37 protein-coding genes (1 of these 37 only partly in view) are annotated in these 45,174 nt (G+C 61.2%); 23 read left to right on the forward strand and 14 right to left on the reverse strand.

The features are described 5' to 3' along the window. A protein-coding gene (locus tag ACVWYF_RS08065; RefSeq protein WP_457066426.1) for a glycoside hydrolase family 16 protein crosses the window boundary here: on the reverse strand, positions 1–108 show its start. It extends 1,272 nt beyond the left edge of the window; only the first 108 of its 1,380 coding nucleotides appear in the window; its start codon is at positions 106–108; the stop codon falls past the left edge of the window. A 288-nt stretch (positions 109–396) separates the two neighbouring features. Between ACVWYF_RS08065 and ACVWYF_RS08070 the strand changes: the two genes are divergently transcribed. The 4 genes from ACVWYF_RS08070 to ACVWYF_RS08085 are packed head-to-tail and all read left to right on the forward strand — an operon-like array spanning position 397 to position 6,257. Further along, on the forward strand, positions 397–1,389 hold the full coding sequence (locus ACVWYF_RS08070; RefSeq protein ID WP_457066428.1) for a glycosyltransferase family 2 protein: 993 nt from the start codon (positions 397–399) through the stop codon (positions 1,387–1,389). Further along, positions 1,386–3,749 (forward strand): hypothetical protein, encoded by a 2,364-nt coding sequence (locus ACVWYF_RS08075; protein ID WP_457066430.1) that lies wholly within the window; start codon positions 1,386–1,388, stop codon positions 3,747–3,749. The genes ACVWYF_RS08070 and ACVWYF_RS08075 overlap by 4 nt, the downstream gene beginning before the upstream one ends. Before the next feature lie 57 nt (positions 3,750–3,806). Further along, positions 3,807–4,778 (forward strand): glycosyltransferase family 2 protein, encoded by a 972-nt coding sequence (locus tag ACVWYF_RS08080; RefSeq protein WP_457066432.1) that lies wholly within the window; start codon positions 3,807–3,809, stop codon positions 4,776–4,778. Positions 4,779–4,814: 36 nt separating this feature from the next. After that, on the forward strand, positions 4,815–6,257 hold the full coding sequence (locus ACVWYF_RS08085; protein WP_457066434.1) for an aldehyde dehydrogenase: 1,443 nt from the start codon (positions 4,815–4,817) through the stop codon (positions 6,255–6,257). Here the strand turns inward: ACVWYF_RS08085 and ACVWYF_RS08090 are convergent. Then, a complete protein-coding gene (locus ACVWYF_RS08090; RefSeq protein ID WP_457066436.1) occupies positions 6,254–6,841 on the reverse strand; it encodes a Uma2 family endonuclease in 588 nt (195 codons plus the stop codon). The two genes, ACVWYF_RS08085 and ACVWYF_RS08090, sit on opposite strands and share 4 nt — an antisense overlap. Before the next feature lie 92 nt (positions 6,842–6,933). On the opposite strand from ACVWYF_RS08090, the gene ACVWYF_RS08095 reads away from it, so the two are divergent. The 6 genes from ACVWYF_RS08095 to rfbA all read left to right on the forward strand — a co-directional run bounded on the left by ACVWYF_RS08095 (position 6,934) and on the right by rfbA (position 13,117). After that, positions 6,934–7,566: an acyltransferase gene (locus ACVWYF_RS08095; RefSeq protein ID WP_457066438.1), complete on the forward strand. Its 633-nt coding sequence runs from the start codon at positions 6,934–6,936 to the stop codon at positions 7,564–7,566. A 29-nt stretch (positions 7,567–7,595) separates the two neighbouring features. Beyond that, positions 7,596–8,891 carry a nucleotide sugar dehydrogenase gene (locus tag ACVWYF_RS08100; RefSeq protein WP_457066439.1) on the forward strand — a complete coding sequence of 432 codons (1,296 nt, stop codon included), beginning with the start codon at positions 7,596–7,598 and terminating at the stop codon, positions 8,889–8,891. 17 nt (positions 8,892–8,908) lie between these two features. Further along, complete coding sequence (gene galE / locus ACVWYF_RS08105; protein WP_457066441.1) at positions 8,909–9,934, forward strand: UDP-glucose 4-epimerase GalE; 1,026 nt, start codon at positions 8,909–8,911, stop codon at positions 9,932–9,934. A gap of 52 nt (positions 9,935–9,986) precedes the next feature. Then, a complete protein-coding gene (gene rfbB / locus ACVWYF_RS08110; protein ID WP_457066443.1) occupies positions 9,987–11,042 on the forward strand; it encodes a dTDP-glucose 4,6-dehydratase in 1,056 nt (351 codons plus the stop codon). 102 nt (positions 11,043–11,144) lie between these two features. Further along, positions 11,145–12,152 carry an SDR family oxidoreductase gene (locus ACVWYF_RS08115; protein WP_457066445.1) on the forward strand — a complete coding sequence of 336 codons (1,008 nt, stop codon included), beginning with the start codon at positions 11,145–11,147 and terminating at the stop codon, positions 12,150–12,152. 86 nt (positions 12,153–12,238) lie between these two features. Beyond that, positions 12,239–13,117, forward strand: coding sequence for a glucose-1-phosphate thymidylyltransferase RfbA (gene rfbA, locus ACVWYF_RS08120; RefSeq protein ID WP_457066447.1), 879 nt, complete (start codon positions 12,239–12,241; stop codon positions 13,115–13,117). An 84-nt stretch (positions 13,118–13,201) separates the two neighbouring features. On the opposite strand, the gene ACVWYF_RS08125 is transcribed toward rfbA, so the two are convergent. Both ACVWYF_RS08125 and ACVWYF_RS08130 read right to left on the reverse strand, forming a co-directional pair. Continuing rightward, entirely contained in the window at positions 13,202–14,860 is a 1,659-nt protein-coding gene (locus ACVWYF_RS08125) for an FAD-dependent oxidoreductase (RefSeq protein WP_457066449.1), read from the reverse strand. A 14-nt stretch (positions 14,861–14,874) separates the two neighbouring features. Then, positions 14,875–16,275, reverse strand: a complete 1,401-nt coding sequence (locus ACVWYF_RS08130) for a sensor histidine kinase (RefSeq protein WP_457066451.1) — start codon at positions 16,273–16,275, stop codon at positions 14,875–14,877. A 109-nt stretch (positions 16,276–16,384) separates the two neighbouring features. Here ACVWYF_RS08130 and ACVWYF_RS08135 point away from each other — a divergent pair, with 109 nt between their 5' ends. From ACVWYF_RS08135 to ACVWYF_RS08155, 5 genes are all read left to right on the forward strand, one after another. Beyond that, positions 16,385–18,976 carry a T9SS type A sorting domain-containing protein gene (locus ACVWYF_RS08135; RefSeq protein WP_457066453.1) on the forward strand — a complete coding sequence of 864 codons (2,592 nt, stop codon included), beginning with the start codon at positions 16,385–16,387 and terminating at the stop codon, positions 18,974–18,976. Between the two features lie 25 nt (positions 18,977–19,001). Next, the gene (locus ACVWYF_RS08140) at positions 19,002–19,703 is read left to right on the forward strand and encodes a hypothetical protein (protein WP_457066455.1); all 702 of its coding nucleotides are present in this window, start codon (positions 19,002–19,004) and stop codon (positions 19,701–19,703) included. Between the two features lie 84 nt (positions 19,704–19,787). Next, complete coding sequence (gene radA, locus ACVWYF_RS08145; RefSeq protein WP_457066457.1) at positions 19,788–21,185, forward strand: DNA repair protein RadA; 1,398 nt, start codon at positions 19,788–19,790, stop codon at positions 21,183–21,185. Positions 21,186–21,424: 239 nt separating this feature from the next. Next, positions 21,425–23,038: a TlpA family protein disulfide reductase gene (locus ACVWYF_RS08150; protein ID WP_457066459.1), complete on the forward strand. Its 1,614-nt coding sequence runs from the start codon at positions 21,425–21,427 to the stop codon at positions 23,036–23,038. Positions 23,039–23,162: 124 nt separating this feature from the next. Next, positions 23,163–24,182, forward strand: coding sequence for an SPASM domain-containing protein (locus ACVWYF_RS08155; protein WP_457066461.1), 1,020 nt, complete (start codon positions 23,163–23,165; stop codon positions 24,180–24,182). A 78-nt stretch (positions 24,183–24,260) separates the two neighbouring features. Here the strand turns inward: ACVWYF_RS08155 and ACVWYF_RS08160 are convergent, their stop codons facing one another. The 6 genes from ACVWYF_RS08160 to ACVWYF_RS08185 form a co-directional block, all read right to left on the reverse strand. Then, positions 24,261–24,602 (reverse strand): hypothetical protein, encoded by a 342-nt coding sequence (locus ACVWYF_RS08160; RefSeq protein WP_457066463.1) that lies wholly within the window; start codon positions 24,600–24,602, stop codon positions 24,261–24,263. 148 nt (positions 24,603–24,750) lie between these two features. Then, a complete protein-coding gene (locus ACVWYF_RS08165) occupies positions 24,751–24,963 on the reverse strand; it encodes a hypothetical protein (RefSeq protein WP_342301240.1) in 213 nt (70 codons plus the stop codon). A gap of 36 nt (positions 24,964–24,999) precedes the next feature. Beyond that, entirely contained in the window at positions 25,000–25,803 is an 804-nt protein-coding gene (locus ACVWYF_RS08170; protein ID WP_457066465.1) for an inositol monophosphatase family protein, read from the reverse strand. 111 nt (positions 25,804–25,914) lie between these two features. Continuing rightward, positions 25,915–27,627, reverse strand: a complete 1,713-nt coding sequence (gene lnt / locus ACVWYF_RS08175) for an apolipoprotein N-acyltransferase (RefSeq protein WP_457066467.1) — start codon at positions 27,625–27,627, stop codon at positions 25,915–25,917. Beyond that, on the reverse strand, positions 27,605–28,375 hold the full coding sequence (gene rsmI, locus ACVWYF_RS08180) for a 16S rRNA (cytidine(1402)-2'-O)-methyltransferase (protein ID WP_457066469.1): 771 nt from the start codon (positions 28,373–28,375) through the stop codon (positions 27,605–27,607). Before rsmI ends, lnt begins: the two co-directional genes overlap by 23 nt. Before the next feature lie 200 nt (positions 28,376–28,575). Then, positions 28,576–28,824, reverse strand: a complete 249-nt coding sequence (locus ACVWYF_RS08185; protein WP_457066471.1) for a 4a-hydroxytetrahydrobiopterin dehydratase — start codon at positions 28,822–28,824, stop codon at positions 28,576–28,578. A 123-nt stretch (positions 28,825–28,947) separates the two neighbouring features. Here ACVWYF_RS08185 and ACVWYF_RS08190 point away from each other — a divergent pair, with 123 nt between their 5' ends. The 5 genes from ACVWYF_RS08190 to ACVWYF_RS08210 all read left to right on the forward strand — a co-directional run bounded on the left by ACVWYF_RS08190 (position 28,948) and on the right by ACVWYF_RS08210 (position 34,975). Next, on the forward strand, positions 28,948–29,451 hold the full coding sequence (locus ACVWYF_RS08190; RefSeq protein ID WP_457066473.1) for a hypothetical protein: 504 nt from the start codon (positions 28,948–28,950) through the stop codon (positions 29,449–29,451). A 104-nt stretch (positions 29,452–29,555) separates the two neighbouring features. Next, positions 29,556–30,254 carry a metallophosphoesterase family protein gene (locus tag ACVWYF_RS08195; RefSeq protein WP_457066475.1) on the forward strand — a complete coding sequence of 233 codons (699 nt, stop codon included), beginning with the start codon at positions 29,556–29,558 and terminating at the stop codon, positions 30,252–30,254. Between the two features lie 552 nt (positions 30,255–30,806). Continuing rightward, on the forward strand, positions 30,807–33,350 hold the full coding sequence (locus tag ACVWYF_RS08200; protein WP_457066477.1) for a hypothetical protein: 2,544 nt from the start codon (positions 30,807–30,809) through the stop codon (positions 33,348–33,350). Between the two features lie 333 nt (positions 33,351–33,683). After that, positions 33,684–34,220, forward strand: coding sequence for a DUF6252 family protein (locus ACVWYF_RS08205; protein ID WP_457066479.1), 537 nt, complete (start codon positions 33,684–33,686; stop codon positions 34,218–34,220). Between the two features lie 47 nt (positions 34,221–34,267). Further along, complete coding sequence (locus ACVWYF_RS08210; RefSeq protein ID WP_457066481.1) at positions 34,268–34,975, forward strand: hypothetical protein; 708 nt, start codon at positions 34,268–34,270, stop codon at positions 34,973–34,975. Positions 34,976–35,322: 347 nt separating this feature from the next. Here ACVWYF_RS08210 and ACVWYF_RS08215 read toward each other — a convergent pair whose 3' ends face one another. Next, complete coding sequence (locus ACVWYF_RS08215) at positions 35,323–36,123, reverse strand: hypothetical protein (protein ID WP_457066483.1); 801 nt, start codon at positions 36,121–36,123, stop codon at positions 35,323–35,325. Between the two features lie 166 nt (positions 36,124–36,289). Then, positions 36,290–36,811: an RNA polymerase sigma factor gene (locus ACVWYF_RS08220; protein ID WP_457066485.1), complete on the reverse strand. Its 522-nt coding sequence runs from the start codon at positions 36,809–36,811 to the stop codon at positions 36,290–36,292. Positions 36,812–37,105: 294 nt separating this feature from the next. On the opposite strand from ACVWYF_RS08220, the gene ACVWYF_RS08225 reads away from it, so the two are divergent. The 3 genes from ACVWYF_RS08225 (at position 37,106) to ACVWYF_RS08235 (ending at position 41,659) form a co-directional block, all read left to right on the forward strand. Next, the gene (locus ACVWYF_RS08225; protein ID WP_457066487.1) at positions 37,106–38,398 is read left to right on the forward strand and encodes a serine hydroxymethyltransferase; all 1,293 of its coding nucleotides are present in this window, start codon (positions 37,106–37,108) and stop codon (positions 38,396–38,398) included. Between the two features lie 173 nt (positions 38,399–38,571). Further along, positions 38,572–39,450, forward strand: a complete 879-nt coding sequence (gene tatC, locus ACVWYF_RS08230) for a twin-arginine translocase subunit TatC (RefSeq protein WP_457066489.1) — start codon at positions 38,572–38,574, stop codon at positions 39,448–39,450. 262 nt (positions 39,451–39,712) lie between these two features. Further along, positions 39,713–41,659, forward strand: coding sequence for an ATP-binding protein (locus ACVWYF_RS08235; RefSeq protein ID WP_457066491.1), 1,947 nt, complete (start codon positions 39,713–39,715; stop codon positions 41,657–41,659). A gap of 149 nt (positions 41,660–41,808) precedes the next feature. Here ACVWYF_RS08235 and ACVWYF_RS08240 read toward each other — a convergent pair whose 3' ends face one another. Beyond that, positions 41,809–43,860 carry a M13 family metallopeptidase gene (locus ACVWYF_RS08240; protein WP_457066493.1) on the reverse strand — a complete coding sequence of 684 codons (2,052 nt, stop codon included), beginning with the start codon at positions 43,858–43,860 and terminating at the stop codon, positions 41,809–41,811. A 949-nt stretch (positions 43,861–44,809) separates the two neighbouring features. After that, positions 44,810–45,174: hypothetical protein (locus tag ACVWYF_RS08245; protein WP_457066495.1), on the reverse strand; the 365-nt coding region annotated here is incomplete at its 5' end.

Genomic DNA, 45,174 nt, shown 5'->3' on the forward strand with positions numbered 1-45,174 from the left:
GTACAGTTGCCAGTCGGCATGGCGCAGGGTGTCCGGTTGGGCCTGGGCTTGGGCCGCGCCCCCGGCCAACAGGCAAAGGGCAATACCAAGCCCGCAATATCTCATCATCGTCACGGGAATCTTGCCCAAGCTATTTTGGTCGGGCTTGTGACTCAAATGTACGCCTCAGCCCTGCTTCATTCACGGTGCGGGCAGCTACCTTTACCATTCGGAATACCGTCCCGGCTTTGCCCCGGTACTCCTACTTGGTTTCCTTTCCTCTCATCGCTCCGGTTTTTTAGGCTGTTTGACGCGGCCGCTGGCTGGTAGTGCTTCTTGCCGGGTAGCGGGCCGCCGGCGCGTTGCGCATTGGCCGGCCACGGGTTCTGCCCATTGTATTTATTGCCTCGGTTATCTATGAAAATTTCGGTTGTCATCCCCGCTTACAATGAGGAAGAAAACCTGCCCGAAATAGCCCGGCAGGTGAAGCTGAACCTGACCGGCCGCTACGAGCGCGAAGTAATTTTTGTGAATGACGGCAGCAGCGACGGCACCGCCCGGGTGCTGCACGAGCTGTGCGCCGCCGACCCCGAGCTGCACTATGTCTCGCTGTCGCGCAATTTTGGCCACCAAAGTGCCCTGCGCGCCGGCCTGGCCTATGCCACCGGCGACTGCGTTATTTCCCTTGATGCCGACCTGCAACATCCGCCCGCCCTACTGCCCGAGCTGCTGGCGCAATGGGTGGCGGGCTACGACATTGTGTACACGCGCCGCCGCGACGATGCCCGTGAGCCCTGGCTGAAGCGCCGCACGTCGCGTGCTTTCTACGAGACGATGAACACGCTGTCGAGCGTGAACTTTGAGCCCGGCACCGCCGACTACCGCCTGCTCGACCGCCGGGTGGTGGACGTTATTCAGGCCAGCCCCGACATCGACTTATTCCTCCGGGGCTTTATTCACTGGGTGGGCTTCCGGCAGAAGCGCATCGACTACACGCCCGAGCCGCGCTTCCGGGGCAAAACCAAGTACACCGTGCGCAAGATGCTGAAGCTGGCGCTCAGCGGCATTACTTCCTTTAGCGTGCGGCCGCTGCACCTGGCCACGCTGGCCGGGGCCATTGTTTCAGGGCTGGCTTTTCTGTATGCCTTCTACGCGCTTTATATTCTCATATTCACCAACCGGGCCGTGTCTGGGTGGGCCTCGGTGCTGCTGAGCGTACTCTTTATTGGTGGCATTCAGCTGCTAGTGCTGGGCATTATGGGCGAGTACATCGGCAAGCTTTTCGAGCAGGCCAAGGGCCGCCCGCCCTACCTGGTGCAGGCCACTGATGATGCCCTGGGCACCCCCGACCGCCACCCCGCCCGCAGCTGGACCCCCGACGTTCCGACGGAACCAACTTCCGAGAAATGATAAATCGACTACGCCACTTCTGGCTCCGTTACCCCGAGCAAATCACGATTGCGGGCCTGCTGCTCACGCACCTGCTGGTGATGTGTCTGCTCTTTGGCAACGTGCTACGGCACCCGGCCACCTACGTTCTGGCCCCCGGCGGCGACGGCCTCAAAAGCTACTACGCCCTGCTCTACTACGTGCTTTACGACCACGGAATGCAGTTTACCGGTATGCATTACCCATACGGTGAGCTATTTATCTACACCGATGGCTTCCCGCTGCTGGCTTGGCTCCTGAAAGCCTGGAAAGGCGTATTCGGCATCAGCAGCGGCGGCATTGTGGCCGCCATGAACCTGGCCGTGCTGCTGTCGTCGCTGCCGGCCTCGGCGCTGGTCTACGCGCTGTTGCGGCGCAGTTCGGTGGGGCGGGTGTTCGCGGCGGCGGCGGCGTTGGTCATCGTGTTTTTGTCGCCCCAGTTTTTGCGCACCACCGGGCACCTCACGCTGGCGCTGCCTTTCGTGGTGCCGCTGCTGTGGTACCTGCAGGTGCGGCTGAGCGCCGCCGGGGCGCGGCGGGTCATGTGGCTGGCGGTATACGTGCTGGTAGTGATACTGCTGGGCTTTGTGCATCCTTACTACTTGCTGCATGCCTTCCTGCTGCCGGTGGTCACGGCCGGGGTGCTGGCCCTGCAGCAACTGGGCCGCCAGCGTGACTGGTGGCGCCTGCCCGCCTGGCTGCTAGTGGCCGGTACCACGCCGCTGGTGGTGTTCCGGGTCATCATTTCGCTGCTGGATACCATGCACGACCGGCCGGTGAATCCCTACGGCCTGCTGGCGTTTCATACCAACTTTGCCAGCGTCTTCGGCCCCACCGTCGAGCCGTTCGCCACCGCTTTCCAGTTCATTTTCAAGAGCGAGCCCACCATTGCCGAAGGCTGGGACTACGTGGGCCTGCCGGTGATAGTGGCCCTGCTGTTCTGGATTTTCCGGGCCGTGGGCTACCTGCTGCGGTGGCGGCCGGGTCTGGTGCTGCGGCCGGTGCTGCCCGCGCCGCTACGGGCTACGACGTGGGCGGTGGTGCCCATTCTGCTGTTTGCCATGGCGTGGCCGTTTGTGTTTGAGCCCTTTTCCGGCCTGCCCGATTTGCTGCCGGCCATCAAGCAGTTCCGGGCGCTGGGGCGCTTTGCGTGGCTGTTTTATTTCGTGATTGGGGTGTGGGCCGCCGTTCAGTATTGGCAGCTATACCGGTTGCTGCGGCAGCGGCGGCTGGCGCGTTTCGGCACCCTGCTGCTGGTGGTGGCCATCGGCATCTGGGGCATGGAAGCCAAGTACCAGCTGAACTGGGTGGCTCCCATGTTTTCCAACAATGAAATAGCCGACGATTTCCTCTGCACCAATGAGGGCTACGTGGAAGCCCTGGGCCAGGTGGGCCGCTACCCCGACAGTTTCCAGGCCATTGTGCCGCTCCCGTATTATTCGCTGGGCTCCGAAAAATTTGGGCTGGAGCCCACGCAAACCAGCAGCTACGAGAGCTTCCGGGCCTCGCTGAACCTGCACCTGCCGCTGGCCGCCACCATGATGTCGCGCACCAGCGTCGAGCAAACCCTGCAGCTGCTGGAGCTCTTCTCCTCCGACCTTACCCCCAAGCGCTGGACCCGCCAACTGCCCGACCAGCGCCCCCTGCTGGTGGTGGCCTCCGCCGTCGATTCGCTACGGCCCGCCGAAACTGCCCTGCTCCGGCGCGGCGGCAAGCTGCTGGGGCGCTACAAGCAGGTGAAGCTCTACGAGCTGCCCATCAGCGCTTTTGCCACCGACCGCCCCGAGCGCGAGCAAAAATGGTTTGCCGAGCATCAACCCACGCTGCTGCACGAAGGCGCGCTGTGGCGCACCCAGCCCGGGGCCGCCGTGGTATGGCAGTCCTTTGAGCAGGAGCACGCCCCGGGCGAGGTGGGCTTTACGCAGTCCGGGGCCGCGCACCTGCGCCGGGGCACGCTGCCGTTGTTCGAGGGGCCGCTGCCCAACGCCCTACCCACCGACACCGCCACTTACGAGTTGAGCGTATGGGCGTATGCCAAAAACAATGACTGGCTGCCCTCCATTAGCTACTGGCAATTTGCCCCCGATGGCCAGCAGGTGGCCTACGTGAGCGAAACCCTGAACCGAAGCACCGAAATAAGCGGCAGTTGGGTGCGCTACAGCACCATCGTTCACTTGCTGAACCCGGCCAACCGCGTCAAGGTGGAAATGGCGGGCAGCGACATTATTGTCGATGATTTGCTGATTCGGCCCCGTACCACCAACGTGTACTGGCTGGACAGTGCCGGGCACCCCGTGCTGAACGGCTTCCCGCTGGCAGCGAGCCCGCCCGAAACACACTAAATTTGATTTGATAAGGCCGGGCTGGCTGGTCCCATCATTACCTCGCATCTATTCCCCTTGGAGCTCTCCGTCATCATCCCCATCTACAACGAGGAAAGTACCCTGGGGGAGCTGTACCCGCGCGTGCGCAACGTGCTGGAAGGCATGGGCCTGACGGGCGGCTACGAAATGATTTTCGTCAACGATGGCTCCCGTGACCGGTCGCTGGCTCTGCTCCTGGACCTGGCCGCCCGCGACTCCCGGGTGCGCTACATCGACCTGAGTCGCAATTTCGGCCACCAGATTGCCGTCACGGCCGGCCTCGACAACGCCAATGGTGCGGCCGTCGTCATCATCGATGCCGACTTGCAGGACCCGCCCGAACTCATTCCCGAGCTCTACCGCAAGCTGCGCACTGGCTACGAAGTGGTATACGCCAAGCGCCGCTCCCGGCAGGGCGAGAGCGTGGCCAAAAAGTTTACCGCCCGCCTGTTCTACCGCATTCTGGCCAGCATCACCAATGTGTCTATCCCGGTCGATACCGGCGACTTCCGCATCATTTCCCACAAAGTGGTGAAAGGGCTGCGGCAGATGCCCGAGCAGAACAAGTTTCTGCGCGGCCAGATTTCCTGGATTGGCTACCGTCAGACTTTCGTGGAGTACGACCGCGCCGAGCGCGCCGGGGGCGAAACCGGCTACACCTACCGCAAGATGATTCGGCTGGCGCTAGATGGCATCACCGCCTTCTCCGACGTGCCCCTGAAAGCGGCCACGCTCATGGGCTTCACCGTGTCGGGCATTGCCTTTCTGGTGATGCTCTACACGCTTTACTCGCGGTTTATCAGCCACGACTACGAGCCGGGCTGGGCTTCGCTGATGGTGAGCATCCTGTTTCTGGGCGGGGTGCAGCTCATTGCCATCGGCATCATCGGTGAGTACATGGCTCGCATGTCGGCCAACGTGCGGCAGCGCCCCCTCTATTTTATCGCCGATACCAACCTGCCCACCGTGGACGTGCCGGATTTAGCGGAGGCAGCGCCCCGCAGCTGAGCAAATTCGGGGGCGAGCGGGTCGTAAGTTCGCCCCATGCTTCGCATTCAGAATTACCTCAACGGCCAGCTGGTGCCACCGCAGGCCGGCCACTACCTCGACAATGTAGACCCCGCCACCGGCCAGGTCTACGGCCAGATTCCCGACTCCGGCCCCGAAGACGTGGCCACCGCCGTGGCCGCCGCCGAAGCCGCCCTGCCCGCCTGGCGCAAGTTGCCGGCCGAAGACCGGGGGCGCCTGCTGGTAAAAATTGCCGACCTCATCGACGCCAACCTCGACCGCCTGGCCCGTGCCGAAAGCCAGGACAACGGCAAGCCCCTGAGCCTGGCCCGCGTGATGGACATTCCTCGGGCGGCCTCCAATTTCCACTTCTTCGGCACTGCCGCCGGCCATTTCGCCACCGAGGCCCACGTGCAGGAAGGCGTGGCCGTGAATTACACCGTGCGCCACCCCGTGGGCGTGGTGGGCTGCATCTCGCCCTGGAACCTGCCGCTCTACCTCTTCACCTGGAAAATTGCGCCAGCCCTCGCTGTGGGCTGCTGCGTGGTGGCCAAGCCGTCGGAAATAACCCCGGCTACGGCGTTTTTGCTCAGTGAATTGTGCATTGAAGCCGGCCTGCCGGCGGGCGTCCTCAACATCATCCACGGCAATGGGCCGAACTGCGGACAAGCCATCGTGGAGCATCCGGGCATTAAGGCCATCAGCTTCACGGGCGGCACGGCCACCGGGCGGCACCTGGCTGCCACCGCCGCACCCATGTTCAAAAAGCTCAGCCTGGAGCTGGGCGGCAAAAACCCGAATATCATCTTCACCGATTGCGACCTGGCCGCCGCCGTGGCCACCAGCATCCGCAGCAGCTTCTCCAACCAGGGCCAGATTTGCCTGTGCGGCTCGCGCATTTTCATCGAGCGCCCCATTTACGAGGCCTTCAAAACTGAGTTTCTGAAGCAGCTTCAGGACCAGAAAATTGGCGACCCGCTCGAAGCCGACACCAGACAGGGTGCGCTGGTAAGCGAAGCCCACCTAAATAAAGTGCTGGCTTACATCAAGCTGGCGCACGCAGAAGGCGGCGTACTCCTCGCTGGCGGCCACCGCACCACCGTGCCCGGCCGTTGCGAAAACGGCTATTTCCTCGAACCCACGGTCTTCGAAAACCTGCCTTTCGACTGCCGTACCAACCAGGAAGAAATTTTCGGCCCGGTGGTCACCCTCACGCCCTTCGACACCGACGAGGAAGCCCTGATGATGGCCAACAGCACCGATTATGGCCTCTCCGCCACCCTCTGGACCCGCGACCTGCAACGTGCCCACCGCGTGGCGCACCAGCTGCACAGCGGCATCGTCTGGATAAATACCTGGCTGCACCGCGACCTGCGTACGCCCTTCGGCGGCATGAAAAACTCCGGCGTCGGCCGCGAGGGCGGGCTGGAGGCACTCCGGTTTTTCACCGAGGCGCAAAACGTGTGCGTGAAGCTTTAAAAAGTTACTCCCGCATACACTTCCGCTACTGACACCTCGCAGGCTATGCTGCTCAAATCCAGCGCAGTGCTCAGGTCGCGGGTTTCAGTGAGCACCCAGCGGCCCAGGTCATCCAGGGTGTGTAGCTCGGCGTGGATGGCCTGCGCGTCCAGCGTCAGGTACTGGCGCAGGCTGGGCACCTGGCGGTAGAGCATGAATTTCTCGCTGCGGTCGTACTGGCTGGTAGTGGGCGAAAGCACCTCCACCAGCAGCGTGGGGTTCAGCAGTGTATCGGGCTTTTTTGCTTCGTTGAATTCCGGCTTGCCGCACACCACCGTCAGGTCCGGATACACGAAGGCGCTGCCGCTCATGATTTGCAGGCGCTGGTCGCTGCCCACCACCGAGCAGCCTTTGCCGCGTAGTTGGCTGCCAATTTCTATGGTCAGGTTTGCGCAAATCAGGTTGTGGGCGTAGCCCGCCCCGGCCATGGCGCGGATTTCGCCCTGAAAATATTCGTGCTTGAATTCCGCCTCACGCTCCAGGCGCAGGTATTCTTCGGGCGAAACGTAGCTGGTGGGTTCGGTTTGGAAGGCAGGCTGGGCCATAATGCAAGCACAATAAGGGAATTACCCAAAAGTACGAAGTCAACCCCGCCCTTGTCCTTACCTTTGCGGGCTAAACCGCCCGACTGCCCCGAATGCCCCACACCACCCCCGATTATTACGCCCATCCCACTGCCATCCTCGACGAGGGGTGCCAGATAGGCCGGGGTAGCCGCATCTGGCACTTCTGCCACGTTTGCGCCGGGGCCGACATCGGCGAAGAATGTAACCTGGGCCAGAACGTGTTCGTGGCCGATGGCGTGACCCTGGGCCGCAACGTAAAAGTGCAGAACAACGTGAGCCTCTACGGCGGCGTGGTCTGCGAAGACGATGTATTCCTCGGCCCTTCGGTGGTATTCACCAACGTGAAAAACCCGCGCAGCGCCGTGCCCCGCAAAGGCCCCGGCCAGTACCAGACCACTCACCTGGAGCAGGGCGTCACGATTGGGGCCAACGCCACCATTGTGTGTGGCACGCGGCTGGGCCGCTACGCCTTCGTGGGCGCGGGCAGCGTGGTCACGCACGACGTTCCGGCCTATGCCCTCGTATACGGCACGCCCGCCCGCCCGCAGGGCTGGATGAGCGCCAACGGCCACCGCCTGACCTTCGACCAAAACGGCCGTGCTACCTGCCCCGAAAGCAGCGAACAATACGAGTTGAGCGCCGACCAGCAGTCGGTGCGCCCCGTGGCCCCGGGCGTGGCCAAGCGGCCCCGGGCAAACTCATAATTCATAATTCATCACTCATAATTCCAGCAGTGTACGACCAACTATTGCGCAAAGAGGCCACCCTGGCCGTCATCGGCCTCGGTTACGTGGGCCTGCCCATTGCCCTCGAATTTGCCAAGCAACTCAAGGTGATTGGCTTCGACATCAACGCCGGCCGCGTGGCCCAGATGAAAGCTGGTATCGACCCCAGCGGCGAGCTTGAAAAGGAGGACTTTGATGGCTGCGACATCACCTTCACCGATTCGCTGGAAGTGCTGCGCCAGGCGCAATTCTACATCGTGGCCGTGCCCACGCCCATCGACGAGCACGCCCAGCCCGACCTCAAGCCCTTGCTCGGCGCGTCCGGCTCGGTGGGCAAGGTGCTGAAAAAGGGGGACTACGTGGTGTTTGAAAGCACCGTATATCCCGGCTGCACCGAGGAAGACTGCATTCCGGTGATGGAAAAGCTCTCGGGCCTGAAGTTTCCGGTCGATTTTAAAGTGGGCTACTCGCCCGAACGCATCAACCCCGGCGACAAGGAGCACACCCTCACGAGCATCGTGAAGGTAGTGGCCGGCTGCGACGAGGAGAGCCTCGACGTGATTGCCAAAGTGTACGAACTGGTGGTGAAGGCCGGTGTGCATCGCGCCAGCAGCATCCGCGTAGCCGAGGCCGCCAAAATCATCGAAAACACCCAGCGCGACGTCAACATCGCCCTGATGAACGAGCTGTCGATGATTTTCGACCGCATGAACATCAACACCTACGAAGTGCTGGAAGCCGCTGGCACCAAGTGGAACTTCCTGCGGTTTTCGCCCGGTCTGGTGGGCGGTCATTGCATCGGCGTCGACCCGTACTACCTGACCTACAAGGCGAAAGAGCTGGGCTACGACGCCAAAGTTATTCTGTCGGGCCGCACCACCAACGATAACATGGGAGCCTACATCGCCCGCAAAACGGTGCAGATGATGATTAAGAAAGGCAAGGACGTGGCCAAAAGCCGCGTGCTGGTGATGGGTGCCACCTTCAAGGAGAACGTGGAGGACATCCGCAACTCGAAAGTGGCCGACGTAATTCAGGAGCTGAAAAACTTCTCGGTGAACGTGGATATCGTGGACCCGCACGCCGATTCCGATGAGTTGCATCACGAATACGGCTTCCGCCTGACCCATAACGATGATGTGCGCACCGACTACGACGCCGTAATTGTGGCCGTGAGCCACACGCCCTACGCCTCGAAGGACGAAGCCTACTTCCAGTCCATCACTTCTGACAATGCCGTGCTGGTCGACATCAAAGGCCTATACCGCGGCAAGATGAAGGACCTGCAATACTGGAGCCTGTAGAACTGACAACACAGAATATGAGCAAGATTCTCGTTACCGGCGGTGCCGGCTACATTGGCTCCCACGCGGTGGTGGCGCTCCAGCAGGCGGGCTATCAGCCGGTTATCGTGGATAATTTCAGTAACTCGGAAGAGTCGGCCCTGGCCGGCATCGAGTCGATTCTGGGCGCGAAGGTGCCGACTTACCGCATCGACTGCGCCGACGCGGCGGCCTTGCGCGGCGTGTTCGAATCGGAGAAAGACATTCAGGGCGTGATTCACTTTGCGGCTTACAAAGCGGTGGGTGAATCGGTGGCCAAGCCGCTGGCGTACTTCCAGAACAACGTGGGCTCGCTGCTGACGCTGCTGGGCGTGATGGCCGACTTTAAGGTGCAGAATCTGGTGTTTTCGTCGTCATGCACCGTGTACGGCATTCCCGATGCGCTGCCCGTGACGGAAAACACGCCCACCAAGCCCGCTTCGTCGCCCTACGGCCGCACCAAGCAGATGTGCGAAGACGTAGTGCGCGACATATCGGCCGCGCCCACCAACGAGCTGCATACCATTCTGTTGCGCTATTTTAATCCCATCGGAGCCCACGAATCGGCTAAGATTGGCGAGCTGCCGCTGGGCGTGCCCAACAACCTGGTCCCCTTCATCACCCAGACGGCGGCCGGCATCCGCGAGCAGCTTACCATCAACGGCGGCGACTACGATACCGTGGACGGCACCAACGTGCGCGACTATATCCACGTCGTGGATTTGGCCAAGGCCCACGTCGTGGCCGTGCAACGCCTGCTGGACCGCAAGGGCAGCGAAACGGTGGAAACCTTTAACGTGGGCACCGGCCACGGCAACTCGGTGCTGGAAGTAGTGCAGACTTTTGAGCAGGTAAGCGGCCAGAAGCTGAACTACCGCATCGGCCCGCGCCGGGCCGGTGATGTGCCCGCCATCTACGCCGATGCCACCAAAGCTGCGGAAGGGCTGGGCTTCAAAACCGAAACTTCCCTGGCTGATTCGCTGGCCAGCGCCTGGAAATGGCAGCAGACATTGGTTAAGAAATAACTATATAGAACGTCAGGCGGCGCGTAGTGAAGCCTGACAAACAATTAACATCATGAAAATCCTCATCACCGGCGGCGCCGGCTTCATCGGCTCCCACGTTGTTCGGCTCTTCGTAACGAAATATCCCGAGCACCAGATTCTCAACCTCGATGCGCTGACCTACGCCGGCAATCTGGAGAACCTGCGCGACATTGAAAACGCGTCGAACTACAAGTTCATCAAGGGCGATATTTCCGACCAGAACTTTATCGACCAGCTGTTTGCCAACGAAGAGCCCGATGCCGTGATTCACCTCGCGGCCGAGTCGCACGTCGACCGCAGCATCACCGACCCGATGGCTTTCGTGAAAACCAACGTCATCGGCACCGTGAATCTGCTGAACGCGGCCCGCAACCTGTGGCAGCCCGGCGGCTACGACGGCCACGTATTCTACCATGTGAGCACCGACGAAGTGTACGGCTCGCTGGACTTCGGCCCCGAGATGTTCACCGAAAGCACAGCCTACGACCCCCGCTCGCCCTACTCGGCCTCGAAAGCCAGTTCCGACCACTTTGTGCGCGCCTGGCACCATACCTACGGCATGCCCATCAAGCTGAGTAACTGCTCGAACAACTACGGCCCCAACCACTTCCCCGAGAAGCTGATTCCGCTGGCCATCCACCGCCTGCGCACCGGCCAGCCGGTGCCCGTGTACGGCAAAGGCGAGAACGTGCGCGACTGGCTCTTCGTGAAGGACCACGCCACGGCCATCGACGCGGTGTTCCACAAAGGCAAAAACGGCGATACCTACAACATTGGCGGCGTAAATGAGTGGCAGAACCTGAAGCTCATCGAGCTGCTCTGCGATGTGGTGGACGAGAAAACCGGTCAGGCGCAGGGTATCTCGCGCAAGCTCATTAAGTTCGTGACCGACCGCGCCGGCCACGACATGCGCTATGCCATCGACTCCAGCAAAATCATGAACGAGTTGGGCTGGAAGCCGTCCGTGACCTTCGAGCAGGGCCTGGCTCAGACCGTGGATTGGTATCTCGCCAACGAAGAGTGGCTCAACAGCGTAACGAGCGGCGCGTACCAGGACTACAACCAGAAGCAGTACGCGGGACGGTAGCGCGCCAGTTAAGAGTTAAAGGTTAGGAGTTGATGCTTAGGCAACTTATGCTACCAGGACTACAACTCTTAACTCCTGATTTTTAACTCTTAACTAAACGAAGTGTACGAAAACCCCTTCCACGAGCAGCCGCTCGATAAGCTGACCTTTCTCGTTACCGGCGGCGCGGGCTTCATCGGCTCCAACATCGTGGAGTACCTGCTGAAGTACGGCGTGAAAAAAGTGCGGACGCTGGACAATTATTCCAACGGTTTCCGCAAGAACCTGGCGCTGTTTTCGGGCGATTCCCGCTTGGAAATCATCGAGGGCGACATCCGCGACGCTGCCACCTGCGCCGCCGCCTGCGAGGGCGTGGACGTAGTGCTGCACGAGGCCGCCCTCGGCTCGGTACCGCGTTCTATAAAGGACCCGGTGCTGACGAATGATGTGAACGTGGGTGGCTTTGTGCAGATGCTGACCGCTGCTAAGGACGCTGGCGTGAAGCGCTTCGTGTACGCGGCTTCGAGTTCGACATACGGCGACCACCCCGGCCTGCCCAAGGTGGAGGACCGCATCGGCAAGCCGCTCTCGCCCTACGCGGTGACCAAATATGCCAACGAGCTGTACGCCGACGTGTTTGCGAAGACCTACGGCATGGAAATCGTGGGCCTGCGCTACTTCAACATCTTCGGCCCGCGCCAAGACCCGGGTGGAGCCTACGCGGCGGTGATTCCGCTCTTTATCGACGCAATTCTGCAAAACACGCCGCCCACGCTCAACGGCGACGGTGGCCAGACCCGCGACTTCACCTTCGTGGAAAACTGCGTGGAAGCCAATATCCGCGCTGCGCTGGTGCAGAATCCGGAGGCTTTGGGCCAAGTGTACAATATCGCCGTGGGCGACCGCACGTCGCTGGTGCAGATGTACGACATCCTGCGCGAGGAAGCCGGGTCGGATTTGGCTCCCAAGTTCGGGCCGGACCGCGCTGGGGACATCCGCGATTCGCTGGCCGATATCTCGAAGGCCAACCGCCTGTTGGGTTACCAGCCGCAGGTGCGTATCCGCGAGGGTTTGCAGCAAACGCTGGCGTGGTTCAAGGCCAACCAAGCGTTTATTGCAGAGCGTAATTAAGTTGTGGCCTGGACTCTGCGAGTCCGGGCGTTAGTCCAGATTCTCCAACTCCCGGACTCGCAGAGTTCAGGCTACAATTCTCACCTATGAAAGGAATTATCCTCGCCGGCGGCTCCGGCACCCGCCTGCACCCGCTCACGCTGGCCGTCTCGAAGCAGCTCATGCCCGTGTACGACAAGCCGATGATTTATTATCCGCTGACGATTCTGCTCTCGGCGGGCATTCGGGAAGTGCTGATTATCACCACGCCTCACGACCAGGAGCAGTTCAAAAAGCTGCTGGGCGACGGCAAAAACCTGGGCTGCGATTTCCAGTACGTGGTGCAGGAAGTGCCCAACGGCCTGGCCCAGGCCTTCGTGCTGGGAGCCGATTTCATTGGCAAAGACAAGGTGGCGCTGGTGCTCGGCGACAACATTTTCTACGGTGCCGGCCTGGAGGAACTGCTGAAATCGAACAACGACCCCCAGGGCGGCGTGGTGTTCGCCTACCATGTTCACGACCCCGAACGCTACGGCGTGGTAGAATTTGACGCCGATAAAAAAGCCCTCAGCATTGAGGAGAAGCCGGCCAAGCCCAAGAGCAATTACGCCGTCCCGGGCCTGTATTTCTACGACAACGACGTAGTAGAAATCGCCAAGAACCTCGAAATGAGCCCGCGCGGCGAATACGAAATCACCGACGTGAACCGCGAGTATCTCAAGCGTGGCACCCTGAAAGTGGGTATCCTCGGCCGGGGCACGGCCTGGCTCGATACCGGCACGTTCGAAAGCCTGATGCAGGCCGGCGAATTCGTGAAAGTAATTGAGCAGCGCCAGGGTTTGAAAGTGGGCTCGATTGAAGAAGCGGCTTACCGTCAGGGATTTATTAATGCCGACCAGCTCCGCGCCATTGCCGCTCCGCTGCGCAAAAGCGGCTACGGCGATTACCTGATGAACCTGCCTGACCAGTTAATGCTGGAAGCTTAACACGTTGCGCTTAATGAAGAATGAGGAGTGCAGAATTATCCCAGTGGTAATTCTGCACTCCTCATTCTTCATTAAGGGTAGCGCTTACTCGTCCAAGTACTGGTGTACGAACTTGATGGCCATGCTGCCCTCGCCCACGGCGGAGGCCACGCGGGCCATGGCCCCGGCTCGGCTGTCGCCGGCCGCGAAGATGCCGGGTACGCAGGTTTCGAGCAGGTAAGGCTCCCGGTCTTTCTTCCAGACTTCGGCGTAGCGCGGGTCGGTCACGAGGTCGCGGCCGGTGAGGAGGAAGCCTTTGCCGTCGCACAGCACCTGGTCGCACACCCATTCGGTGCTGGGTTTGGCTCCGATGAACACGAACAGGGCGCGGGCCGGCCGTTTTTCGACCGTGCCGTTCACGTCCACCATCACGGCTTCGAGGTGGTCCTGCCCGCACACTTCCTTGATTTGGGAGTGCGGCAGCAATTCAATGTTGGGCGTGGTGCGAATCTGCTCAATGAGATAGGCCGACATACTGGCGGCGAGGTCAGCCCCGCGAATGACGATGAACACCCGGCGGGCGTAGGTGGCCAGGTACATGGCCGCCTGTCCGGCCGAGTTGCCGCCGCCCACAATGTACACATCCTGCTCGTCGCAGCTGCGTGCCTCGGTGCGCGCCGCGCCATAGTACACACCCGCGCCGCTCAGGCGCTCCATGCCCGGCACATCGAGGGTGCGGTAGCTCACGCCGGTGGTGAGGACCACGGCCTTGGTGCTGATTTCGCGGCCGTCGCTCAGGGTCAGGACTTTGTAGCCATCCTGAATGCAGAGTTCGGCCACTTCCTGCGGAGCCAGGAACTCGGCCCCGAGGCGCACGGCCTGCGTCCAGGCCCGGAAGGCCAGCTCGGCTCCACTCAGGCCGGTGGGAAAGCCCAGGTAGTTTTCGATGCGCGAGCTGGTGCCGGCCTGCCCACCCGGCGTCTGCCGCTCGATGATGAGAGTTTTAAGTCCTTCGCTGGCTCCGTACACGGCGGCGGCCAGGCCTGATGGTCCGGCCCCCACCACCACCACGTCATATAGGTCCTGCAAAGGCTGGTTGGCGATGTTCAGGTGCTCGGCCAGGGCGGCTTTGGTGGGGTTGGCCACGGCCTGGCCATCGGCGCAGATAACCAGCGGCAGGTCGGTGGAGGTGAAGCCCCGAGACTTTACCAGCTCCTTGGCTTCGGGGCTGGTTTCGTAGTCGAGCCACTGGTAGCCCACCATGTAGCCGCTGAGGAAATCCTTGAGCTCGTGCGAGAGCGGCGACCATTGAAACCCAATGAGTCGGATGCCGCCAAACTTGGGCTTGTGCGTAACCTGCCAGGCCGTGAGCAAGTCGTGCAGAATCGGGTAAAGTAGGTTTTCGGGCGGGTCCCAGGGCTTCATCAGGTAATGGTCGAGCCGGGCCGAGTTGATGGCCCGCACGGCGGCCTCGGTATCGGCGTAGGCCGTGAGCAGCACGCGCTTGGCATCCGGAAAAAACTCGCGCGAGGCCGTGAGCAGCTCCACGCCTTCCAGCTCGGGCATGCGCTGGTCGGCCACGATGAGGGCCAGCGGCTCCTCCTTTTCGTACAGTTCCTTAATGGTAGTGAGCGCCTCGGGGCCGGAGTTCACGCGCAGAATGCGGTACTCGGCGCTGAACTCCTGGCGCAGGTCGCGGGCAATGGCGGCCAGCACCTGCGGGTCGTCGTCGACGGCGAGGATAATGGGTTTTTTATCGGACATGATGAAGAGGCTGATTAGTTGGCGACCGGCAGCCAGGCGCAGAATTCGGTGTGGCCCGGCTCAGATTGGACTTCCAGCCGCCCGTCGTGCTGCCGGATAATCTGCTGGGCAATATCGAGGCCCAGCCCCGAGCCGTCGCCGGCCTGCTTGGTGGTATAGAAGGGCTCGAAGATGTGCGGCAGCACGTCGGCCGGAATGCCGGTGCCGTTGTCAATCAAAAATACGCGCACGAAGCCACCTTCCCGCTGGGTGCGCAGGGTAATTTCGCCGCCCTGCGCGGGCAGCGCATCAATGGCGTTATCCAGCAGGTTGGTCCACACCTGATTCAGGCTGCTCACTCGCCCGCGAATGGGTGGCAGGCCGGCCGCGAAATCCCGCACAACCCGCACGTTCTTCTGCCGCAGCTGGAAGCCCAGCATATTGAGCGTGCTTTCCAGGCCAACCGTCACATCGAGCGGCTCGAAGCCGCCGGCGCGGTCCATGTGCGAGTAGGTTTTCACATCGGCCACCAGCTTGCTGATGCGGCTGCCGGCTTCCTGCACGTCGCGCACCAGCTGCATGGTGGTGAGCTGCCCTTCGAGCCAGGCAAAAGCCGCCGGGCGGGCGGCGGGCGGCAGCAACTCGGCCACGGTGGCCAGGGCGGCGGGCGTCACGCCGGCTTCGAGCAGGGCCGGGGCCAGGTGGTAGCCGTTGGGCACGTTGTGAGTGGCGAGCCAGTCGCCCAACTCGTCTTCGGCATCGGCACGGGCCAGGGCGCTTTGGGGGGGCTGGGCCTCTGCGCTGGGTACGGCTAAGCCGGTGAGGGCCCGCATGGCTTCGGATGATGGGCAGTGGCCTACCAACTCCACAAACAACGCGGGCTTGGCCCCCACGCGGTTGGACAGCGCCTGGGCGGCGCGGGCAATGGCGGCGGCGGGGTTGTTCAGCTCGTGGGCCAGGCCGGCCGAGAGCTTGCCCAGGGCGCGCAGCTTGTCGTCGCGCTCCTGGCCGCGCACCTGGTCGCGGCTGCGGTCGTTCATAATGGCCACGAGGCGCTGCACCAGCTCGGGGCTGGCCTGCTCCAGGGCCGGAAACTGGTCGCGGTGCAGCAGGTACAGCACGGTTTCGCCGGTGGCGGTGCCCTGGTTTTTTACCTCGCGCAGCCGGGAATAAGGCAGTACGCCCGATACTTGCCTGGTCTCGACCCGAAATATCGGCGTGGGCGTCCCGTCCTGCCCGGCGTAGAACTGAATGCCGCCGCGCACCACCGCCATCATAAAATCGGCCGCCGCGCCAACATCGATGATAATCTCATTGGGCGCGTAGGTCCTGGCTTCGCCGTGGGCCAGCAGCCAGGCCAGCGTGTCGGCGGGCAGGCCGGCGAAGGCGGTGATGGGGGAGAGGTCGGCGGGGGTAAGGGTAATAGGAATAGCCATGTTTGAATAACGCAAAGCGGGAGGCGGTTGTTGGGAGGCAAATTCGGTGGGAAAGCAGGCATCCAGGCGTTTTACCCGTTCTTTGAGCCTCACCTTCCTCTCAAAACGTATGCGCTCTACTTTTACTTTTCGCTTGCTGCTGGTCGGCCTGTTTTTCTGGTTAAACGGTCCGGCCGTCTTGCGCGCCCAAATGCTGGACGCCACCTTTCAGCCCACCGTGCTGAAGACGCCGATTGCCTCGCTGCTCCAGTCGGGGGTGAATGCGCTGGCTGTGCAGCCCGACGGGAAAATACTGACGGCGGGCGGCTTCGATTTCGTGAACGGTGCAATGGTGGGCAAGCTCCAACGCCTGAACGCTGACGGCACGACCGATGCCACGTTCAACGTGGGTGGCACCGGGGCCAACGGTTTCCTTTCAAGCATTGTGCTTCAGCCCGACGGCAAAATTTTAGTGGGCGGCGGCTTCACCACGTTCAACGGCCAAGCCTTGGCGATGGTGGTGCGGCTCAACGCCAACGGGTCGCTGGACCCCGGATTTATCTTCGCCACGGCCAACTCCACCCGCCAAATCAGCAGCATCGCATTGCAGCCAGATGGCAAAATACTGGTGGGCAGCGGAAATTCCCAACCAAGCGCCACGAACCCGCAAATTGGCGGACTGGTGCGCCTGCTGCCCAACGGTGCCTTGGATGCTTCGTTCAACATCGGAACCGGCATAACCCAAGGCGGTCTGGTATCGGCCATTCTGGTGCAGGCGGATGGCAACATTGTGGTGGGCGGCTCTTTTGTGGATTTCAATGGCCAAAACCTGCCTTTGCTGGTTCGCCTGACCCCCAGCGGGGCCTTCGACCCGACCTTTATTTACAATACACCCAACACCGCTTACTATGTTGGAGGTACTATATCGGCCTTGTTACAACAGCCGGATGGTAAACTGCTGGCAGCCGGAAATTTTGGGTTGTCTGTTGCCGCACCCTCCGTGCGTATCACGCGCTTTCTGTCGGATGGAACCATCGATAATACGTTTCAGACCGGCACTGGCCCCAATAGCTCCGTGCGGAGCATGGCTCGGGACCCCAGCGGCAACATCATCATCGGCGGCGCTTTCACCCAGGTAAACGGCATAAACCGCAACCGCCTGGCCCGCCTGACTTCTACAGGTGCGCTCGATGTGAACTATGGCGACCCCGCCGGGGCCAGTTCCACCGTCAATGCCGTGGCGCTCACGCCGGGCGGTCAAGCCGTGGTCGGCGGCGCTTTTGCACAATACAATACCGTGGCGAACACCGCCGGCCTCGTACGGCTGAACGCCACTACGGGGCTGCTGGATAACGCGTTCGCACCGGCCATTGAAGCACGGGGCACTTTCAACCAAGCGGTGCCTCTGGCCAGTGGGCAGTTGCTGGTAAACGGAAATTTCACCCAATTAAATGGATTCGCCGTGCCGGGTACAAACGCGTCGGTGCGCCGCCTCAACGCTAATGGCACCCTCGACCCGAGCTTTGCTTCGCAGGCTACCGCTACTGGCCTAATCCAGGCCGTGCAGCCTAATGGCAGTTTCTATCTGTTGGCCACCCAACTAAGCACTCCTACGGCACCTTCCTTTCTCCAGCGGTTGCTGGGGACGGGGGCAGTCGACAATGGGTTCACGGCAGCCCTCTTCGGACCCACCACCGGCAGCGTACTCAACTGGGCCCAGCCACAAGGTGCCATCGCTCAGTCCAGTGGCCGGCTGCTGGTCTTTGGGCGTTTCACCAGCTACGGCAGCCTTACCGGCCTGAGCGGGTTGGTGCGCCTGAACGCCGACGGGACACCCGACAATAGCTTCACGCCGGCCGCCGGCACGGCCACGCGCCGGGTGCTGCAAGTGCTGACACAGCCCAGCGGTAAACTGCTGGTGGTGAGCGATGACACCAACAGCCCCGGCACCACGCTGGTACGTCTCAACGCCGACGGCACTGCCGACAATACCTTCACGGTGGGTACGGCCGCTGGTACTGGGGCTATCTATAGTGTGCTGGTTCAGCCCGATGGACGGCTGCTGGTAAGCGGAGGCTTCACCAGCTTCAACGGCCAGGCAACGCCCTACGGCCTGACGCGCCTGACCGTGGACGGCGCGGCCGACCCGACCTTTTCGGGCTTAACCAGCAATTATTCCGTGTTCGCAGTGCAGCCCGACGGTCGTTTGGTGGCTTCTCGCAACTTTGCTAACCCCTTGCGGGCTGCCAGCGAGTTGGTGCGCCTCAACCCCGATGGCAGCCTTGATACCGGCTTCGCGCCAGTGGCCATTCCCCAAAGTATTTTTAACGGCGATGACGTGGTAATTGGCGTGGCCTTCCAGCCCATTGATGGCAAAATGCTGCTCTACGGCTCGTTCCGTTACATAGCTGGGCAAGTCCGAATTGGCCTGGCCCGCCTCACCAACATTGGGCTGGCCACCAAGGCAGCCACTTTGCTGTTGCCGCTGATGCTATACCCCAACCCCGCCCACGCGACTGTCACCATCGAAATGCCCGCTAGCGCCGCCACTCGCTCTGCCACATTGCTCGACCTGAGCGGCCGCACCGTGCGCCGCTGGACCGTGTCCGCCCGGCAGGCCGAAAACCAAATTAATCTGCAAGGTGTAGCTGCCGGCGTGTATCTGTTGCAAGTGCGCGCCGAGGATGCCCTGTATCAGGAGAAACTGGTAGTCGCGCCATAAAGCCATTTGAAAATACATACTACCGATGACAGAATTTCTGCAACAACTCTCGCGTCTCCTCGTGGCCGCCCTGCTAATCAGTACGCTGGCTCCCGCTGCCTACGCCCAGCAGCCGGCGCGCAAAGCCACCCGGGTCGATTCGCTCCGCGCGGCCCGCAACGCGCCCATTACGTTCTCGCCCGTCGTCTTCACTATGGTCAGTGGCAAGCAGGTGCGCGGCTACGTGACCAGCTACGACCTGTTCATGCACGACAAAGTGGAGTGCTATGAGCAGCCGCCCAACCAGCTGCCCCCGCCGCACGCCAAGGAAATGGCCGTCGAGCGCATCCAGACCATGACCGTGGAGGGCCACACCCTCGACGCCCTCACCAAAAACGGCAAGCCCCTGGGCATGCTGGCCGAAAACATGACATCAGCCGGCAGCACCAAAACGTACGGCTACTTCATCACCAAGGCCAACATGTACATTCCGATTCCTTCGCCAACTTTCACCGCGTTTATTCCAGTGGGCTCGCACGATAAATACTTCTGGTTCGTGCAGCCGGACGGCGGCACTATTCAGGAGGTGCCACACGGCGGCAAAGCCTTCGCCACCCTCATGGCCACCGCTTTTGCCGACTACCCGGAGCTGGCCGCCCGCGTTCGGCAGCAGGCCTCTGGCGCCGAATTCAAGGACATGCCTAAGCTGGTGCAGGAGTACAACGCGCACTTTGCCGTGGGCAAATAGCCCCGCCCAAACCCATTTGCGAAGCAACTTTTCCGGCCCCAAAAGCCTTGTTGCTACACCCCATCAGTCCAGAAATCTACCCCTATGGCCAAAGCCAGAACCGTCTATTTTTGCCAGTCCTGCGGCGCGCAATCCTCGAAATGGATAGGCCGCTGCCCCGTGTGCGGCGAGTGGAACACCTACGTCGAAGAGGTAATTCAGAAGGAAACCGTGGCCACCACCACCGGCCAGTGGAAACCCGCCAGCACTGTGCCCGGCGGCAATACCAAGAAGGCCGCCAAATCGGTACCGCTCAACGATATCCAGGCCGAAGACGAGCCCCGCATCCTCACCCCCGACGGCGAACTGAATCGCGTGCTGGGCGGCGGCATCGTGCCGGGCTCCATCATCCTCATCGGCGGCGAGCCGGGCATCGGCAAGAGCACGCTCATGCTTCAGATTGCCCTCAGCCTGCGCAAAATGAAGGTGCTGTATGTGAGCGGCGAGGAAAGCGAAGCCCAGATAAAAATGCGCGCCGAGCGCATGGCCGACGGCCAGCACCCCGGCTGCTACATCCTCACGGAAACCAACACCCAGAATATCTTCCGGCAGATTGACCAGGTGCAGCCCAACATTCTCGTCATCGACTCCATCCAGACCATGCACTCCACGCTGGTGGAAAGCGGCGCGGGCAGCGTAAGCCAGGTGCGCGAATGCACCGCTGAGTTCCTGAAATTCGCAAAGGAAACCAGCACGCCGGTCATGCTCATCGGCCACATCACGAAGGACGGCAGCATTGCCGGCCCCAAAATTCTAGAGCACATGGTGGACACCGTGCTTCAGTTCGAGGGCGACCGGCACATGAGCTACCGCATCCTGCGCACCACCAAAAACCGCTTTGGCAGCACTTCGGAATTAGGGATTTATGAGATGCAGGGCGATGGCCTGCGGCAGGTGAGCAACCCCTCCGAAATCCTGCTCTCGCAGCGCGGCGAAAGCCTGAGCGGCATGGCCATCGGGGCCACGCTGGAAGGCAACCGCCCGTTGCTGGTCGAAGTACAGGCCCTGGTATCGCCCACGTCCTATGGCACGCCGCAGCGCAGCAGCACCGGCTTCGATGCCAAGCGCCTGCAAATGCTGCTGGCCGTGCTCGAAAAGCGCGCCGGCTTGCGCCTGGGCCAGCACGATGTATTTCTTAACATTGCCGGCGGCCTGCGCCTCGACGACCCCGCGTTGGACATGGCCGTATGCGCCGCCGTAGTTTCCTCGCTCAACGACCTGCCCATTCCTGGCAACGTGTGCCTGGCGGCCGAAGTAGGCCTGAGCGGTGAAATCCGGGCCGTGAGCCGCCTCGACCAGCGACTGGCCGAAGCCGAAAAACTGGGTTTTCAGCAGATGTACGTGTCCCAGTTCAATGGCAAAGGATTGGACTTAGCCCGGTTTGGCCTGAAAGTGCATGCCGTGAGCCGGCTCGACGAAGTATTGCAGGGCTTGTTCGGGTAGGAAAAAGCAGCTTGATTATCAGCGAGTGGCCACAAATGTTTGCGGCCACTCGCCGCCCACCCACCGGGCCAGCCGCAAAAGGCCGAAATTTAGATTTGGATTTTATAAACGAAAAAGCCTTATCTTCGGATTGCTGATAGGCTTTTACCGCGAATGGCCTGGTAAACACCGTCAGTTCTATCCATTGTCTGGTTAGCTGCTGGAACCGTTTCAACGGCCCGGCGCTGGTTTTTATTGTCATGATATTATCTTTTGTCACTTGCGCGCGCCGGCTGGTCGGAGCGGCTCTGGTTCTGGCCCCACTGCTGGGCCATACCCAAGGCCGGACTACGGTAGTAGGTGCCGCTGCTAAAACGGCTTCGGTTGCTGCCACCACCTCGGCGGGTACTGCCACCCTCACCGGCCGGGTGAGTGGTCCTACCACCGATTCCGTGGCTATTTCGTTGCGTGAAAATCCGCTTGACCCCAAGGAAAGGCTGTTCCGGGTGCCCCTCAACGACAAGGGCGATTTCAAGGTGGTGGTGCCCGTGAGCGGGGCCACCAAGGCCGATTTTGTGTATGGTGATGATGTGGCTCCGCTGTTCTTAGACCCCGGCACCGACATGGACGTGCGTTTCAAGGGCAGCGACATGTCGGGCACGCTCCGCTTCAAGCCCAACGATGTGCCCTCCGGCTTTGCCACCAAGCTGCGCAACCGCGCGAACCTGACCGAGGAGCAACGCCACCGCCAGCAAGCGGCCAACGCCAACAACTATCTGGTAGAAGCTGATGCCCAGTTTGTGGAAAACGATGGTTTTCAGGTATTGCCCGATAACATTCAGCTCTACGAAGCCCCGTTCCTGTCCTTCCTGGAGTACCGCCGCAAGCACGAGTATGAGTTCTTGGAAGACCACGCGGCCAAGCAGTCCTTCACCCAGGAGTTCTACAACTACGCCCACGCCGAAGTGGTGTACGCCTACGCCAACGACAAGCTGACCTTTCAGGACCTGCGCGAGCAGGTGGTGAACACCGAGGGCCGCCTGAAAATGGCCCCCGACTATTACAACTTCCTGCGCGAGCCCGGCCTGCTGAACGAGCCCAACGCCGTGCAGAGCGAGTTGTACCACGAGTTTCTGCTCAACTACGTGCATTTCACCGTGGCGCAGGACCACCACCAGCGTTCCGACCCCGACTTTTATCCGGCCTGCTACGCGCTGGCCAGCAAGAAGCTCACCGGCCCGTCGCGGGCCGTCATTCTAGGCCGGGTGTTGCAGGAGTCGTTCCGGTTTGGGCATGTCAAGCAGTCGGCCGCCATGCTGGCCGATTTCCGCAACTACGACCCCAAAAACCAGTACTATCCCACGCTGCAAACCGATTTCAACCTGCACAAGGATTTTGCCATCGGGGCCCCGGCTCCCGATTTTAAGCTGCCCACCGCCACCGGCGACACCGTGCATCTGCACGATTTTGCCGGCAAGCTGGTGTACCTCAACTTCTGGAAAAGCACCAACGGCCTGTGTTTGCGCGACTTGGCCTACGCGCAGGAGCTGATGCGCAAGTTTGAGGGCAAGAACATTACCTTCATCAACATTGCCCTCGATGAGAACGAGCAGGCCTGGCGCTCGCTCGTGACCGTGAAAAAACTGCCCGGCGTGCAGGCGCGTATTCCCGGTGGAGGGCTGCGCTCGGTGGTGGCCAAGGAGTATGCTTTGCAGGAAGTACCCACCTACATGCTAGTGGGCGAGGATGGTACCTTCCTCAACACCAAGCCCAAGCGCCTGAGTAGCCGCGCCGCCGTGGACGAAATCAACCAATCCTTCGGCAAGGCCAGCACCTACACCAGCGCCATCGATTTCCCGGCCACCAAGAAATAAGCGTCCGGCCGAACGCAACCGAAGTAGCGCGAACTTTGTAGTTCGCGTCTCCGCGCCCCTGAAACTTCTCCCGGCGCGGAGACGCGAACTACAAAGTTCGCGCTACTGCTTTTAGCCCCTTCTTATGTCCGTGCTCACTGATAGCCTCAATGTTTTGTCGAAAGCCACTCCGCTGCGGGTCTGGAACGCGACGCAAATCATTGGCTCCTACATTCTGAGCAAGATTACGGGCAAGGCTCGCCTGCGCGGCCTGCCCATGGCGCTCAGCTTCGAGCCCACCACCAGCTGCAACCTGCGCTGCCCGGAGTGCCCCAGCGGCCTGCGCTCGTTCACGCGGCCCACGGGCATGCTGCAAGGCGACTTGTTCAAGCGCACGATTGACGAAGTGGCCAGCCGGCTGTGGTACCTGATTTTCTATTTCCAGGGTGAGCCGTACCTGCACCCGCAGTTTCTGGAACTGGTGAAATACGCGGCCGATAAAGGCATTTACACCGCCACCAGCACCAACGCGCACTACCTCAACGACCAGAACGCCCGCAAAACCGTGGAAAGCGGCCTTGACCGCCTCATCATCTCCCTCGATGGCACCACGCAGGACGTGTACCAGCAGTACCGCGTGGGCGGCAAACTGGAAAAGGTGCTCGAAGGCACCCGTAATGTGGTGAAATGGCGCAAAGAGCTGAAATCGAGTACGCCGCGCATTATCTTCCAGTTTCTGGTGGTGCGGCCCAACGAACACCAGATTGACGACGCCAAGCAGCTGGCCGAGGCGTTGGGCGTGGATGACGTGTGGTTCAAAACCGCGCAGATTTACGACCACGCGCAGGGCTCGCCGCTCATTCCCACCATCGACTACTACTCGCGCTACCAGAACAACGGCGACAACACCTGGAGCCTGAAAAACAAGCTGGTCGACCATTGCTGGAAAATGTGGCACTCCTGCGTCATCACCTGGGACGGCCTGGTAGTGCCCTGCTGCTTCGACAAGGACGCCGAGTACCGCCAAGGCGACCTCAAAACCGAAACCTTCCGCCAGCTCTGGCGCGGTCCCAAGTACCAGCAGTTTCGCGGCAGCCTTCTCAAAGGCCGCGACCAGATTGAGATGTGCCGCAACTGCTCAGAAGGCACTAAGGTGTGGGGGTGAAAAAGTTAAGAGTTAAAGGTTAGGAGTTAAGAGTTGTCAGAACGGCAATTCTTAACTCCTAACCTTTAACTCTTAACGCTATTTGTCCTTTTTCGTCAGGTTCTTGCCGAGGTCTTCGACTTGCTTCAGGAAGTCGTCGGTATCGGAGTCGGCGTAGGTGCCGTAGGCATTTGCAATCGTGCCTTTTATGCCGTCGTGGGCCTCAATGGCGTAGAGGACGGACATATCGTCGGGGTTGCTTTCGCCCTCGAAGCGGTAGAAATCCACGATGGTTACTTCGTCGGCGGCGTAGCTTTTGTTCGAGTCGTTGCCGATGGTTTGCAGGCGGCCATCCACGACGTTGAAATCCTGGGTGAAGCCGTCCTTGGTCAGTTTGTTCTCAACGTTGACAAGTGACCGTTCTTCTTCTTTGTCCTGCATGGCGGTGGGGTGTTTGGGTAAGGTTGATGCGGCGCGGGCCAGCTTAAACGCCAGCCGCCCCCGCCCCGGCTATACGCAGCCGGGGCGGGGGCGGGTTATCTCAAAGCCATAGAAAAAATGCGGAAGCGCGATGCCTGAGCGGGCCGCGCTATTTGGCCGCCGCGCGCGCCTCAATGGTGCGCTGCAAACTTTCCACATCAAGCTGCCCACAGGCCCCACCGCAACCCTTGGCGCATCCGGCCGCTGTCTTGCTAAAAAACGCCCGGTAGAAGATGCGGCCCACGTAAAACGCCGCCGCGATGAACAGCGCGCCAATCAGCAGGTACTGGATTTCGACAGAGGTAATGGCAAGCAGGAGCATAGCGGGTAAACTGTGGATGAAAAAGAATAGTTTGCGCTACTGCCAGAACTCGCCGATGGCGGCCTGCATCTCGCGGTGAATAAGCTGATTGCTGGCCACAATTTCGCGGCCAAACAGCGGGTCGCCATCCGTGAGAAATTGGGTGACGTGGCCGCCCGCCTCGCGCACCAGCAGGATGCCGGCGGCCACATCGTAGGAGTTCAGGTTGAATTCAAAAAAGCCCTCGCAGCGCCCGGCGGCCACGTAGGCCAGGTCGGCGGCGGCCGAGCCCAGGCGGCGCACGCCGTGGCTGCGGGTGAAAAACGCTCCGAGGATTTTTAGGAAATCATCCATCTTGCCGAAGTCCTTATAGGGAAAGCCGGTGGCGATGAGTGAGTTGTTGAGCTCGGCTACATCGGTGACGCGGATGGGCTGGTCGTTGCAGAATGCGCCGCCGCCGCGCACGGCCCGGAAGCTTTCGTCGCGGCCCACCTCGTGTACTACGCCCACCACCAGCTCCCGGTGCTGCACCAGCGCCACGCTGATGCAGTACACCGGCAGCCCATGCACAAAATTGGTGGTGCCATCGAGCGGGTCTATTATCCACACAAACTCCCCAGTGTGCGCGTCGGGGCCGGCGGTGCCTTCTTCGGTGATGAAGCCGGCCTCGGGCAGCAGCTGGCGCAGGCCGGCCACGAGGCGGCGCTCGGTTTCCTGGTCCACGTAGCTCACGAGGTCATGCACGCCCTTGTGCTCAATCTTAGCACGGTCGAATGTGGTGGCTTCCTCGCGGATGAACTGCGCGGTGGTGCGGCACAGGGCTGCGAGGTCGTGGGAGAGCTGGGTGAAGTCGAGGGACATAAGGGCAGTTGAACGTTGTAGAGACGCATATTTGCATCTTGTCGTTGAGCAGGAAAAAGCAGTTTTTACGGTAGCATAAGCCGTTCAAAGACGAGACGCAAAGATGCGTCACTACCTCAAAGCAGCGCTTTTACGCGTCCAGCCTATCACAATAGCTCCCAGCAGCAACAGCACCGCCAGCGCCTGCGCGCCGCGCCCAATCAACTCCCCAAAGCGCACGTAGAACGTCACCTCGTCATTGAGGTGTACGGTGGCGCGGCTGGCGGTAGGAATCCAGGCGGTTTCGCGCTGCGTGATTTCGCCCTTCTGGTTGATGAAGCCGGTGAAGCCGGTGTTGGCGGCGCGGGCCAGGTCGCGGCGGGTTTCGATGCAGCGTAGCTGGCCGTAGCTAAGCAGCTGGCGGTAGCCGGGCGAGTCGTGCCACCAGGCATCGTTGGTGACGAGGCCCAGCAGTGTGGCCCCGTTGTGGGCATATTCGCCGATAAAGTCGCCGTAGATGGATTCGTAGCAGATGACCGGGGCCACGCGCAGGGCCGGCGCGTTGGTCGGGGCCGGGTACACGGTGCGCTCGGGCTGGCTGCCCACGCTGCCCACGGTGCCGCCCAGGTCGATGTGGGCGATGAGCGAGGCCAGCACCGGCGGAATCTTCTCCACGCCGGGCACGAGGCGCGACTTGTGGTAGAATACCACCGGCGCGGTGGCATCGGCGAAGTAAGCTCCCGTGTTAAAGAAGTCGTAGTAGCCGAGGTCGTCGCGGTAGCGGGCGGTTTCGCTGGCTGCCTCCTTGCTAGGATAGGAGCTGAGGGTGGTGATGCCCGTGAGCAGCGCCACGCCGGGGTGCCGCCCCAGCCATTCGCGCACGCGGCGAATCTTGGGGTTGCTTTCGATGGTGTTTTCCCAATAGGGCTCTTCCAGCGCCGTTTCGGGCCAGAGCACGAGGCGCGTTTCGGGCGTGAGGTGCTGCTCAGTCAGGGCCAGCAGGCGCGTGAGCTGCTCGTCGTAGGGAATGAATTTGGGGCCTCCCTCGAACTTCTCCACATAAGGGTCGAAGTTGGGCTGCACCACCACCACTTCGGCCGTGGGGCCTTTTTCCTTATAAGCCGCACTCATCAGGTAAGAAAGTGCCAGCGGCAGTAGGATAAAGAAAAGCGGCGTGCTAAACGAAGGCTGCCATTCAAAAGCCGACTTTCGCTCGGTCTCAGCAGGCGCTGTTGCATCAACTCCAGCAGTAATGGACCGGAAAGCCAACCCCGGCAAATGCTTCAGCAGCGCCTGAAAAAACAGCAAGTTCACCACCCACACCCACACCGAGCCGCCCAGGAAACCCGTGTACTCGTACCACTGCACCCACTGCGGCGCAGCCGCGAAGCCGTTGCCCAGCGTGAGCCAGGGCCAGGTGATGTCCCAGTGCAGGTGCAGCTGCTCGAACGCAATCCAATAGATGGGCAGCGACAGGTAGCCCCAGCGGTTACCCAGCCGCTTCTTGGTCTGGCGGAAGGCCATGAGCGGCAGGCACATGAGCAGCGCATTGAGCACCACGGCGGCAATGCCGGCGGCCAGGTCGGCGTAGCTTACCCACCAGGTAGTGAGCGCGTTCCAGAGCACCAGCAGGAGGTAAGTACTAGCAAACACGCGGCCTTTGCGGGCACCCGTCAGCGTGAGCTGCCGCTCCAGCAGCAGGTACGGCACCCAGGCGATGAACAGCAGCGGCACCAGCCAGGCCGTGGGCCACGGAGCCCAGCCGCCGCTCAAGAGCAGCGCGCCCAGCCCGGCCAGCACCAGCGGCTGTTGGAGTAGCGGCCTAGTCCTCGTAGTCGGTGTCATCGTCGTCGTTGTCGGCATCGCGGCGGTATCGGTCTTCGCGGCCGGGGCGGGGCTCGCGGGGGGGCGGGGCAAGGTTTCCTTCGACGACAACGACAATTTCTCCTTTAATAGTGGGTCGGGCCGCGAAGTCAGCCTCCAGGCTGGCCAGCGTACCGGTCACGGTTTCTTCAAATAATTTAGTCAATTCGCGGCTGACCGAAGCCGGCCGCGTCGGCCCCAGCACCTCGGCCAGCTGGCCCAGGGTCTTCACAATGCGGTGCGGCGACTCGTAAAAAATCATGGTCCGCGTCTCCGACACCAGCTGTTGCAGGCGCGTCTGCCGGCCCTTCTTCACCGGCAAAAAACCTTCAAACGTGAACCGCTCGGCCCCAAAACCTGATTTCAGCAGCGCCGGCACGAAGGCGGTAGCGCCCGGCAGGCACTCCACGCCCAGGCCCCGCGCCAGGCACTCGCGCACCAACAGAAACCCGGGGTCGGAGATGCCCGGCGTGCCGGCATCCGAAATCAGGGCCATTATTTCACCCTTCTCCAGCCGTTCTAGCAGGCGCGGCACCTGCTGGTGTTCGTTGTGCAGGTGGTAGGAGAGGAGGGGTTTTTTGATGCCCAGGTGCTGCATGAGGCGGCCGCTGGTGCGGGTGTCCTCGCAGAGCACGGTGCCCACTTCCCCCAGAATGCGGATGGCCCGCAGGGTAATATCTTCCAGATTGCCAATGGGCGTGGGCACGAGGTACAGAACCGTGTTGGGCATAGGGGCAAAGGTAGAGTAGGTTGAACATCAAACTCCCCTCCTTACCAAAGAGGGGACGTTGCGACGAAGTCGCAACTGGGGTGGTGCCACCGGAGGGTGGCGTTGGGATGGAAAGCGCGATAAGCTGTTTAACGCCATAACCACCCCCGTTTTCGCTACGCGAAAACATCCCCTCCTTGGTGAGGAGGGGAGTTGGACGTTCAACTTACCTCATACCGCGCCGCCACGGCATCAATGGCCGCCGCCAGCCGGTGGTCGCGGGTGGTCACGGTGTTGCCCACATCGTGGGTGCGAAGGCGAAATTCCACCGCGTTGTACTCGTTGCTGAACCACGGGTGGTGGTCGAGGCGCTCGGCCTCGGCGGCTACTTCAGTGAGGAAAGCAAAAGCCGTCTTAAAATCGCTGAACCGGAAGCTGCGGCGGAGACTATTGTCGATGTTGTTCCACATGATTTTTGCTATATTTAAGAATTGAGGGAAGTTGAGTTGAGCCGGGCGGTAGACAACCCAAACGCTTAAACCAAAGTACACCTTTCCCTATTCGCATCATCAATTCAACGCTTCTCAATTCCCATGGCCATCGACCCCAACAACCGACCCATCCGCGTCATCAACGACGACACGACCAACGAAGAAATGGAGGCCGGCCATCATATTCCCAACGCCGACCCGCCCAAGAATGAGGCGGCCCGTGGCGGTTTCGGCAACCGCGACGGCAAAGAAGGCTTCGGCTCCGACACCTCCGGTGGCGAAACGGCCGTGGGCGTGAACGAAACCGCCGACGACATGGCCCCACCCCGCGACAACATGCGCTCGGCAGACGAAGGCCGCCCCGACCGCCCCAACCAGGACCTGCCACCCCTCGACGACTACACCGACACCATCGTGCCCAGCGGCCGCCCCGTCGATGAGCTCGACGTACACGACCACCGCCCGGGCGTGGACGAGATGCTGAACCCCAACTCCCGCGTGGGCATGGGCCAGATGGAGCCCAAGCCCCTCAAGCCCATCGCCGGCACCGATACCAACGCCGAACTTAACGACCCCAACGCTTCGGATTCGGCCATCGACCAATAAGACATTTGGCGGCTACACCAGAACGTCATCCTGAGCGATGCTTCGGCTTCACTCAGGATGACGTTCTGCTTTTCCCTGCTACCCATGCCAATTCCCTCTTTCTTGTGAGCCGCTACGCTACCACCGACCTGCACGGCTGCCTGCACACCTTTCGCCACTTGGTCGAAGAAAAGCTCAACCTCAGCCGGAAGGATGAGCTGTACCTGCTGGGCGACTACGTGAACAAAGGCCCCGACAGCCGCGGTGTGCTCGACTACCTGATGCAACTGCAAGCCGCCGGCTATCAGGTGCATTGCCTGCGCGGCAACCACGACCAGGCGCTACTTGACGCCGCCCGCCACCGCTGGCGCTGGGACTGGCTGGGGCCGCGCGGCCGCCTGCCCACGCTGCGCAGCTTCGGCGTGTCGCGCCTCTCCGACATCCCCGCACCCTACCTCAACTGGCTGGCCACCTTACCTTATGAAATAGAGCTGCCCGATTTCATGCTCGTACACGCCGGCTACAACTTCGCCCTGCCGCCCGCTGAAATGCGCCAGGACTACCCCACCATGCTCAACACCAAAAGCTACGTGTATGACCCCGGGCGGCTGGGCGGCCGCCGCCTGCTGCACGGCCACGTACCCACGCCTACGGCCCAGGTACGCGCCAAAGCCGCCGTCCATCCCGGCGCGCTGGGCCTCGATACCGGCTGCGTGTATCGCCACAACCCCGAGCTGGCCCACCTCGCGGCCCTCAACCTCGACACTTGGAAACTGACCCTGGTACCCAACCGCGAGCCTGCCTACACCATTGGTAAGCGGTAACTAAGCCCGAAGCCCGAATACTGTTGTCCTGAGCCGCCTCTGCCCATAATGGCAGGGGCGGTTTTGTATTATGACTATATGAAGGAAGGTTGTTTATAGATATTAGCAGCTGACTATTATATTTTTGGTCTCGCTGCTATTTAAATAATCATAAATGAATCGTTGTTAAAAAAGGAACCTTATACGATTTTACTCTACTGATTGGATTTACTAAAAATGGTGAAATAATTAAGATAATGAAAATATAATGGCATCAATAATGGATATTCATAGGATAATGAATAGAAAATTATTATGAATTTGCATTATGTCTTTGGGTGATTGAATGGGTTGTTGCGGAGAGTAGCTGAATGCACTAGGTTTGATAAATTCAATTTAACGATAATTCGCCATGCTGCCGGTACATACTGTTTGATGTGGGAAGTGCAACGCAGGTAATATGGTTATCCAGGGCCAGCCTGGCCGCGCCAATTATGCGAAGCCTTATCTGAACAGAATAACCGAATGCCGGGCGGCTAATCAAATGGCTTTTCTCTTTTTCTCTTCCCCTGTATGAAACACTTCGTCTCTTCTGTTCCCCAGGTACATTCGTTTGGGGCGTTGCCGGCCCAGCCGTGGTGGGTGCGCCGCCGCTGGCAGATAGTGGGTATGCTGCTGAGCCTGTTGCTGATGCTGGGCGTGCGGGCGCAGGCCAACGTCATTATCACGGTGGGCACCGGCGGCGCATATCCCACCATTAGCTCGGCGCTGGCGGCCGTGCCCTCGCCCCTCCCGCAGTCCTACGAGCTGCGCCTGCTGGACGCCGCCTACACCGAAGACGTGCTGCTGACCAAAACCGGTACCGCCGAAAACCCGCTCACCATTGGGCCGGCGGCCGGCGTTAGCACGGTGCTTACGGGTACGCTCACCTTTGGGGCCGGCAGTGCCTTCATCAGCCTGAATGGCAACAATGGCACCATCTCCCGGGCCCTCACGCTGCGCCAGCCCAGCCTCACCGCGCCGGCCGTGGTGTTCGGAAATGACGCTTCCAACAACGAGGTGCGCGAGGCCATCGTGCTGGGCTCCAATACGCTGCTGACCAGTGGCGTGGTGGTGGTGGGCGGTGGCATGACCAGCGGCAACGACAACAACACCATCATCCAGAGCTTCGTGGGCAACGCCGACCCGGCCCAGTTGCCAGCCAACCTGCTGTACGCGGCCAGCGCCGGCGGTGGCACCAACGACAATTTCAGCCTGCTGAATAGCCAGCTTTTTAACTTCAGCCGCACAGGCGTATTCGTAGGGGCCGGCAACGGCGACCAGTGGACCATCAGCGGCAACAGCTTCTATTATAATGCCACGGCCATCCCCATGACCGCCCAAACGGCCATCGACTTCCATCCCGGCTCCGGGGCCAACGGGGCGCTGGTGAGCAGCAACTTCATCGGCGGCCGGGCGGCCGGGGCCACCGGCGGCATCTGGGAAAACGCGGGTACTCAGAACTTCAAGGGCATTGTGATGAGCTGCGGCAACAGCACCACGCTCACCAACCAGGTGACCGGCAACACCGTGCGCCAGGTGAGCCTGACCGGCGTGAGCAGCGCCGCCCTCACGGCCATGGGCGTGGCAGCCGGCCGCGCCGAGCTCAGCAGCAACATCGTCACGAACGTGACCAACACCGGCACCAGCGGCGTGAACAGCCTCGTGAGCCAGGCCACTACCATCCTGAACTCGTTCTCGGTGAGCAACGGCCAGCTCATGGTGGTGGAAAGCGGCCTGACCGTGGTGCTGGGCGACCTCACCAACGCGGGCGTGCTCAACCACACGGGCGGCGACATCCTCATCAACGGCAATTTCACCAGCACCGGCACCTTCGCCCAAACGCTGGGCGACCTGGAGGTGAAGGGCAACATGCTGAACACCGGTCAGTTCACCTGCTCCACGGGCAAGGTGAAGCTGACCGGGGCCGGCAACCAGACCGTGAGCGGCGGCTTCTATTTCAACCTGGAAGTGAACGGCGGCGGCGTAAAAACCTTCACCGACGACGCCGAGGTGTACAACGGCGTGCAAATGCTGAGCGGCATCCTCGCCACCGGCCCCTACCGCCTCAAGATTGACCCGCTGGCCAACCTCTCCGAAACCGACGCCAGCTACGTGCTGGGCCGCGTGGAAGTGCGCCGCCTGCCCGCCGAGGGCGTGCTCGAAGACTTCGGCGGCGTGGGCCTGACCATGCTGCCAGCCGTGGGCTCCACGCTGCCGGGCCTCACGCAGGTTACGCGCATCACGGGCACCGCGCCGGTGGGCGTGGCCGGCCACCAGGGGATTCTGCGCTACTTCGACATCAGCGCGCCCACCATCACGGGCCTCGACCTGGGCCTGACCATGAGCTACTTCGCCCACGAGCTGAACGGCATCACGCCCGCCAACCTGCGCTTCTATAAGTCGGTGGACAACGGCGTGACCTGGCAGAACAAGGGCCTCACCAGCGCCGGCAGCGGCTTTGCCACGCTCAGCAGCGTGAGCGGCTTCTCGCGCTGGACGCTGGGCGATATCACTGCGCCGCTGCCGGTGGGCCTCACCGCCTTCCGGGCCGAGCGTCAGGGCGCGAATGCCGTCCTCACCTGGGCCACCGCTACCGAGCAGAACAACCAGGGCTTCGGCCTCGAAGTCTCGCTTGATGGCCACAGCTTCAAGCAAATCGGCTTCGTGGCCACTGAGGGCAGCGGCAATAGCAGCGCCCCCCGCGCCTACCGCTTCGTGGATGCCGCCGAGGGCAAGGCCGGCCCCCGCTACTACCGCCTGCGCCAGGACGACCGCGACGGCACCGCCCACTACTACGACCCCCAGCTGCTGCGCTTCGACGCGGCCCCGGCTACGCTGGCCGCCTACCCCACGCAGTTCGGCCCCGAGCTGACCGTGGCCCTCCGCCACTCCACCGCCACCACCGCCACCCTGCGCCTGCTCGATGCCCTGGGCCGCGCCGTGTGGCAGCAGGAGCAGGCCCTCACGCCCGGCGCGGCCCCCGTGCGGGTGCAGCCCACCTGCGCGGCCGGCCCCTACGTGCTCACGGCCACCGTGGGCGGGCAGGTGCTGCGCCAGCGCGTGGTGAAGGACTGAGGCGAGGGCCGCGCCCCGCGCGTTTCCGCCTGTTTCCCGAAGCCCCGGTTGCGTCAGCGGCCGGGGCTTCTTGTTGGGGCAGACTGGGGATTATTAAGGCATAATCCGGCGGCTTATCCAATGCGCTAAAGTCCTTTTTTCAGCGGCCACAATGGGCTGCCAGTGCGCTGCAAGGCCCTTAAAGCAGCTGAAAGCTCGGGTGACAAGTTAGTTTAAAGGTCTGATGAGTAGAAATATTTAATTGCTTTCCGCCAAAAAGCCCCTTACGTTTGATGGGCACTGGCGCTCCACCGTCAGGCACTGCGGCATCTCGGATTCTACCCATTCCCAGCCATGAAAAAACAAGCCGCCATTTTGCTGCTGGCCGCCCTGCTGGGCCTGAGCCAATGCAAGAAGAAAGACATTGACCCGATAGACCAACTCCCGCCCGCCACCCAGACCGGGGCCAATACCATCGGCTGCCTCATCAATGGGCAGGCTTGGACTCCGCAGGGCTATGATGGTTCGGCCAACTACAGCGTTGTGTATGACCCCACTTATCGGCAGGGTACGCTTAATATAGCCGCTTACAGATACGCAAACAGCCAAGCTAAACAAGACGCAATTGGTGTGTTTTCGGACAGCCTGCTATCAGGTACAGGCCGCTATAAATTGAGAACCTTAGGGCACCACGGGGCTGGATACGTGAACGGGGCTGCCAACTGCACCTATTATTCAACTGATGCTACCACGTACTGCCGTGGAGAACTCATTATTACACGCCTTGACAAACAGGTAGGCATCATTTCGGGCACTTTTAATTTCACCCTGGCCAAACCAGGCTGTGACACGGTGCGCGTCACGCAGGGCCGCTTCGATAAGAAACTCTAACTCCACCATTTCATTCCCACCCAACCCCCATTCCAACCGGTTACCCCATGAAAGACTACCAGAACGACAAGTACGAGAACTTCTTCCTGAACCTGAAAGCCTCCCGCGAGGGCCTGGTCAAGTTCGCCGATTTTACGGCCACGGCCGTGGCCGCGCCGGGCGTGGATGCCCTCATTGCCGGGCAGGGGGCCGGTCTGGCCACCGCCCTCGCCGCCCTGCGCGCCGAGCTAGTAGCCCGCCGGGGCCAGGGCGGCAGCAGCCAAAGCGGCACCAGCGCCGAAGAAACCGCCTTCGAAGCCTTCAAAACCTTCCTCCAAACCACCGATGCCAAGGTGCTCAAGCCCTACCTCTTCGACCACGCCGACGAGCACGACACCTACTACCCCGACAACCTGACCGGCCTCACCCAAGCCCCGCTCAAGGCCCGCCTCACCCGCCTCACGGCCTACACCGAGGCCCTGGAAGCCGCCGCCGATGCCACCGTGAAAGCCCAGGCCCCCGCCGCCCGCGCCCTGCTCAAAAAATACGACAAGGCCCGCGCCGCCAAAACCACCGCCCGCACCAGCTTGCAGGACACCATCGGCAAGCTCGGCCCCGCCGCCCTGGCCGTGGCCGAAGCCCTCTGGGACGTGGACACCGCCGCCCGCTACACCCACCGCCGCGCCCCCATGCAGGCCCGCAGCTACTTCGACTACGCCAGCCTGCCCAATCGGGTGAACCCCAAAAAGACTGCCGCTACGCCCAAAACAGCCTAAGCAGCGCCCGCCACCGGTGGCGGGTGCTCACCGAGGGGGTAAATGGCATCCGCCATCGGTGGCGGGTAATCCCCAAGGAGGTAAATGGCATCCGCCACCGGTGGCGGGTACTTCCTAAGGGGGTAAACATGGGCCGCCACCGGTGGCGGGTGCTTCCTAAGGGGGTAAACATGGGCCGCCACCGGTGGCGGCGGTTGTCCAGCCCACCAAAAGGCCGGCCCGCATCACGCGGGCCGGCCTTTTATATTCATTGCGAAAAAGCAGTAGGGTGCGGGGCTTGCCCCCGCCCATCGTTGAACGACGCCAGAAACATTCGTTCAACGGCGGGCGGGGGCAAGCCCCGCACCCTACTTCCCCTCCAGCACGCCCGCCGCCACTGCCCGCCGGGCCGAGGCGCGGTAGGGGCTGAGCGAATCGGCGGCCACGGCGCGCAGGGTGACCAGGGCGGGGCCCAGCTCCTGGGCCTGCCAGTAGGCCATGCCGAGGTGGTAGCGGGCGCGGCGGGCCAGCGCGCCAGCACGGCCGGCGCTGTCGTCGCTCACGCGGCGCAGGTAGAGTTGGGCGGCGTTGCCCTGGCCCTGGCGCAGCAGCATCAGGCCGCGCAGGTAGAGCAGGGTATCGGCCCCCACGTTGGACGGGCTCACGCGGCCCAGCGAGTGCAGCGCGGCCGGGTAGTGGCCCGACTGGTACTGGTCGAGGGCTTCGGCCAGCAGGGGGCGGGTGTGCAGCAGGCCGGTAGTCACGGCGGGGCCGGGGTCGGGCTGGTAGTAGGCTTCCCAGTTGCGGGCGGGGCGGGCCTGGGTGGGGCGGGCCAAATACCAGGCGGCTACGCCGGCGGCCAGCAACAACAGTACCCCCAGGCTGGCTAGCACCACCAAGCGGCGTTGGCGGCGCTGGGCCAGCTGGTGGGCGCGGGCCAGGGCGGTGCCGCGCTCGTTCATGCGGTCGTCGAGGGCTTGCAGGCGCAGGCGCAGGGTATCGTGGCCGGCGGCCCAGCGCAGGTCGGCGGTCAGCTGCTCGTAGGCGGCGTGGGCGTCGGCCAGGGCCTCGTCCTGCTCCAGCCGCAGCTCGAAAGCATCCTGCTCAGCCGGGCTCATCTGGCCATCGGCGAAGCGTTCGAGCTCATCGAAGTAAGGGCGGAGGTCCATGGGCAAGGCTAAGGGAGGGGGAGGAAATGGAACGGTTTAACAAAAGAACGTCATGCAGAGCGCAGCGAAGCATCTTTACCGCAATAGTAATCCAATCAATTCAACAAAGCGGTGAAGATGCTTCGCTGCGCTCTGCATGACGGGCTTTCACCACCACGCGTAGCTATTAAGCCTTCCCGCCGTTCATCGGCTCGTAGCCGCCACGCACCAGGTCGTAGAGCTTGCGCAGGCAGGTGCTTTTCTGGCGGCGGGCCACGGTGGCGTTGGGGAAGCCCATCTTGCCGCCCATCTTCTCGAAGTGGTAGCCCCGGAAATAGAAGTAGGTGAGCACCTGCTGGCAGTCGGTGCTGAGCTGGTTGAACTGGGCCAGCAGACGCTGGCGGCGGCCGGCTTCGGCGGCGGGCAGGGGCTGGTGGGCGGGCACCTGAGCCGCGATGCGCTCCTGGGCCATGCCGTAGAGGTAGGCGCGCAGGTCCTCGGGCATGCGGGTGATGCGGCCATCGGCCACCTGGTCGTAAAAGTCCAGCAGGGTGTCCTGGAGCAGGCCGTGGGCTTTGTCGGGCGGGAGCTGGTGTTTGCGCTGCGCCCAGCGGGCAAACAGGTGTCGGCTGCGCTGATAAAAGTCAACCAGGGATTTCTGATTGCCGATGCGCAGTTGAGTAAGGGTTTCGGCAAGCGGAGTGGACATAGCAGAAAGTAAAGGCGATAGCAAGTAACAACGGAAATGGGGAACGGGGCGGGAATGAACATTACTCCCCTCCTTGGCTAAGGAGGGGATGTTCGAGCCAACGGCTCGAACGGGGGTGGTTCGATTCGTTGAACGATGGGCAAACGATACCCACCCGAAACCGGCCCGAGCCTCACGCGAGTCGTTCAACAAATCAAACCACCCCCGTTTTCGCTGCGCGAAAACATCCCCTCTTTAGCTAAGGAGGGGAGTGATGTTCATTCACCTCCCTTATCCCCTATTACCTTTACGCCCATGCAAACAGCCGCCCCCGCCCGCCTCCTCGATACCGCCGTTTTCGACCTCATCGCGCAGGAGAAAACCCGCCAGACCCACGGCCTGGAACTCATCGCCTCCGAAAACTACGTTTCGGACCAGGTGATGGCCGCCCAGGGCTCCGTGCTCACCAATAAGTACGCCGAGGGCCTGCCCGGCAAGCGCTACTACGGCGGCTGCGAAATCGTGGACCAGGTGGAGCAATTGGCCATCGACCGCGTAAAGGAGCTGTTTGGCGTGCAGTGGGCCAACGTGCAGCCCCACTCCGGGGCCCAGGCCAACGCCGCCGTGATGCTGGCCTGCCTCAACCCCGGCGATAAAATCCTCGGCTTCGACCTCAGCCACGGCGGCCACCTCACCCACGGCTCCTCGGTCAACTTCTCGGGCAAGCTCTACCAACCCAGCTTCTACGGCGTGGAGCGCGAAACCGGCCTCATCGACTGGAGCAAAATCAAAGACATTGCCCGCCGTGAACGCCCCAAAATGATTATCTGCGGGGCCTCGGCCTACTCCCGCGACTGGAACTACGCCGCCCTGCGCGAAGCCGCCGACGAAGTAGGTGCCCTGCTGCTGGCCGATATTTCGCACCCCTCGGCCCTCATCGCCACGGGTTTGCTGAACTCGCCCTTCGACCACTGCCACATCGTGACCACCACCACGCACAAAACCCTGCGCGGCCCGCGCGGCGGCCTCATCATGCTGGGCAAGGATTTCGACAACCCCTTCGGCCTGAAAACCCCGAAAGGCGAAATCCGCCCCATGTCGGCTCTGCTCGACTCGGGCGTATTCCCCGGCACCCAGGGCGGACCGCTGGAGCACGTCATCGCTGCCAAGGCCGTGGCCTTCGGCGAGGCGCTGACGGATGATTTCAAAACTTACACCCAGCAGGTGGCGCGCAACGCGCAGGCGCTGGCCAAGGGCTTCGTGGGCCTGGGCTACGACATTATCTCGGGCGGCACCGACAACCACCTCATGCTGATTGACCTGCGCTCGAAGGGCCTGACCGGCAAACTGGCCGAGAACACCCTGGTGCGGGCCGACATCACCATCAATAAAAACATGGTGCCCTTCGATGATAAGTCGCCGTTCGTGACCAGCGGCATCCGCATTGGCTCGGCGGCCGTAACTACTCGCGGCCTGGGCGAAACCGACATGCACCGCATCGTGGAGCTGATTGACGAAACCCTGATGAACCACGACAACGACACCCGCATCGGCCAAGTGCGCCAGCAGGTGAACGCCTGGCTGCAGGACTACCCGCTGTTTGCGTAAGTTTTTACGTAAGTAAGGCAGCTCATCACTAGGCGGTCATGCTGAGCGCAGTCGAAGCATCTCTACCGCGCAACTAATTAAATTTAGTACTGCGGTAGAGATGCTTCGACTGCGCTCAGCATGACGTTGTCTTTTAGTTCGTTACCCCCTCTCTATTTCCCCTATTCCCCTCCGTGCAACCTCAACCGCAACAACCAAAACCGCTGGGCGAACAGCACGAAATGTCCTTCATCGACCACTTGGAGGCGTTGCGCTGGCACATCATCCGGGCGGCTATTTCGGTGGTGGTGTTTGCCACCGGCGCGTTTTTCGCCAAGGATTTCCTGTTTCACGACCTGATTCTGGGACCTTCGCGGCCCGATTTCTGGACCTACCGCATGTTCTGCAAGTTCGGGGCGTGGGTGCATGCGCCGGATTTGTGCATCGATAAAATCGGCTTCGTCATTCAGAACCGCGAGATGAGCGGGCAGCTAACCATGCACATCAGCACCTCGTTCATCGTGGGCATCCTGCTGGCGTTTCCGTACTTGTTCTGGGAAATCTGGCGCTTCGTGAAGCCCGGCTTGTACCCGCACGAGCGGCAGAACTCGCAGGGCGCGGTGTTCTTCGTGTCGATACTGTTCATTATGGGGCTGATGTTCGGCTACTACATCGCCGCGCCGCTCAGCATCAACTTCCTGGCCGGCTACGTGGTCGATGCCAGCATCGAGAACCAGATTGACATGCAGAGCTACATGAGTACGCTCACCACCATGAGCGTATCGTGCGCCTTCGTGTTTGAGCTGCCCATGATTGTGTTCTTCCTGGCCAAGGCCGGCATTGTGTCGCCCGAAATCATGCAGACCTACCGCAAGCACGCCATTGTGGTCATTCTCATCATCGCGGCCGTCATCACCCCGCCCGATATCTCGGCCCAGATTATCGTTACCATTCCCATCCTGCTGCTCTACGAGCTCAGCATTCACATTGCCCGCGTGGTGCGGCGCGGCGACGCCGCCCGCCTCAACGCCAAGCTGGCCCGGCAGGCCGAGCGCGACGCCACGCAGCAATAAGCATGGCCGATAGCCCGGCCAGCGGGCTGCTCCGCCGGTCGGGTATGTCTTCAGGGCACAACGACTAAAAATTGTATTGACATGCCTGCAATCCATTTTTGAAGTTATCCGGCGTCAGGACTAATCAGGTAAAAACAATTATTATCCCGCATGAGCGCCTTTTTCGCCAGATGCGGGGTCTCAAATCGGGAATATGTGTTAATGCTGAAATAGCATTAAAGCGTGAAAGTTGGCTGCCTAGTGCTTATCTTTGGCTAGCACTATGCAGCCAATTATGACGCGGCCCGGTTTTTTGCTGAGATGGCTGGTAGCCCTGGGGCTGTTGGTATCGTTGGTGCCTGCCGGGGCCGGGGCGGCTGTGCCCATCAGCACCGAGGTATTGCGGCGGCAACTGGCTACCCGCCTGCCCGATACCACCCGGTTGCGCCTGCTCACGGCCATGTGCTACCGGCTGCACGACGAGCAGCCCGCCCGTGGCCTGCCCTACGGCGAGGCCGCCGTGGCCCTGGCCCGCACCCTGCCCGCCGATGAGCAGGCCCCCGGCCTGCTGCGCAGCCTGCTGAGTCTGGCCAGCTGCTACGCCAACCTGTCCAACGGTCCGGAAACTCTTACCCTCCTGAAAGAAGCCCAGGAACTGGCCCGCACCCAGCACGATACCGATGCCTTGGTGCGCGTCTATACCGCACAGGGCAGCATCTACCACGAGCGCGGCGACTCCACCACGGCTTGGCGGCACTACCAGCGGGCGCTGCAATTGAATGCGCGGCCGGGCGTCACGGCCCATAGCAGCATGAAGCTACTGGGCAATGTGGGCAGCCTGTTCTTTTACCGGCGGCAGGTGCCGCAGGCCCTGCACTTCGATTCGCTGGCCCTGGCCCTGGCGCGCCGCGAAAGCGACTCCACCGCCGAGTCGACCTACCTATCTAGCCTGGCTACTTACCAGATGAAGCTGGGCCGCCTGCCCCGGGTGAAAAGGCTGCTCACGCAGGCGCTGGCCATCAGCCGCCGCCAGCACGCGGCCCGCAACCAGGCCGAGCAATTGATTCTGTTTGCGATGTACTACATCCAGACCGACCAGCCCGACCGGGCCGATGGTGCCGTGCGCGAAGCCCTGAGCATGGCCCGCCAAAGCGGCTACCTGGAGCGGGTGCTCGATTCCTACAGCATCCTGGCCGCCGAAGCGGCCGAGCACAACCAGTACCGCGAAGCCTACGAGTGGAACAAGCGCTACGTGGACCTGAACGACACCCTGAACAATCGCCAGACCATGCAAACCCTGGCGGCGGCCCAGGTCAGCTACGAAACCCAGGAGCGCGCCCGCCGGCTGCGCCAGCTCACCGCGCAGCAGGCCGAGCAGGGCTGGCACAACCGCCTGCTGGGTGGCGCGGTGGCGATTCTCGCCGGTGGTCTGCTGGTGGCCGTGTACCTGCACCGCAACCTGCGCCGCAGCCGCGCCGCTCTGGCCGCTAACAACCGCGCCCTAGAAAAAGCCTCGGAGGAGCTGCGCGCCGTGGCCGTATTCAAAGACAAGCTTTACGCCATTGTGGCCCACGACCTGCGCGGCCCGGTCACAGCCTTTGCGGGCGTCACCAGCCTGATTGATTCCTACATTGCCCAAAACGACAAGGCCGGTCTGGCCCGCCTGCCCGCGCTGGTGCGCCAGGCTTCCGACAGCCTCAACCACCTGCTCGACAACGTGCTGAACTGGGCCGTGAGCCAGACCGGCGAACTGGACTGCCGCCCCACGCCCCTGCTGGTCACGGAGCTGTTTGCCGAGTGCCAGGCCCTGTACCAAACCACGGCCGCCGCCAGCTGGCAGCACATCACCATGGCCGCCCCGCCGGATTTGCGTCTGCTGGCCGACCGCAACATGAGCCGTACCATTCTGCGCAATCTGGTGGGCAACGCGCTGAAGTTCATGCCCGCCGGCGGCCACGTTCACCTCGAAGCCGCCCCCGACCCCGACGACCCCCGCATGGTCCTGCTCAGCTGCACCGACACCGGACCGGGCATGAGCGCCGCTACCGTTTCGTCGCTTATGAGCGGCCCGGCGCTGCCCGAGCCGTCGCCTATGCCCCAGGCCACCGGCCTCGGTTTGGGTCTGGCCTTGTGCCGCGCCTTCGTGCATCGCCACGGCGGCACGCTGGTGATTCAGAGCCGCCCCGGTGCGGGCACCAACGTAACGGTGAGTTTGCCAGTGGCGAAGTAGGCTGCACTGAAAGAAAAAACGTCATGCTGAGCGCAGCCGAAGCATCTCTACCGCGCAAGTAAATCCGGTCGATTAGATTATTCCTGCGGTAGAGATGCTTCGGCTGCGCTCAGCATGACGTGCTTGTCGTCGTCCTGCTTCTATTCACCTTACCAGATAACTACCCGCGTCGAGTCAGGGCGGTAGAGCTTCTGGCCGGGCTTGATGCCGAAGGCTTCGTAGAAGGCCGGCACGTCGGCCATGGGGCCGTTCACGCGGTATTGGGCGGGCGAATGCACGTCGGTGAGGAGCTGCGAGGCCAGGCTTTCGTCGCGCACATGCATCTGCCAGCCCAGAGCATAGCCCAGGAAGTAGCGTTGCGTGGGGGTGAGGCCGTTGATTTTCTTGCCTTCCTGGTACTGCTTGGTCTTCTTGAAGGCATCAAGTCCGATGACGATGCCGCCCAAGTCGGCAATGTTTTCGCCGGCCGTAGCCTTGCCGTTGATGTGCAGCGAATCGAGGAGGGTGTAGCCGTTGAACTGCTTCACAATGCCGTTCACGCGCTCGTTGAAACGCTTGCGGTCGTCCTTGCTCCACCACTCGTGCAGGTTGCCGTGGGCGTCGTACTGGCTGCCCTCGTCGTCGAAGCCGTGGGTGAGCTCGTGGCCGATGGTGCTGGCCCCGGCGTAGCCGTACACCAGCGCGTCGTCGGCATCGGCATCGAGCAGGCCGGGGATGGCGAAGGCGGCGGCGGGCAGCACAATCTCGTTGTTCGAGCCGTTGTAGTAGGCATTGTAGGTCTGCGGGGTCATGCCCCATTCGGTGCGGTCCACGGGTTTGCCCAGCTTGTTCAACTCGTAGTTGTACTGCCATTGATTGGCACGCATCACGTTGGCAGCCAATGAGCTGCGGTCGATAGTTAGGGCCGAGTAGTCTTTCCACTTGTCGGGGTAGCCTACTTTGGGGGTGATTTTGTGGAGCTTGTCTAGGGCCACCACTTTGGTGGGCGCGCTCATCCAGTCCACTCGCTGAATGTGGTCGGCAAAGGCAGCCACTACGTTTTTTACCAGCGTATCGTAGCGGGCTTTGGCTTCAGGCTTGAAATATTCCTTTACGAACAGCTGGCCCAGCGCATCGCCTAAGGCGTTCTCCTGCATATCCAGTACCCGCTTCCAGCGCGGGCGAATGGCCGTAGCCCCGCGCAGCACCGTGCCGTAGAAATGGAAGTTCTCGTCTACGAACGGGCGGCTGAGCGTGGGCGCAAACTCGTGGGCGACGTGCCAACGGAGGTAAGCTTGCCACTCTTCTAGGTCTTTGGTTTTCAACAATTGCCCCACGGTCTGGTAAAATTCGGGCTGGCCCACAATTACCGTATCAATAGCGGTGCTACCCATCTGACTCAGCCAGGTTTTCCAGTCGATGCCGGGCGTGAGCTTGTCGAGCTGCGCGATGCTCATCTTGTGGTAGTTGGCATATGGGTCGCGCAGGGCTTCGAGCTTGCGCGAAGACTTGGCCAGGGTGGTTTCCATGTCCATTACTTTGGCGGCGTTGGCCTGGGCCGTAGCGGCATCCTGGCCTAGCAGCTTGAAGGTGTTGGCGACGTGCTTCAGGTACTCGGCGCGGATGTTTTTGGTGCGCGAGTCGGTGTTGAAGTAGTAGTCGCGGTTGGGCAGGCCCAGGCCCGCCTGGCGCAGGTAGAGGGCCATTTTGTCGCTGTTCTTATCGTCCTGGCCCACGCGCGGGCCGATGAGCGCATTCACGCCCAGCGGAATTTCATGGGCTATGACGCCCGGCACCTCGGACACCGTTTTCATGCTGGCGATGCGGTCCAGCTCCGGTTTCAGGGGCGCGGCCCCGAGCCGGTCGGCTTTCACCGAGTCCATGCCCACGGCCCAGAAATCACCGATTTTCTGTGGGTTGCTGCCCGGCGTGCCATCCTGCGCCCCGGCGGCTTCGATGCTGGTCTGGCGCAGGCGGGTATAAATCTCGTCCTGCACCTTTTTGCCGATGCCCATATTGCTTTCGGAGGCCGGTATGGGGTTATTTTTCAGCCAAGTGCCGTTGGCGTAGGCGAAAAAGTCGTCGCCGGGGGCCACGGTCGTGTCCAGCGCGGCGTGCAGGATGTCGGGATTATCGGCGGAGCTGGCCGTTTTCAGGGAGTTGGACGGGCAGCCGGTGACACCGGCGGCCAGCAGGGGGAGCAGGAAGAGGAGTTTTTTCATGCGAAAAAAAGGCGTGTTTCTCAGCGGCGTTAAATACCGGAGTTATTGGATGTACGAGCGCGCAAAGACAAGCGCGGTGCCGCGACGGATACTTACATGAAGTGGCTGCGGCTTGGCTAGCTCAAATCTACTCGGTTACCGGCCGTATTAAGCCGCAATAACGCAAGGTCCGGGAAAGCCAATAGATGCACCAACAAACGGCAACGATAAATTATCTTGGCGGATTGAAATACCCCAAGCCTACTACTACGTCAGTTGTTGTGGAGCGGCAAGGATTTGCCGGTAATAAAGCCAGTCACCAACCAGCCCAGTGAAACTGTGGATTAGCAGTAGTTCGATAGACTGCGGTAATTTAACCCAGGAGTACCACGTTTTGCCAAGCTGCCCATCAGCATGGCTCGCGTAGATGTGCGCTACGAAAAGGGAGTAATAGAATTGATAGATTGAATACATCCCCATCCCAACTATCAATCCCAGAAATACAACTGCTCGTTGCTTTATCGGCTTATTTAAGACGAAATAGTGACCAATTGTCAGGCATCCCAAGGCCAAAAAATATAGTCATTCCCAAAAATATAGCTCATAGAAAACCATGCTGATTGGGATACCTACTTTATTGCGTAGGGAATTATTAAGCCACTCTTTCCAGTAAAAGGAGAGGCCGGGAATAATCATCTTCAAAACTGCCGCTACCGTTGCGCAAGCAAGCAGAATGAAGGCATAGTTCGCCAACTGTCTCATAATTATATAGCATTGATTGAACCCCGATTCGCGATAGGCGACGAAACCACCCTTTCTCATCTACACCGAAAGCAGTAAAACAGTGCGTACAATACAAGAGGCGTTTCAGCCTGTCAACAGCATTGCTTCTTGAAACCTGCTCGTGATGGCGCTATTGACCCCTAAAAAACGGCATATCTCCTCTTATTTTGAGTTGTGACTTGCTAGTTCAAGAATTTCCCGTACTTTTGCACTCCCAAATCGAACGGAGGTGGGCACTGAAGCTGACAAAAAAGAAATTTTCCGCCGGTCTTGGTTCTTGAAAAAAGCCCCGTACCTTTGCACCCCGCCACGAATCAACCGGATTCAGGGCCTTGAAACACAAATCAGTTTTTGCAACGAAAGTTGAGAAAGCAGTTTGAAAATCGAAATAAATTCTTACCTTTGCACCCCGAATCGCCTTAACCGATGGCTGCTCGCAGCAAAGCGAACAAAACAGGAAAAATAAAAACTTTCCTTGTTTGCTTGTCAGTTCAAAACTTTTGCTTACCTTTGCACTCCCAATCGCAGGAACGGGAAATAAAGGAAAGAAAC

It is taken from the genome of Hymenobacter sp. UYAg731 (genome assembly GCF_054061335.1).

Bases quoted from the DNA above. Each gene is read 5' to 3' on its own strand.
- ACVWYF_RS08185 (WP_457066471.1), bottom strand. From the start codon at position 28,824: ATGTGGAACAACATCGACAATAGTCTCCGCCGCAGCTTCCGGTTCAGC.
- rfbB (WP_457066443.1), top strand. From the start codon at position 9,987: ATGAAAATCCTCATCACCGGCGGCGCCGGCTTCATCGGCTCCCACGTT.
- ACVWYF_RS08095 (WP_457066438.1), top strand. From the start codon at position 6,934: ATGCCCCACACCACCCCCGATTATTACGCCCATCCCACTGCCATCCTC.
- ACVWYF_RS08205 (WP_457066479.1), top strand. From the start codon at position 33,684: ATGAAAAAACAAGCCGCCATTTTGCTGCTGGCCGCCCTGCTGGGCCTG.
- ACVWYF_RS08240 (WP_457066493.1), bottom strand. From the start codon at position 43,860: ATGAAAAAACTCCTCTTCCTGCTCCCCCTGCTGGCCGCCGGTGTCACC.
- lnt (WP_457066467.1), bottom strand. From the start codon at position 27,627: ATGACACCGACTACGAGGACTAGGCCGCTACTCCAACAGCCGCTGGTG.
- ACVWYF_RS08210 (WP_457066481.1), top strand. From the start codon at position 34,268: ATGAAAGACTACCAGAACGACAAGTACGAGAACTTCTTCCTGAACCTG.
- ACVWYF_RS08125 (WP_457066449.1), bottom strand. From the start codon at position 14,860: ATGTCCGATAAAAAACCCATTATCCTCGCCGTCGACGACGACCCGCAG.
- ACVWYF_RS08130 (WP_457066451.1), bottom strand. From the start codon at position 16,275: ATGGCTATTCCTATTACCCTTACCCCCGCCGACCTCTCCCCCATCACC.
- ACVWYF_RS08225 (WP_457066487.1), top strand. From the start codon at position 37,106: ATGCAAACAGCCGCCCCCGCCCGCCTCCTCGATACCGCCGTTTTCGAC.
- radA (WP_457066457.1), top strand. From the start codon at position 19,788: ATGGCCAAAGCCAGAACCGTCTATTTTTGCCAGTCCTGCGGCGCGCAA.
- ACVWYF_RS08075 (WP_457066430.1), top strand. From the start codon at position 1,386: ATGATAAATCGACTACGCCACTTCTGGCTCCGTTACCCCGAGCAAATC.
- ACVWYF_RS08070 (WP_457066428.1), top strand. From the start codon at position 397: ATGAAAATTTCGGTTGTCATCCCCGCTTACAATGAGGAAGAAAACCTG.
- ACVWYF_RS08165 (WP_342301240.1), bottom strand. From the start codon at position 24,963: ATGCTCCTGCTTGCCATTACCTCTGTCGAAATCCAGTACCTGCTGATT.
- ACVWYF_RS08090 (WP_457066436.1), bottom strand. From the start codon at position 6,841: ATGGCCCAGCCTGCCTTCCAAACCGAACCCACCAGCTACGTTTCGCCC.
- ACVWYF_RS08155 (WP_457066461.1), top strand. From the start codon at position 23,163: ATGTCCGTGCTCACTGATAGCCTCAATGTTTTGTCGAAAGCCACTCCG.
- ACVWYF_RS08215 (WP_457066483.1), bottom strand. From the start codon at position 36,123: ATGGACCTCCGCCCTTACTTCGATGAGCTCGAACGCTTCGCCGATGGC.
- galE (WP_457066441.1), top strand. From the start codon at position 8,909: ATGAGCAAGATTCTCGTTACCGGCGGTGCCGGCTACATTGGCTCCCAC.
- ACVWYF_RS08135 (WP_457066453.1), top strand. From the start codon at position 16,385: ATGCGCTCTACTTTTACTTTTCGCTTGCTGCTGGTCGGCCTGTTTTTC.
- ACVWYF_RS08170 (WP_457066465.1), bottom strand. From the start codon at position 25,803: ATGTCCCTCGACTTCACCCAGCTCTCCCACGACCTCGCAGCCCTGTGC.
- ACVWYF_RS08190 (WP_457066473.1), top strand. From the start codon at position 28,948: ATGGCCATCGACCCCAACAACCGACCCATCCGCGTCATCAACGACGAC.
- ACVWYF_RS08160 (WP_457066463.1), bottom strand. From the start codon at position 24,602: ATGCAGGACAAAGAAGAAGAACGGTCACTTGTCAACGTTGAGAACAAA.
- ACVWYF_RS08235 (WP_457066491.1), top strand. From the start codon at position 39,713: ATGCAGCCAATTATGACGCGGCCCGGTTTTTTGCTGAGATGGCTGGTA.
- ACVWYF_RS08085 (WP_457066434.1), top strand. From the start codon at position 4,815: ATGCTTCGCATTCAGAATTACCTCAACGGCCAGCTGGTGCCACCGCAG.
- rfbA (WP_457066447.1), top strand. From the start codon at position 12,239: ATGAAAGGAATTATCCTCGCCGGCGGCTCCGGCACCCGCCTGCACCCG.
- ACVWYF_RS08200 (WP_457066477.1), top strand. From the start codon at position 30,807: ATGAAACACTTCGTCTCTTCTGTTCCCCAGGTACATTCGTTTGGGGCG.
- rsmI (WP_457066469.1), bottom strand. From the start codon at position 28,375: ATGCCCAACACGGTTCTGTACCTCGTGCCCACGCCCATTGGCAATCTG.
- ACVWYF_RS08150 (WP_457066459.1), top strand. From the start codon at position 21,425: ATGATATTATCTTTTGTCACTTGCGCGCGCCGGCTGGTCGGAGCGGCT.
- ACVWYF_RS08140 (WP_457066455.1), top strand. From the start codon at position 19,002: ATGACAGAATTTCTGCAACAACTCTCGCGTCTCCTCGTGGCCGCCCTG.
- ACVWYF_RS08220 (WP_457066485.1), bottom strand. From the start codon at position 36,811: ATGTCCACTCCGCTTGCCGAAACCCTTACTCAACTGCGCATCGGCAAT.